The sequence below is a fragment of the Pseudomonas caspiana genome (assembly GCF_040224095.2).
In the GTDB taxonomy this organism is placed as follows: domain Bacteria; phylum Pseudomonadota; class Gammaproteobacteria; order Pseudomonadales; family Pseudomonadaceae; genus Aquipseudomonas; species Aquipseudomonas caspiana.
Genome location: NZ_CP167995.1, coordinates 5,693,303 through 5,748,820, shown reverse-complemented (window position 1 = coordinate 5,748,820; position 55,518 = coordinate 5,693,303). Strand labels below are relative to the sequence as shown.

56 protein-coding genes and 1 tRNA gene (2 of these 57 only partly in view) are annotated in these 55,518 nt (G+C 57.4%); 31 read left to right on the top strand and 26 right to left on the bottom strand.

The window, feature by feature from the left end; genetic code table 11:
* A protein-coding gene (gene fba, locus ABRP31_RS25900; protein ID WP_087265789.1) for a class II fructose-bisphosphate aldolase crosses the window boundary here: on the top strand, positions 1-698 show its 3' portion. It extends 367 nt beyond the left edge of the window; 698 of the gene's 1,065 nt are visible here — the last part of the coding sequence; its start codon lies off the left edge, out of view; it ends in the stop codon at positions 696-698.
* A gap of 148 nt (positions 699-846) precedes the next feature.
* Here fba and ABRP31_RS25895 read toward each other — a convergent pair whose 3' ends face one another.
* The 3 genes from ABRP31_RS25895 to ABRP31_RS25885 all read right to left on the bottom strand — a co-directional run bounded on the left by ABRP31_RS25895 (position 847) and on the right by ABRP31_RS25885 (position 3,370).
* Positions 847-1,326 (bottom strand): thioesterase family protein, encoded by a 480-nt coding sequence (locus ABRP31_RS25895; protein ID WP_349973480.1) that lies wholly within the window; start codon positions 1,324-1,326, stop codon positions 847-849.
* Between the two features lie 76 nt (positions 1,327-1,402).
* Positions 1,403-2,368, bottom strand: a complete 966-nt coding sequence (locus ABRP31_RS25890) for an L-carnitine dehydrogenase (RefSeq protein ID WP_349973482.1) — start codon at positions 2,366-2,368, stop codon at positions 1,403-1,405.
* 114 nt (positions 2,369-2,482) lie between these two features.
* Positions 2,483-3,370: a 3-keto-5-aminohexanoate cleavage protein gene (locus ABRP31_RS25885; RefSeq protein WP_349973484.1), complete on the bottom strand. Its 888-nt coding sequence runs from the start codon at positions 3,368-3,370 to the stop codon at positions 2,483-2,485.
* 254 nt (positions 3,371-3,624) lie between these two features.
* On the opposite strand from ABRP31_RS25885, the gene ABRP31_RS25880 reads away from it, so the two are divergent.
* The gene (locus ABRP31_RS25880; protein ID WP_349973487.1) at positions 3,625-4,560 is read left to right on the top strand and encodes a GlxA family transcriptional regulator; all 936 of its coding nucleotides are present in this window, start codon (positions 3,625-3,627) and stop codon (positions 4,558-4,560) included.
* Between the two features lie 180 nt (positions 4,561-4,740).
* Here ABRP31_RS25880 and ABRP31_RS25875 read toward each other — a convergent pair whose 3' ends face one another.
* The 7 genes from ABRP31_RS25875 to ABRP31_RS25845 all read right to left on the bottom strand — a co-directional run bounded on the left by ABRP31_RS25875 (position 4,741) and on the right by ABRP31_RS25845 (position 10,960).
* Positions 4,741-6,267, bottom strand: a complete 1,527-nt coding sequence (locus tag ABRP31_RS25875) for an amidase family protein (protein ID WP_349973490.1) — start codon at positions 6,265-6,267, stop codon at positions 4,741-4,743.
* 144 nt (positions 6,268-6,411) lie between these two features.
* A complete protein-coding gene (locus ABRP31_RS25870; RefSeq protein WP_087265801.1) occupies positions 6,412-6,894 on the bottom strand; it encodes a hypothetical protein in 483 nt (160 codons plus the stop codon).
* Positions 6,895-6,951: 57 nt separating this feature from the next.
* On the bottom strand, positions 6,952-8,895 hold the full coding sequence (locus ABRP31_RS25865) for a hypothetical protein (RefSeq protein ID WP_349973492.1): 1,944 nt from the start codon (positions 8,893-8,895) through the stop codon (positions 6,952-6,954).
* A gap of 41 nt (positions 8,896-8,936) precedes the next feature.
* Complete coding sequence (locus ABRP31_RS25860; protein ID WP_349973494.1) at positions 8,937-9,647, bottom strand: hypothetical protein; 711 nt, start codon at positions 9,645-9,647, stop codon at positions 8,937-8,939.
* Positions 9,644-10,057: a hypothetical protein gene (locus ABRP31_RS25855; RefSeq protein WP_349973496.1), complete on the bottom strand. Its 414-nt coding sequence runs from the start codon at positions 10,055-10,057 to the stop codon at positions 9,644-9,646. The genes ABRP31_RS25860 and ABRP31_RS25855 overlap by 4 nt, the downstream gene beginning before the upstream one ends.
* Entirely contained in the window at positions 10,041-10,505 is a 465-nt protein-coding gene (locus ABRP31_RS25850) for a type II secretion system protein (RefSeq protein WP_349973499.1), read from the bottom strand. The genes ABRP31_RS25855 and ABRP31_RS25850 overlap by 17 nt, the downstream gene beginning before the upstream one ends.
* Entirely contained in the window at positions 10,502-10,960 is a 459-nt protein-coding gene (locus tag ABRP31_RS25845) for a type IV pilin protein (RefSeq protein WP_087265811.1), read from the bottom strand. Before ABRP31_RS25845 ends, ABRP31_RS25850 begins: the two co-directional genes overlap by 4 nt.
* Before the next feature lie 265 nt (positions 10,961-11,225).
* Between ABRP31_RS25845 and ABRP31_RS25840 the strand changes: the two genes are divergently transcribed.
* Entirely contained in the window at positions 11,226-11,783 is a 558-nt protein-coding gene (locus ABRP31_RS25840; protein ID WP_349973502.1) for a hypothetical protein, read from the top strand.
* Positions 11,784-12,006: 223 nt separating this feature from the next.
* Here ABRP31_RS25840 and ABRP31_RS25835 read toward each other — a convergent pair.
* From ABRP31_RS25835 to ABRP31_RS25815, 5 genes are all read right to left on the bottom strand, one after another.
* Positions 12,007-12,082: transfer RNA gene (locus ABRP31_RS25835), tRNA-Phe, on the bottom strand.
* Positions 12,083-12,183: 101 nt separating this feature from the next.
* Positions 12,184-12,456, bottom strand: a complete 273-nt coding sequence (locus tag ABRP31_RS25830; RefSeq protein WP_027901312.1) for an oxidative damage protection protein — start codon at positions 12,454-12,456, stop codon at positions 12,184-12,186.
* Positions 12,453-13,520, bottom strand: a complete 1,068-nt coding sequence (gene mutY / locus ABRP31_RS25825) for an A/G-specific adenine glycosylase (RefSeq protein WP_087265819.1) — start codon at positions 13,518-13,520, stop codon at positions 12,453-12,455. The genes ABRP31_RS25830 and mutY overlap by 4 nt, the downstream gene beginning before the upstream one ends.
* Positions 13,521-13,662: 142 nt before the next feature.
* Positions 13,663-15,882 (bottom strand): AsmA family protein, encoded by a 2,220-nt coding sequence (locus tag ABRP31_RS25820; protein ID WP_349973504.1) that lies wholly within the window; start codon positions 15,880-15,882, stop codon positions 13,663-13,665.
* Between the two features lie 79 nt (positions 15,883-15,961).
* The gene (locus tag ABRP31_RS25815) at positions 15,962-16,390 is read right to left on the bottom strand and encodes an acetyl-CoA sensor PanZ family protein (protein ID WP_349973507.1); all 429 of its coding nucleotides are present in this window, start codon (positions 16,388-16,390) and stop codon (positions 15,962-15,964) included.
* 256 nt (positions 16,391-16,646) lie between these two features.
* Here ABRP31_RS25815 and ABRP31_RS25810 point away from each other — a divergent pair, with 256 nt between their 5' ends.
* The 7 genes from ABRP31_RS25810 to ABRP31_RS25780 all read left to right on the top strand — a co-directional run bounded on the left by ABRP31_RS25810 (position 16,647) and on the right by ABRP31_RS25780 (position 22,827).
* Positions 16,647-18,308 (top strand): OFA family MFS transporter, encoded by a 1,662-nt coding sequence (locus ABRP31_RS25810; protein WP_087265825.1) that lies wholly within the window; start codon positions 16,647-16,649, stop codon positions 18,306-18,308.
* Positions 18,309-18,588: 280 nt separating this feature from the next.
* Positions 18,589-19,182: an imidazoleglycerol-phosphate dehydratase HisB gene (hisB, locus tag ABRP31_RS25805; RefSeq protein WP_027898918.1), complete on the top strand. Its 594-nt coding sequence runs from the start codon at positions 18,589-18,591 to the stop codon at positions 19,180-19,182.
* Positions 19,182-19,820, top strand: a complete 639-nt coding sequence (gene hisH / locus ABRP31_RS25800; RefSeq protein ID WP_027898919.1) for an imidazole glycerol phosphate synthase subunit HisH — start codon at positions 19,182-19,184, stop codon at positions 19,818-19,820. The genes hisB and hisH overlap by 1 nt, the downstream gene beginning before the upstream one ends.
* A gap of 5 nt (positions 19,821-19,825) precedes the next feature.
* On the top strand, positions 19,826-20,086 hold the full coding sequence (locus ABRP31_RS25795) for a DUF2164 domain-containing protein (protein WP_087265827.1): 261 nt from the start codon (positions 19,826-19,828) through the stop codon (positions 20,084-20,086).
* A 101-nt stretch (positions 20,087-20,187) separates the two neighbouring features.
* The gene (gene hisA / locus ABRP31_RS25790; RefSeq protein WP_349973513.1) at positions 20,188-20,925 is read left to right on the top strand and encodes a 1-(5-phosphoribosyl)-5-[(5-phosphoribosylamino)methylideneamino]imidazole-4-carboxamide isomerase; all 738 of its coding nucleotides are present in this window, start codon (positions 20,188-20,190) and stop codon (positions 20,923-20,925) included.
* A 133-nt stretch (positions 20,926-21,058) separates the two neighbouring features.
* Positions 21,059-21,829, top strand: a complete 771-nt coding sequence (hisF, locus tag ABRP31_RS25785; RefSeq protein WP_087265831.1) for an imidazole glycerol phosphate synthase subunit HisF — start codon at positions 21,059-21,061, stop codon at positions 21,827-21,829.
* Between the two features lie 221 nt (positions 21,830-22,050).
* Positions 22,051-22,827 (top strand): ABC transporter substrate-binding protein, encoded by a 777-nt coding sequence (locus ABRP31_RS25780; RefSeq protein WP_349973516.1) that lies wholly within the window; start codon positions 22,051-22,053, stop codon positions 22,825-22,827.
* A 199-nt stretch (positions 22,828-23,026) separates the two neighbouring features.
* Here the strand turns inward: ABRP31_RS25780 and ABRP31_RS25775 are convergent, their stop codons facing one another.
* The 4 genes from ABRP31_RS25775 to gpmI form a co-directional block, all read right to left on the bottom strand.
* Positions 23,027-23,812 carry a divergent polysaccharide deacetylase family protein gene (locus ABRP31_RS25775; protein WP_349973519.1) on the bottom strand — a complete coding sequence of 262 codons (786 nt, stop codon included), beginning with the start codon at positions 23,810-23,812 and terminating at the stop codon, positions 23,027-23,029.
* A gap of 3 nt (positions 23,813-23,815) precedes the next feature.
* Positions 23,816-25,138, bottom strand: a complete 1,323-nt coding sequence (locus ABRP31_RS25770; protein ID WP_349973522.1) for a S41 family peptidase — start codon at positions 25,136-25,138, stop codon at positions 23,816-23,818.
* A 30-nt stretch (positions 25,139-25,168) separates the two neighbouring features.
* A complete protein-coding gene (locus ABRP31_RS25765; RefSeq protein ID WP_349973525.1) occupies positions 25,169-26,488 on the bottom strand; it encodes a murein hydrolase activator EnvC in 1,320 nt (439 codons plus the stop codon).
* A gap of 143 nt (positions 26,489-26,631) precedes the next feature.
* On the bottom strand, positions 26,632-28,164 hold the full coding sequence (gpmI, locus tag ABRP31_RS25760; RefSeq protein ID WP_349973527.1) for a 2,3-bisphosphoglycerate-independent phosphoglycerate mutase: 1,533 nt from the start codon (positions 28,162-28,164) through the stop codon (positions 26,632-26,634).
* A gap of 206 nt (positions 28,165-28,370) precedes the next feature.
* Between gpmI and ABRP31_RS25755 the strand changes: the two genes are divergently transcribed.
* From ABRP31_RS25755 to secB, 3 genes are read left to right on the top strand one after another with little or no spacing between them, the layout of a single operon-like run.
* The gene (locus tag ABRP31_RS25755) at positions 28,371-28,784 is read left to right on the top strand and encodes a rhodanese-like domain-containing protein (RefSeq protein ID WP_087265841.1); all 414 of its coding nucleotides are present in this window, start codon (positions 28,371-28,373) and stop codon (positions 28,782-28,784) included.
* A 1-nt stretch (position 28,785) separates the two neighbouring features.
* Positions 28,786-29,034: a glutaredoxin 3 gene (gene grxC / locus ABRP31_RS25750; protein ID WP_087265842.1), complete on the top strand. Its 249-nt coding sequence runs from the start codon at positions 28,786-28,788 to the stop codon at positions 29,032-29,034.
* 48 nt (positions 29,035-29,082) lie between these two features.
* Positions 29,083-29,571, top strand: a complete 489-nt coding sequence (secB, locus tag ABRP31_RS25745; RefSeq protein WP_027898930.1) for a protein-export chaperone SecB — start codon at positions 29,083-29,085, stop codon at positions 29,569-29,571.
* Positions 29,572-29,752: 181 nt separating this feature from the next.
* On the opposite strand, the gene trmL is transcribed toward secB, so the two are convergent.
* Entirely contained in the window at positions 29,753-30,208 is a 456-nt protein-coding gene (trmL, locus tag ABRP31_RS25740; protein WP_349973531.1) for a tRNA (uridine(34)/cytosine(34)/5-carboxymethylaminomethyluridine(34)-2'-O)-methyltransferase TrmL, read from the bottom strand.
* On the opposite strand from trmL, the gene ABRP31_RS25735 reads away from it, so the two are divergent.
* The 8 genes from ABRP31_RS25735 to ABRP31_RS25700 all read left to right on the top strand — a co-directional run bounded on the left by ABRP31_RS25735 (position 30,207) and on the right by ABRP31_RS25700 (position 36,887).
* Complete coding sequence (locus ABRP31_RS25735) at positions 30,207-30,647, top strand: hypothetical protein (protein WP_349973533.1); 441 nt, start codon at positions 30,207-30,209, stop codon at positions 30,645-30,647. The two genes, trmL and ABRP31_RS25735, sit on opposite strands and share 2 nt — an antisense overlap.
* A 142-nt stretch (positions 30,648-30,789) precedes the next feature.
* Positions 30,790-30,960, top strand: a complete 171-nt coding sequence (locus tag ABRP31_RS25730) for a hypothetical protein (protein WP_349973535.1) — start codon at positions 30,790-30,792, stop codon at positions 30,958-30,960.
* 577 nt (positions 30,961-31,537) lie between these two features.
* A complete protein-coding gene (locus ABRP31_RS25725; protein WP_349973536.1) occupies positions 31,538-32,887 on the top strand; it encodes an OprD family porin in 1,350 nt (449 codons plus the stop codon).
* A gap of 168 nt (positions 32,888-33,055) precedes the next feature.
* Complete coding sequence (locus tag ABRP31_RS25720; RefSeq protein ID WP_349973539.1) at positions 33,056-33,694, top strand: peroxiredoxin; 639 nt, start codon at positions 33,056-33,058, stop codon at positions 33,692-33,694.
* 336 nt (positions 33,695-34,030) lie between these two features.
* Positions 34,031-34,996, top strand: a complete 966-nt coding sequence (locus ABRP31_RS25715; protein ID WP_349973540.1) for a sulfonate ABC transporter substrate-binding protein — start codon at positions 34,031-34,033, stop codon at positions 34,994-34,996.
* A gap of 27 nt (positions 34,997-35,023) precedes the next feature.
* On the top strand, positions 35,024-35,821 hold the full coding sequence (gene ssuC, locus ABRP31_RS25710; protein ID WP_087265859.1) for an aliphatic sulfonate ABC transporter permease SsuC: 798 nt from the start codon (positions 35,024-35,026) through the stop codon (positions 35,819-35,821).
* Entirely contained in the window at positions 35,818-36,633 is an 816-nt protein-coding gene (gene ssuB, locus ABRP31_RS25705; RefSeq protein WP_349973543.1) for an aliphatic sulfonates ABC transporter ATP-binding protein, read from the top strand. The genes ssuC and ssuB overlap by 4 nt, the downstream gene beginning before the upstream one ends.
* A gap of 38 nt (positions 36,634-36,671) precedes the next feature.
* Positions 36,672-36,887, top strand: a complete 216-nt coding sequence (locus ABRP31_RS25700; protein WP_020291765.1) for a molybdopterin-binding protein — start codon at positions 36,672-36,674, stop codon at positions 36,885-36,887.
* 178 nt (positions 36,888-37,065) lie between these two features.
* On the opposite strand, the gene ABRP31_RS25695 is transcribed toward ABRP31_RS25700, so the two are convergent.
* Complete coding sequence (locus ABRP31_RS25695) at positions 37,066-37,905, bottom strand: alpha/beta hydrolase (RefSeq protein ID WP_349972643.1); 840 nt, start codon at positions 37,903-37,905, stop codon at positions 37,066-37,068.
* Positions 37,906-38,189: 284 nt separating this feature from the next.
* Between ABRP31_RS25695 and ABRP31_RS25690 the strand changes: the two genes are divergently transcribed.
* On the top strand, positions 38,190-39,077 hold the full coding sequence (locus ABRP31_RS25690; RefSeq protein ID WP_349972644.1) for a LysR family transcriptional regulator: 888 nt from the start codon (positions 38,190-38,192) through the stop codon (positions 39,075-39,077).
* Between the two features lie 3 nt (positions 39,078-39,080).
* Here the strand turns inward: ABRP31_RS25690 and ABRP31_RS25685 are convergent, their stop codons facing one another.
* A complete protein-coding gene (locus ABRP31_RS25685) occupies positions 39,081-39,725 on the bottom strand; it encodes a TetR/AcrR family transcriptional regulator (protein WP_349972645.1) in 645 nt (214 codons plus the stop codon).
* 143 nt (positions 39,726-39,868) lie between these two features.
* On the bottom strand, positions 39,869-41,245 hold the full coding sequence (locus ABRP31_RS25680) for a glutamine synthetase family protein (protein WP_087265866.1): 1,377 nt from the start codon (positions 41,243-41,245) through the stop codon (positions 39,869-39,871).
* Positions 41,246-41,523: 278 nt separating this feature from the next.
* Here ABRP31_RS25680 and ABRP31_RS25675 point away from each other — a divergent pair, with 278 nt between their 5' ends.
* From ABRP31_RS25675 to ABRP31_RS25640, 8 genes are all read left to right on the top strand, one after another.
* Complete coding sequence (locus tag ABRP31_RS25675; protein WP_349972693.1) at positions 41,524-42,300, top strand: gamma-glutamyl-gamma-aminobutyrate hydrolase family protein; 777 nt, start codon at positions 41,524-41,526, stop codon at positions 42,298-42,300.
* A 34-nt stretch (positions 42,301-42,334) separates the two neighbouring features.
* Entirely contained in the window at positions 42,335-43,693 is a 1,359-nt protein-coding gene (locus ABRP31_RS25670; RefSeq protein WP_027900697.1) for a glutamine synthetase family protein, read from the top strand.
* A gap of 195 nt (positions 43,694-43,888) precedes the next feature.
* Positions 43,889-45,253 carry an aspartate aminotransferase family protein gene (locus ABRP31_RS25665; RefSeq protein ID WP_349972648.1) on the top strand — a complete coding sequence of 455 codons (1,365 nt, stop codon included), beginning with the start codon at positions 43,889-43,891 and terminating at the stop codon, positions 45,251-45,253.
* A 177-nt stretch (positions 45,254-45,430) separates the two neighbouring features.
* A complete protein-coding gene (locus ABRP31_RS25660; protein ID WP_349972650.1) occupies positions 45,431-46,528 on the top strand; it encodes a polyamine ABC transporter substrate-binding protein in 1,098 nt (365 codons plus the stop codon).
* 233 nt (positions 46,529-46,761) lie between these two features.
* Positions 46,762-47,856 (top strand): polyamine ABC transporter substrate-binding protein, encoded by a 1,095-nt coding sequence (locus tag ABRP31_RS25655; RefSeq protein ID WP_349972651.1) that lies wholly within the window; start codon positions 46,762-46,764, stop codon positions 47,854-47,856.
* A 55-nt stretch (positions 47,857-47,911) separates the two neighbouring features.
* Positions 47,912-49,054 (top strand): polyamine ABC transporter ATP-binding protein, encoded by a 1,143-nt coding sequence (gene potA / locus ABRP31_RS25650; protein WP_087265876.1) that lies wholly within the window; start codon positions 47,912-47,914, stop codon positions 49,052-49,054.
* Positions 49,051-49,971 carry an ABC transporter permease subunit gene (locus ABRP31_RS25645; protein ID WP_349972652.1) on the top strand — a complete coding sequence of 307 codons (921 nt, stop codon included), beginning with the start codon at positions 49,051-49,053 and terminating at the stop codon, positions 49,969-49,971. The genes potA and ABRP31_RS25645 overlap by 4 nt, the downstream gene beginning before the upstream one ends.
* Complete coding sequence (locus tag ABRP31_RS25640) at positions 49,968-50,852, top strand: ABC transporter permease subunit (protein WP_349972653.1); 885 nt, start codon at positions 49,968-49,970, stop codon at positions 50,850-50,852. Before ABRP31_RS25645 ends, ABRP31_RS25640 begins: the two co-directional genes overlap by 4 nt.
* A gap of 115 nt (positions 50,853-50,967) precedes the next feature.
* On the opposite strand, the gene ABRP31_RS25635 is transcribed toward ABRP31_RS25640, so the two are convergent.
* Together ABRP31_RS25635 and ABRP31_RS25630 are read right to left on the bottom strand one after the other, a co-directional pair.
* Positions 50,968-53,355 (bottom strand): penicillin acylase family protein, encoded by a 2,388-nt coding sequence (locus tag ABRP31_RS25635; protein ID WP_349972654.1) that lies wholly within the window; start codon positions 53,353-53,355, stop codon positions 50,968-50,970.
* 191 nt (positions 53,356-53,546) lie between these two features.
* Positions 53,547-54,128 carry a DUF6436 domain-containing protein gene (locus tag ABRP31_RS25630; protein WP_349972656.1) on the bottom strand — a complete coding sequence of 194 codons (582 nt, stop codon included), beginning with the start codon at positions 54,126-54,128 and terminating at the stop codon, positions 53,547-53,549.
* A gap of 91 nt (positions 54,129-54,219) precedes the next feature.
* On the opposite strand from ABRP31_RS25630, the gene ABRP31_RS25625 reads away from it, so the two are divergent.
* Positions 54,220-55,176: an alpha/beta hydrolase gene (locus tag ABRP31_RS25625; RefSeq protein WP_349972658.1), complete on the top strand. Its 957-nt coding sequence runs from the start codon at positions 54,220-54,222 to the stop codon at positions 55,174-55,176.
* Positions 55,177-55,185: 9 nt separating this feature from the next.
* Here the strand turns inward: ABRP31_RS25625 and ABRP31_RS25620 are convergent, their stop codons facing one another.
* On the bottom strand, positions 55,186-55,518 hold the 3' portion of the coding sequence (locus ABRP31_RS25620) for a DUF2059 domain-containing protein (protein ID WP_087265886.1). It continues 426 nt past the right edge of the window; the window shows 333 of its 759 coding nt (coding positions 427-759); its start codon lies beyond the right edge, outside the window; the stop codon is at positions 55,186-55,188.

Here is a 55,518-nt window from a genome sequence, read left to right as displayed (position 1 = left end):
AAGTGACTCGTCGCGTAGTTGCCTTTGCCCACGCCTGTGGCGTTTCGGTTGAGGGTGAGCTGGGTGTTCTGGGCTCGCTGGAAACCGGTATGGCTGGCGAAGAAGATGGCGTTGGCGCTGAAGGCATGCTCGATCACAGCCAGATGCTGACTGATCCGGAAGAAGCCGCTGACTTCGTCAAGAAAACCCAGGTTGACGCACTGGCAATCGCTATCGGCACCAGCCACGGCGCTTACAAGTTCACCAAGCCGCCTACCGGCGACATCCTGGCGATTGATCGCATCAAGGAAATCCACAAGCGCATCCCGAACACTCACCTTGTGATGCACGGCTCGTCTTCGGTCCCGCAAGAGTGGTTGAAAATCATCAACCAGTACGGCGGCGACATCAAGGAAACCTACGGCGTACCGGTTGAAGAGATCGTTGAAGGCATCAAGCACGGCGTACGTAAGGTCAACATCGACACCGACCTGCGTCTGGCGTCCACTGGTGCCATCCGTGAATTCATGGCCAAGAACCCGAGCGAGTTCGACCCTCGTAAGTACCTGGCCAAGACTGTAACGGCAATGCGTGACGTGTGTATCGCTCGTTACGAGGCGTTCGGCACTGCAGGCAATGCGTCGAAGATCAAACCAGTGTCCCTGGACGCGATGTTTGAGCGTTACGCTCGTGGTGAGCTGGATGCCAAGATCAACTGATAACGGTTGATTGAGCATTGAAAAAGCCCGCAGCGATGCGGGCTTTTTTGTGGGTGACTGACAGGTTCGAAGAGGCCTGTGGGGCCAGGGCTTGCTCGCTGGGTTTAAGTGATAAACCGAGCTGTCTTCCACATTTGTTGGTTCAGTATCAGGCTCTTTGCGGCAGCCCGATGATACGCCCAATGTAGTGTGGCGCTGGCAAGTCCTGTTGAGCCTCGACGATTCCTGCCAACTCGTTCAGAACAGCCTCACTGAAAGGCGCCGAGCGCGGACCGGCTGCCAGATCAACATGCAACAGCATCTGCTCGCTCGCCGATAGCGGGTCATCGATGCCCGCTTTGTGCAGGCTGTGATAGAGATGTACCCGTTTTTTGTCGTGACCGATAACCTGTGTCTGGACTTCTACCGCTTCGCCCAGCTTCACTTCGTTCAGATAATTGATGTGACATTCAAGCGTGAACAGCGAGTGACCGCTGGCATCTCGATTGTCGCTGGTGAGACCGATCCGATCCATGATGGCATCGGTGGCGTAGCTGAAGATCAGTAGATAAAACGCATCGCGCAAATGGCCGTTGTAGTCCACCCACTCAGGAAGGACGGGGGTTTGGTAGGTAATCAGTTTTGGCATTCGTTGCCCCGCTTTAAAAAAGCTCGCAAGCGTTTGTGGGAGGTTTGATGTTCAATCACGAGGAGTGCAGCAACACTCAATCGCTAAACGCTATCCCGTGCTTTTCTTTGGTCGCTCGCACAGCCTCCAGTACCGCCAGCAGACAGTCATCGCGATAACGCTCCAGCGCCGCGATGCTGTGGTCCCCGAGCTGATCGCGGGTGCCATCGACTACATCGTCGATCAGCTTTTCGGTCAGTTCCGGTGCGGGCAGGTAAGTCCACGGTAGCTTCAAGGCAGGGCCGAACTGGTTCATGAAGTGACGCATTCCGGCATCGCCTCCAGCCAGCGTGTAGGTCAGGAAGGTGCCCATGAATGACCAGCGCAGCCCGGCACCGAAGCGGATCGCATCGTCGATTTCGCCGGTGGTCGCCACGCCGTCATTGACCAGATGCAACGCCTCGCGCCACAGCGCTTCCAGCAAGCGGTCTGCGATGAATCCGGGGACTTCCTTGCGCACGTGCAAGGGGCGCATGCCCAAAGATTCATAGACGCTGATGGCCGCCTGAATGGCTTCGGGTGCGGTGTACCTGCCGCCGACCACTTCCACTAATGGCAGGAGATACACGGGATTGAACGGATGCCCCACCACGCAGCGTTCAGGATGTGTTGCGCTTTCGTAGAACTCGCTGGGCAGGAGCCCGGAAGTGCTTGAGCCGATCAGCGCATCAGGCTTGGCAGCGGCGCTGATCTTCGCGTGAAGCTCGAGTTTCAGGTCGAGCCGTTCAGGAGCGCTTTCCTGGATGAAGTCGGCATCCCGCACGCACTCTTCGATGGTCGTGACGAAACGCAGACGATCCTGAGCTGCGCCGGGCTTCAGGCCTTGCTGCTCCAGTGCGGGCCACGCATTGGCGACCCGTTTGCGCAACGCGGCCTCGGCACCGGGGGCTGGATCCCAAGCGACAACGTCCAGCCCGTGGGCCAAAGCGCGAGCCACCCAGCCACTGCCGATGACACCGCTGCCCAAGGCAGCGAAAGTTTTGATGTGGGTGATGAAGGTCATGATCAGTCCTGGCATTCGAAAGGAGTTTGTAGGAGTTGCCGGAGGTTGCGGATGGCCGGTTATCGCGGTGACCGTTGCCCGGTCGATCGCAGCCTTCGCAGCGCCTACAGGTGGTTAGCCGCGTTTGGTCAGGCCCATCTTCACGCGGCCTTCCGCCGGGGTTAGCACCCGGGCCCCCAGACGCGTCAGGATTTCACTGGCGCGCTCGACCAATGCCCCATTGCTGGCCAGCACACCGCGATCCAGCCAGATGTTGTCCTCCAGCCCGACCCGCACGTTTCCGCCGAGCAACACGGCTTGCGCCGCCATTGGCATCTGCATGCGGCCAATGCCGAAGCCGGCCCACACCGCATCGGCAGGCAGGTTATCGACCATGGCTTTCATCGTGGTGGTGTCTGCCGGTGCGCCCCAAGGGATACCCAGGCACAGCTGGAACAACGGGTTATCCAGCAAGCCCTCCTTGATCATCTGCTTGGCGAACCACAGATGACCGGTGTCGAAAATTTCCAGTTCGGCTTTCACGCCCAGCTCTTGAATGCGCTTCGCACCTGCCCGGAGTTGCGCCGGTGTCGAGACATAAATCGTGTCGCCATCGCCGAAGTTCAGAGTGCCGCAATCCAGCGTGCAGATTTCCGGCAGTAACTCTTCAACGTGGGCAAGGCGGGTCAGCGGGCCAACCAGATCGGTACTGGGACCGAACTCCATTGGCCGTTCGCCCGCGCCGATCTCAAGATCGCCGCCCATGCCAGCGGTGAGGTTGACGATAATGTCGATGTCCGCCTCACGAATACGCTCCATCACCTCGCGATACAGCGCTACATCACGGCTGAATTTGCCCGTTTGCGGATCCCTTACGTGACAGTGCACGACCGTTGCACCAGCCTTGGCTGCTTCGACGGCCGCGTCGGCGATTTGCTTGGGGGTGATCGGGACCAGATGGCTTTTCCCGGTCGTGTCGCCTGCGCCGGTCAGCGCGCAAGTAATGATGACGTCGTGGTTCATGAGGCGGGGTTCCTTACAGGCTTGGTTCGCTTTTGATAATGCAAAGCTACGCAGCCCAAGCCTTGTGAAAGCGCACAGCGGCGACCGGCACTTGCACGGTAGCGACATGGTCTATTGCTGTGTTTATCTAACGGGCGTATTTCAGAAGTGGCGTGAACCAACGTCTTGTTCAGCAGCGAGTCCTGCTTGCTGTACCGACGGGCCGTCCTGAACACATAGACCCCCTGACAACCACTCTCTACAGAAGCGATGACATGCCCCAGGACTTCTACTTCCTGCTGATGCCCGGTTTTTCGGTGATGGGCTTTGTGTCGGCCGTAGAGCCGTTGCGAGTGGCTAACCGTTTTGGCGGCGAGTTGTATCGCTGGCATGTGATGAGCATTGATGGTGGGGCGGTGATTGGCAGCAATGGCATGTCGGTCAACGCCGATGCCGCGCTGGAGCCGCTGAAGAAGGGCGCAACGCTATGGGTGGTGGCGGGGTTTGAGCCTTTGAGGTTTTGCACGCCGAAACTTGAACACTGGCTGCGACGTCTGGACAACGAGGGCGTGACGCTGGGCGCTATCGACTCCGGCAGTTTTGTGCTGGCTCAGGCGGGGCTGCTGGAAAACCATCGGCTGACCATGCACTGGGAAGCGATCGATGCCTTCAAAGACGCTTGGCCGACCCTGCAAGTGACGCAAGAGCTGTTCGAAATTGATCGGCGTCGCATCACTTCGGCTGGTGGGACTGCGTCCATCGACATGATGCTCGACCTCATCGGTCAGGCCCACGGCCCAGACTTGGCTATCAAGGTTTCCGAGCAGTTTGTGCTGGGCCGCATCCGCCCGCGCAAGGATCACCAGCGCATGCAGATCGCCACGCGCTTCGGCATCAGCAACAAGAAGCTGGTGCAGGTGATTGGCGAAATGGAGCAGCACACAGAGCCGCCTTTAAGCACGCTAGAGCTGGCTGACGGCATTCAGGTAACGCGCCGTCAGCTGGAACGACTGTTCCGCCTGCATCTCAACGATACGCCGAGTAATTTCTACCTTGGTCTGCGCCTGGAGAAAGCGCGGCAGCTGTTACGGCAAAGCGACATGAGCGTGCTGGAAGTGAGTATTGCCTGCGGTTTTGAATCGCCTTCGTATTTCACACGCAGTTATCGGGCGCGATTCAGCCAGTGCCCGCGGGAGGATCGGCGGGGTTAAGAAGCGAGAGGTGGGAGATTCTATGTTGCCCACGTCATCAGGGATGCCTGTGGGAGCAGAGCTTGCTCGCGACAAGAACACTGCGATTTGGAGTCATGCCGCGTTTTTTCTGCACGGGCAAGACTCGCTCCACAGGTGAACGGTTGCCGGCGACCATAGAATCTCCTGCAGGGATGCTTCTCAAACCGACGATACTTCGGTCGTGCTTTCGATTCCGCCATCACTCGAAGGCGGTGCGGTAACGATGGATTTCAGATCAACCTGACTCCCGAGCAGCTTGTCGATATCCGGTCTCGGCCGCTGCAGTTCGGGGTGGTTTACAGACGCCCGCTCGATCTGTTCGCCACACGCCAGCAGGTAAGCATCAGCACGGAACGCTCCCACCACTTGTAGCCCGAACGGCATGCCGTTGTGATCCACGCCACAGGGCAGCGACAGCGCCGGGTTGGTCGCCAGGGTGACGACGTAGGTCAGGGCGAGCCAGCGGTAATAATTCTCCAGCTGTTTGCCGTTGATGCTTTTCAGATAGAGGTCTTGCCATGGGAAGGGCGATACCGGCGTGGTCGGCGACAGGATCAGGTCGTAGTCTTCGAATAGCGCCTGGAAACGGCGATAGATTCGGGTTTGTTCGGTGGCAGCCCAGGCGCAGTCTTCCAGCGTCATGCGCATGCCCATCTCGTAATTGGCGCGCGGATTTTCACCCAGGGAGTCAGGGTCTCGCAGATAGGCATCACGGGTGCCTGCCACAAAGCTCTCTGCGCGTAACACGTCGAAGCAGCGATCCGTTTCGCCCAGCTCCATCTGGACCTCATCACAGCTACGAAACAGCGGGCGAAGGGCGGCAATCTTGCGCCGAAACACCTGCCGAATATCGTCATCCACATCGCAGCAGCCGAAGTCTTCGGTGTAGCCGACTCGCAAGGTGCCAAGGTCTACATCCGGCAGAGCGCGGAACAGGCTGGCATCAACCTCATAGCTCAATGGCTCGCTGACGTGAAACCCGGCGGTGGCCTGCAACTGCAGCAGGGTATCGGCCACGTTACGACCCATGGGGCCGACCACCGAGATGGGTGTCCAGCCCAACAGGCGTCGTTCGCTGGGTACCAGACCGGGAGAAGGGCGCAAGCCAACCACGCCACATTTGGCGGCGGGGATGCGCAGGGAACCACCAGTGTCCGAGCCGCTGCACAGCGGCAGCATGTCGGTGGCCAGCGCCGCTGCCGAGCCACCGGAAGATCCGCCAGCATTCAGCGCCGGGTTGAACGGGTTGCCCGTTGCGCCCCACACATCATTGCGCGTATTGGCACCAGCACCCATTTCCGGAACGTTGGTTTTACCGGTGACAATCGCCCCGGCGGCTCGCAGCCTCGCAACCAGTGTGTTGTCTTTGGCCGGGATGTTATTGCGATAGAGCGGTGAGCCGTAGGTAGTCAGCAAGCCCGCAGTCGCTTCGAGATCCTTGATGCCGATCGGCAAGCCGTGCAGCAAGCCGAGCGGCTGACCCGACAGCACCGCCTGCTCCGCTTCACGAGCCTGTTGCCTTGCCTGATCAAAGCATGTGGCGGTCACCGCATTGACGTAAGGATTGACCTGCTCGATGCGCTGAATGCACGCGTCCATCAATTCCACGGGGGAGATCTGCTTACTGCCAATCAGGCGGCGCAACTCAACTGCGGTTTTTTCCACGAGCTCATCAGGACGGCGCATTCGAGATACCTGGCAACAGTGATTGTTGCCCCGAATCTAGAACAGTCCGAGGCTTGCCACAATTTCAAGTTTTCGAATGATTTATTGCTGTTTTGGCATGGGTGGTTTTTGTTATGCGAGACCGCTCCGGGAGCTCGGCTCGGATCACGAAGCCTTTTGGTCTCGCACCATCAGCAACCGTGAGGCTTCGTTGTAATCAGCCTGGAACGCTGGGCTGCCAATCCATTCGATGGCCGCATCTTCGTCTTCGTCATGGAACATGGCGCGGTAGGTGATCAGCAGGCCCATCATGAAGTCAGTGGCTTGATCTTCATCTTCCTCGGCAATGACCAGCGCGAGAACCGGGTATTGCAGGAACACGGCGCACATTGCCAATTGGCTGATGGACTGCGCTTGCTTCATGGTCTGGAACAGATCGTCGAAGTCGGCAGGGTCAAAGCCGTTCTCCACAATGTCCTTGAAGTCGAACGTGCTCAGATCGAGTTCGACGTCATCAAAAGGCTGGTCAACCAGCGGCGAGGCGAAGATCGGGTGTACGACTTTTTTGCCCGGCTTTTGCGAGCGGTTTTGCTTGGCCTTGGCTTTCGCCCGTTGGGCGCGTTTTTGCTGCTTGTCTGGCGAAGCCACCGATTAGTTTCCTGATCTTGAAGTTGAGGTCTAGAGGCGAGCCTTGGGTCGCTCGCATCACAAATAGCGCGTCCACTTTACTGCGACCGTCGTCCCAGTGGAACCCGTGCAATTGGTGGTGCACGTGGATTGCCCTCCAGAAGGTATCTGGCCTGGCACGTAGGTGTCGGGCAGATTGCTGAGGTCTATAAGCGTTGAGCCGCCCCAGGCATTGGCCGGCGTAGCGCCTTGCGCCGCCGCTGTAACATAGCCGTGCACGGTGCTGCTTCCTTCGGTAAGGAACACATCTCCGGCCACGATGCTTCCATAGACTACGCTTGAGGCGCCCAGCGTGATCGCACCTCCGGAAAACACGCCATTCGTGAAACTGCCATCCAGATAACCAACGTTACCCAAGGCATTGGATATCAGCTTGGCGCCAGCCGTGTCGCAGAAGTTGGTCGGGTACATGCCGGCGAAGTCGTTCGTTGAGTCCTTCAGAAACTTGTTGGTGCAGACGACTTTGTAGCCTGCGTAGTTCAGCGCGTACAGGACGTGGGCACCACTGGTGGCGATATTGCCTGTAGCAACGACAGTGTTGTAGTACTCGCCGTTGCTCATTTGCAGATTGCCCTTGAACCACAGTGCACCGGGTGCCAGGTTCTTGCCTGAAACAGTCCATGTGCCGTTGGCGTAAGTGATACATCCGTTGTAAGTCGACTGACCTTGGCAAAGCGTGCGGGTAGTTGAGTCAGGAGCAGCGGGCGATGTGCAGTTGTTCGAGCTGTCGACGTTCTTGCACAGGAAGTCGTTGTAGCCCCTGCCGTTCTGTTGAGGATAATTGCCCAGGTAATAAATTCCGTTTGTCATCCCGTTGATGTTCTGGACGGTGACCTGTCTTTTTCCGTTCACGTACTCGAATACATAGTTCGAGGCGTCCTTGAAGTCGTAGGCATCAACCTTTGCGGTGTCCTCAAGCTTTGCCGTCAGCGGCGTGAACAACGTCACCGTCACACTGGTTGGAGCGACCACTGCGGTCGTGTTCGGGCATCCGCTGGTGCTCTGGGCTTTGATAGTGCCTTGAGGAAACCAGTACGGGCTGGGGCACGTAACGTTAGCTTTGCTATTGATGCGGTTGATGCTCGGCCAACTGGTAACGGTAACGTCGCCAACCGCATTGGCCTCAGTTATTGTGCCGTTGCTTATCGCGATGGTTTTGCCTGCATTCAGCGTCCCCAGCGTCCCGCCCGTCGAGGTGGTAATTTTGCCCAGTGCGTTTGCGGAACCTACCGAACCGTTGGTAATTGATATATCGCCATTGGTGTAAAGCGTTCCTTGGGTGCCGCCACTGGCTAAAGTGATGTTGCCCAGGGCTGAGCCTTTCTGGGTGCTGGCTGAACCGTTGAGTGTAAGCGTTCCATTGGCGAACAACTCGTCAACCTGAATACCGCCACCGATGACTATATCGCCGCTGGCCTGCAAGTACTGTAAACCTGTCACGGAGCCGCTCAGGTTGGCATCGCCTTTTACCGAAATCTTCGCGTTAGGATTACCCTTGAAGGTGATCGATCCTGTCAGGTTAAGCGGTTTACCTATCTTGATGATGTCGCTCTGTGTAATCACGCCTGCACCTGCAGCCGACGCGAATTTTACGTTGTAGAAAACCTGCAAGGTCGCGGTTGCACCGGCTGCGCCGTTATTGCCTGCTGCCGATGAAATATTGAAGCCGATGAGGCCGGTCGCTTTGACGTAAGGTTCTGAAACGCTAATTGTCAGCCCGTTGATATTGCTCGCCAGGTTACCAGTGAGCGCAACCAAGCGATCTTCACCTTGGGTTTGGCTAGCGATGTCCAGCAAGTAGAGGCGTACCAGCTCAACCCCTTCCCAGGCTTTGGACTCGGCTGGCACCGCCGCGTGGCTGGCCATCTGCTGGTCTTGAGCGCTGCGGATGCCATAAACCATACCCATGGCGGTGACTGTCATCGCCATGCCGGTAAGCAGCATGACGAGCGTCGTCGCCATACCCCGTTGGCATGCTCTGGACTTTAGGCCGGCCTTGGAAATCATGAGGCGCTCGGCTTTTCAAGGTTGGGTAGGCATGTGGTGCTTTTGCTTTTGACGTAAGCGGGTTGAGGCTCGCTGCTGTTGATGTCTATCGTGCTCGTGCTGGCGGTCATCATGACTTGCAGACGGTTGACGGCTGCGTCGGCAGTTTTCCCAAACGGCCAGCAGGGTGCGTAGAGCACCGAGAAAAATGCTGCTGGTTGATTCGTTTCAATCAGCGCAGTGCTGGTCCATGTCGTGGTGCCCCACTGCGATACCAGCGAGCAGTTAGTGCCACCTTGCAGGCGCAGAAGGCTTCCTGTTTCTTTGCCGCTATCTTTCTTCATCAGCAACCCGGAACAGATCGCGCTGCCGGTTGCAGTAGGCTTGTAGGTCCAGACCATCGCATTGCCCGTTGCGGGAGCCGTCGAAGTGGCTGCATTAAACGCACGAGGGGTTCCGGTCAAGATGCCGTTGCTGAGATTTGCATCGTTAAGCAAGATGATCTGAACAGGGTTGGCATCTACCCTAAAGCCCGCATTCAACAGTTCACGTTGTGCTGTCAGTACCGCAGCAGCAATCTGACCGTCCTGTCGGGAGTCCTGAATGGACTGCACAGACACACCAATCAGGTTTTTATACAGCGACAGTAGCGCCAGGATGCTGATCATCGACAGGCTTACGCCTACCAGCAGGCTGACCAGATTGAAGCCGCGTTGTGCTTGTTTCATGTCTCGTCGCCGACACGAATCACGCCACCGAACAACGCGTTGTCGGCCGTTCGCGTCGTCAGCACCACGGTACCCAGGGATGTTCCGCCGGTGATCGTGCGCCCGCCGATGGTCACGGGAGATGCCGCTGTGCAGGCGACATCCAGATTGATGGCATTGGTTTGTGTTGGCAGGGTAATAGTCGCCAGTGAGGCATTGGTGCACAGGGCCTTGCCATTGAGCGCAAGCAAATTGCGCATCTGACTGACGGCGACGTTTTGCAGCTTCATATCCCGCTGAGTGTTGGTCGCTCGAGAGGAGGCGTAGCTGATACCCAGCCCGATGATCGACATCAGAACGATGCCGGTCAGTGATTCCATGAGTATGTCGCCGCGTTCCTTGCGCCCGTTACCGCTAAATGATCGGGACATTGAAGGTGCTCTCGCTGCCTGCTGTTACGTCGATGCTGGACGTGGTGCAGGCATTGCCGCCAAGTACCGGCAAGCCGCGACTATTGAACGCAACACAGGAAACGTCCGCGCCGCTGACCTTGACCCCGACGGAGGCGGGCAGCTGTGCGGTCCAGAGTGGTGTAGCGCTCGATGCGCAATCCACAGTTGTGGCCATCTTGAACAGTTTCAGTGTCTGGCCTGAGCGACATAGCGCCGCGGCCGCCACGTCATCACGGGCACCTTCAGGGTTACGCAGAGCAGTGGCCTTGGCGCGGCTGATGCCTTGTTTCAACACCCCGGCCGCCTCGCGCTGCTTGGCGCTATCGCTCCACGCTTTGGTGAACGGCGCGCCGATAGCCAGCAATATGCCGAAGATGGCGATGGTTATCATGAGTTCGATCAGCGTGAAGCCCTTGGCACGCATCATAGCCAGGCGCCGTTGTATGGGCTGCAACTGGCAACAGCTCGCACATTGTCCTGAGTCAGGGTGATGCTGCAGCCATTGACCTTGCCACTCGTGCCCAAGGCTTCCAGCTTGTAGGTGGAGTTGGTCGACGTCACGATCTTGTAGGTGAACGAATCAGACTGGCTCGGCTGCCAGGACGAAGAAGTGCAGCCTGTGCTGCCAGTACTCGCGACACATTTGGTGTCTGCAGTGGTGCTGGACGTCGTGGTGCCGTAAACCAGTTGGCGCTGAAAACGGTTTTCCATGACCAGGCTCAACGCAGCCAGATCTGCCTGAGCGGATTTGATTTTGCTCTTGGTGACATAGCTGTCGTAAGCGGGGAATGCGATGCCGGCCAGAATGCCAACAATGGCTACGGTGATGAGCAACTCGATCAGGGTAAAACCAGAAAACTTGCTCGCGCCTGAAGCACGCATACGGAGGCCGCCAGAGGAAACTAAAGTATTAATGCGATATTACTATGCCATGCCACTTGCCGTGAACTGGCGTGGATCAAAGGCCGGGCGGATCCGATGACCGGTCGTCGATATTTCATGCACTTCTAGCGAGGCAGGGATGTCGAGCGGTGTGCTTTGCGCACTGCCACTTCACCTTCGACCTCGATAAAGGAAGTATTCGGTAATGCGTTGGGCTACTGTAATTTGCGAAAAAATACACCGACGCACATCTCCAGGGATTGAAATGAAAGCCAAATCGCTTGTGTTGTTTGCCTTTGTCCTGCTCTGCGGCTGCACCACGCCGTTAACCTCTGACATGTCCAGCCCGTCGATTGCCGACACCAAAACGGTGGTGTTCGGCGGCAAGACGTTTGTCCTGAAATTCCAAAAACCGGGCTTGTGGGAGTATTTCCCGGCAGAGGAAAGCATGGATGCCTGGAACGAAATGGTGGACTTTACCGTCGTCCCTCGCGAAATGAACCGCTTCAAACCCCTCGACCTAGCCAAGCGCGCCATCCAGCTTCATCAGCAGGAAAATCCGAACATGCCCGCAGTCCTGCTGACCGACAATAGAACCGGGATCGATTACGCGATGATGTTTTATCCCAATTCTCTGCGTAAAGACGGGCAATTCTCGGAGGTCAGCTATTTCAAGTATTACAAGGATGGCACCACCGACCAGACCATCATCTTCCACTTCGCCAGGAGTATTCCAAAACCGAGCAACCCTTCTGACAGCGCAGCAGAGATGGGCCAGGAGATACCGCCGCTGATGGAAGCATTCCCGCTTTACCGGCCGTGATGCCGGTAGGGGAGGCAGCACGAATGGATTCGAACGCGGTGATTGCCAGCAAAGCGTTTGTAAGTTGCCGTTGTGATGCGAGTGGATTTTTAGAGCGAAGCTGGCCTGCTCGAAACCGGTAGGGCTCTCAGACCGTGGAAGAAAAACGCAGGCATAAAAAACCCCGCACTAGGCGGGTTTCTTTATTTTTCAGGTGATGCTTGCACCACCTGAAATCAATTAGTGGTGCCCAGAGACGGAATCGAACCGCCGACACGGGGATTTTCAATCCCCTGCTCTACCGACTGAGCTATCTGGGCAACGGGGCGCATTAGACGTGTTTTTCAGGGGGTCGTCAAGCATGTTTTTAAAAAAATCTGAATTATTACCGTCGCTTACGACCCGCACTGCTTAAAACGCTTTATTTCTCGGGTGGAACGTAGCCTTCGGCTTGTGCGTATTCCTCGCCTGACAGGAACTTGTCCATCTGGGTCTGGAGGAATTTGCGATCTTCGGCATTCATCATGTTCAGACGCTTTTCGTTGATCAGCAGCGTCTGGTGTTTCTGCCAGTCGGCCCAGGCTTTCTGTGACACGTGGTTGAAGATGTCTTCACCTTTTGCGCCGGGGTAAGGGGCGCGTTCCAGGCCTGGCAATTCTTCTTTGTACTTGCGGCACATTACGGTGCGGGTCATGACGACTCTCCTGCGTTCAATACGTCGGCTGCGCGTTTCAGCAGCTTCTTCACCGGGGCAGCAAGGCCCAGGCGCGGCGGGGTGGCGAGGTTATACCAGAGCCAGTCGGCCTCGGCCACGTGATGAGCTGACTCCTCAACCCGGACCAGCCAAGGTTCAATGCTCAGCTGGAAGTGGCTGAAGGTATGGACCAGCCCCGGCAGTTCCTGATGTTGGCCTAGCTCCAGCGAGTGTTGCACTGCCAGATGCTGAAGATCCTCGAAGTCGTCCAGCTCCGGCAGGCTCCACAATCCGCCCCACAGGCCGCTGGAAGGACGGCGATAAAGCAGAATCGCACCGTCGCGGTTCGCAAGCATTGGCATGAGCGTGCGCTTTTGCGGGACTTCTTTGCGTGGCTTGGGCACCGGGTAGCGTGTCTCCAGGCCCAATAGATGAGCTTCGCAGCCAGACTCCAGCGGGCAAAGCAGGCAACTGGGTTTGCTTCGTGTGCAGAGCGTAGCGCCCAGATCCATCATTGCCTGGGTGTAGTTGTTGACTCTGGCATGTGGCGTAAAGCGCTCTGCGGTGGCCCATAGCTGTTTTGCGACCTTCGGCTCACCCGGATAACCTTCTTGTGCCGTAAAGCGCGCCAGAACGCGTTTTACGTTGCCGTCGAGGATCGGCGCGCGCAGGCCCATGCTCAAACTGGCGATAGCCCCGGCAGTCGAGAGGCCGATGCCGGGCAACAGAATGAGTTTTTCGACATCGCGAGGGAATTCACCGTCGTGATCGGCGACCACGATTTTTGCGGTTTTCTGCAGGTTGCGCGCTCGGGTGTAGTACCCCAGCCCGGTCCATAGATGCAGTACTTCGTCTTCAGGCGCTTCGGCCAATGCCTGAACCGTGGGCAGCGCTTCCATGAAGCGGTCGAAGTAATTCAGTACGGTGCTGACCTGGGTTTGCTGCAGCATGATTTCCGACACCCAGACCCGGTATGGCGTGATGCCTTGCTGCCAGGGCAGGTTATGTCGCCCGTGGCGGTCGTACCAATCAAGCACAGCGCTGGAGAATTGCTCGGGTTGCATTGCTGATCCGGTTTGATGAGTAATCCAGGTCTTCGCCTGTTCAGGGTAGGAGCGCGCTTGCCCGCGATTGCGTCAGGTCAGGCGACAATGTGTCGCCTGACAGGTTGAATCGCGGGCAAGCGCGCTCCTACAGGTGTTGTGTTTAGCGTTTGAAGAGGCCGCGCAGGGCGTCTTTCAATTCAGGGCTGACTTTATCGCCGAGCTTTTCCTCAATCTTCTCGCCGATCTTGTCGCCTGCCATTTTCGCGGCGATCTGGCCGAGGCCTTCCTTGTCGAGACGGCAAGCCTTGGCGCCCAGCTCCAGTGGGCCGCGGCACTGAACAGGCCACTCGATACCGACATAGCGCGGGTTAACCTCGCAGGCCGGGTCGGGCATTTCAGTCTTGTCGCCTTCGATGATGACGCCGACGTGATAATTCATGCCCAGCACCCGCAGGTCCACATCGCCATTGCCGTTGACGGTCAGGCCAGGGATTTGCACTTTGAGGTCGGGGTTGCTAGCCACGCCGTTGCGGAACACTAGATTGCCGTTGAGCTGCCGGAAAGGCGTGTCCTTGCCGCGAGGCTCACCGCTGAGTGTCTTGCGGTTGAGAATCGAGATGCCCTGGCAAAGCTGCTGCTCAAGGTTGGCGTTAACCAGCACACCGTTGGTGAGCATAAAGCTGGCCGTACCGTTCAGGCTGTCGATCAGCGCCTTTTCGCTGTTGCCCTTGCCGGTCAGATTGCTGTTGAGGGTCAGCAAGCCTCTGACGGGCGGGTTTTGATCCTGGCTTTGCAGGAAGCGCTCGACCGGGACCTTGTCGACTCGCGTTTGCAGGTTCAGCAGTGGCACGTCCGGGCGTACATCAAGGTTGCCTTTGACGTCGAAATTGCCGCCGTAGAGATCACCGCGCAGGCTGTCGACTTTGACTACGCCGTCCAGGGCTTGAGTCTTCAGTACGGCGTTCTGTATTTGCAGCTTCTCGACCGTCAATGCGCCGAAGCTGACGTCGGCGTCGACATCAAGTTTACGCATGCGCTCCAGAGGCAGCAGTTTGGCGGTGCTCCAGGCGGCTTTGGTCGGCTGCTCCGGCAGCGGCGTAGTGCCTGCGCCAGCCACGGCGGCGGCTTCGCTGTTCTGCACTTCAGATTTGCGTGCCGCGCTCGCGCCTTTTTTCTCCTCGCTTTCGGCAGGGCGATAGCGATCAGCGTTGAAGGTGTCATTCTTGAGTTGCAGGCGCAGGGCCTGTTTGGCGAAGTCTTCCACGGCGACACGACCAGTGAAGGTGCTGTCGTCGACTTTCAGATTCAATTCTTCAAACGCCACGCTGTTCGGCGTGCCGCTGATGCGGGTGATCATTCCGACCTGGCTCAGGCTACCTTCGGCCATGGCCGGGAGCGAATGGCCAACGCTGTCAAGGAAAGTCCGCAGGTCGAACGGAGCAACGGACAATGCGCCGCTGATTTGCGGGGTTTTGTCCAGGTCGCGGGCGCGGAACTCACCCAAAGCACGTAGCTGGTTTGCAGACAGCTTCATGTTGGTCCATTCAGCGACGTTCGCTGCCAGATCTACCAACAACTGACCTTGTGCGGCGAAGGTCACGGTCTTGCCCTGCAATGGCTCACCCGATGCTTCGCCGGACAAACGCATGTCGCCAAACTGATAACGCTTGAGGGCACGATCCAGGCGCAGTTGCCCCACCAGTTCGGTCTTGGCGCGCATGACGGGCTGGGTGGTGCCGAGGAATGCAGTCAGTTTGATCGGGATGTCGGCGCCTTCATGAACGGCACCGGTGCTGAGCTGGATGCTCTCGGCGGTGAAGGACTGACCTTTGCGCGCATCGACGTAATCCACCCGGGCGTTGTTCACCGTGAGGCTGTCGATATCCAGTTTGATCGGCTGCGACGGCTTGTCCGGTTTCGCTGCCGGAGCCTGTTCGCCATCGGCTGGAGGCGTGGTGGTGGCTACGTCAGGGGTAGCCGGTTTACCGATGTCTTCCCAGTTGCCATGACCGTTTTCATCGCGGCTCAGGCTGAGGTTGAGGCCTTCGACCCGGACATCACTCATCTGTACTTCGCGACGCAGCAGCGGCAGTACGCGAACGGACAGCCCCAGCATCTGCAGATCGGCAAAAGGCTTGGTCGGATTGTTCAGGGTCGCGACGCTGGCTTCGTGCAATTCAAGACCGAGCCAGGGGAACAGGCTCCAGCCGATATCACCGTTGAGGGTCAGTTCAACGTGCGCCTTGTCACGGGCCAGTTGGCGAATCTCGTCTTTATAGTCGTTGGGATCAAACAGATGGGTCAGGGCAAAGCCGAGAGCCACGATGATCAGCAACAGCCCGAGAACAAAAAGTCCCAGGATTTTGCCGAACGCTTTCATGGGCGAGTCCTTGTAGTCGAACGTTCAAAATTTGCCCGCGAGTATAACCTCCTCACGCAGGTGCAGGGTTTTGGATGCCTCAAGCCTCGCCTTGTTCAGCTTTTGCGGCTGCGTTGACCTGCAAAGGCACCTGGAGTTTAGCCGCCAGGGCCTGGACTTCGGGAGGTTCGGCGGTTGCCAGCAAGCGTAGCTCGCAACCTGCCTGACGCGCCGACTTTTGCGCTTGCCGGATCAGTTGTTCGGCCAGGCCCCTGCGGCGCGTGGCTTTGCGAACGCATAAATGAGACAGCTCCCACACCGAGTCATGACGTTGAAGGCGTGCGGCGCCGAGTAATCGGTCATTGAGGTGTGCGACCAGGAGAGTGCCGTCTTCAAGGCAGTTATCGACCAGTTCCAACGCATCGGCGAAAGGTGTGAGCAGCCAGCGAGGGGCGTCGCGATAAATTTTCTGCAAATCGCCCTGAGCCTGGTAGGTAGCCGACTGAAGATATTCAACAACGATAGGCATGGAATGTCCTCTTGCGACGGGTGGCACGGGAGATTGTGCCCTAAAAACAGGAGTCGGACCGATGGCGTCAAAAAAAGTGATGTCAAAACGCCTTTTTTTAATTGACAGATGATAATCTCGCGCCGTTCGCTAATCCGGTGCGTCGATTTGTCACGTAATCGGGAACTCTGCCGATAAAACGGTCGTTGCCTACGTGCACGGAGGCTGTGGGTGGAACGTAGACACCTTGTGAGCTTCTTTTTCTGGGGAAATAACAATGAGTACAAGCACTGCGTTGGGCGGTTCACCCGCACAGCCTGCGTTCTTGTCCAAAGAACGCATCATCGCCAAGCCTGGTTTTAACCGCTGGCTGGTACCACCTGCAGCATTGGCTATCCACCTGTGCATCGGCATGGCGTATGGCTTCTCTGTGTTTTGGCTGCCGTTGTCCAAGGCAGTTGGCATCAAGGCTCCAGTAGCCTGCGCGCCTGACATGAGCTTCTTCGCACAGATCTTCTCGTCTGCCTGCGACTGGCCCATTTCCATGCTGGGTTGGATCTACACCCTGTTCTTCATCTTCCTGGGCTGCTCGGCTGCCATCTGGGGTGGCTGGCTGGAACACGCAGGCCCGCGCAAGGCCGGTGTTGTATCGGCACTGTGCTGGTGTGGCGGTCTGCTGATCTCTGCGTTGGGGATTTATACCCACCAGATATGGCTGATGTGGGTCGGCTCCGGTGTGATCGGCGGTATCGGTCTCGGGCTGGGTTACATCTCGCCGGTTTCGACCCTGATCAAGTGGTTTCCGGACAAGCGCGGTATGGCTACCGGCATGGCGATCATGGGCTTCGGTGGCGGCGCGATGGTGGGTGCTCCACTGGCCGCAGCGCTGATGAACCATTTCGCTTCGCCTGAAGGTGTGGGCGTCTGGCAGAGCTTCGTGGTGATGGCGGTGATTTACTTCATCTTCATGATCGGTGGCGCACTGTCCTACCGCGTTCCGCCAACCGGCTGGAAACCAGAAGGCTGGACCGCTCCGGTCAAGAAAGCCAGCAACGCGATGATCACCAACCGTCACGTGCACGTGAGCGTGGCCTGGAAAACGCCGCAGTTCCGTCTGGTATGGCTGGTGCTGTGCCTTAACGTTTCGGCTGGTATCGGTATTCTTGGCATGGCTTCGCCGCTGCTGCAGGAAGTCTTCGCCGGTAAGCTGCTTGGCCTCGACCTGGCGTTCAACCAGCTTGACGCTGCTCAGTTGGGCCAGATCGCCGCTATCGCTGCGGGCTTCACCGGCCTGTTGAGTCTGTTCAACATCGGTGGCCGCTTCTTCTGGGCTTCGTTTTCGGACTACCTGGGTCGTAAAAACACTTACTTCGTGTTCTTCGCCTTGGGCTTCCTGCTCTACGCGCTGGTGCCAAGCCTGAGCCACATGGGTAGCGTTGCACTGTTCGTAGCCGCGTTCTGCGTAATCCTGTCGATGTACGGCGGTGGTTTTGCAACGGTTCCGGCTTACCTGGCTGACCTGTTCGGTACGCAAATGGTTGGTGCCATCCACGGTCGCTTGCTGACTGCCTGGGCTGCTGCAGGCATCCTCGGTCCGGTTCTGGTCAACTACTTGCGTGAATATCAGCTGAGCCACGGCGTTGCCCGTGCCGACGCTTACGATATGACCTTGTACATCCTGTCCGGTCTGCTGGTGCTGGGCTTCATCTGTAACCTGCTGGTTCGTCCGGTGGCCGACAAGTACTTCATGACTGAGGAAGAGCTGGCCGTCGAGCAATCCTACGGTATGGACAAAGGCGCGGATCACACCACTGTTCTTGAGTGGAAAGCCGATCCGGGCAGCAAGCCACTGGCTATCGCCGCCTGGCTAGCAGTAGGCATCCCGCTGGCGTGGGGCGTCTGGATCACTCTGCAGAAGACTGCGGTGTTGTTCCACTAAGCCGCTGTAGAGGCTAGCAACCCAAGCCTCAAGTTGGAACGCTGTATTGTGGGAGCCGGGCTTGCCCGCGATAAGGCTGGGCGCGATCTAAAGTGAATCGCGTCGACCTCATCGCGAGCAAGCCCGGCTCCCACATTCTCCCGATTTATTCGCACCAAAAAGCAGCATCCGTCCGTAATTCGTCGTCTTCTCGCTTTCCCTTCTTCTGTTTGCTTCATGCCAGCCGGTTCTGGGCCTATAATGCTCGCCTTTTTCGCCCAATGATTTTGCGGAGCTGGTGATGGCCGAACGTAAGGCGTACGTCGAGCGTAATACTCTGGAAACCCAGATCAACGCGTCGATCAACCTGGATGGCACCGGAAAGGCCCGATTCGATATCGGCGTGCCTTTTCTTGAGCACATGCTCGACCAGATCGCCCGTCACGGGCTGATCGATCTGGATATCAACTGCAAAGGCGACCTTGAGATCGACGATCACCATACGGTGGAGGACGTCGGTATCACTCTGGGTCAGGCTTTCAGCAAAGCTATCGGCGACAAGAAAGGCATTCGTCGTTACGGTCACGCCTACGTGCCGCTCGATGAAGCGCTGTCGCGTGTGGTCATCGACTTCTCGGGGCGTCCGGGCCTGCAAATGCATGTGCCGTACACCCGCGCCGTTGTTGGCGGCTTTGACGTTGACCTGTTCCAGGAGTTTTTCCAGGGCTTCGTCAACCACGCCAACGTGACGCTGCACATCGACAACCTGCGTGGCACCAACACTCACCACCAGATCGAAACCGTCTTCAAGGCGTTCGGTCGTGCACTGCGCATGGCGGTTGAGCTGGATGATCGTATGGCCGGGCAAATGCCTTCTACCAAGGGTGTGCTCTGATGCAGACAGTCGCGGTCATCGATTACGGCATGGGCAACCTGCACTCTGTTGCCAAGGCGCTTGAGCACGTTGGCGCTGGCCGCGTGCACATCACCAGCGATGCCAATGTGATTCGTGAAGCCGATCGCGTGGTGTTCCCCGGTGTAGGTGCGATTCGTGACTGCATGGCTGAAATCCGCCGCCTGGGCTTTGATTCGCTGGTGCGTGAAGTCAGTCAGGACCGCCCGTTTCTCGGTATTTGCGTCGGCATGCAGGCGTTACTCGACAGCAGTGAAGAGAATGGCGGCGTTGACTGCATCGGTATGTTCCCCGGCCAGGTGAAGTTCTTCGGCAAGGATCTGCATGAAGATGGCGCGCATTTGAAAGTGCCGCACATGGGCTGGAACGAGGTGGCGCAGGCAGTGGATCACCCGCTGTGGCACAGCATTCCGGACATGGCGCGTTTTTACTTCGTGCACAGCTTCTACATTGATGCGGCCAATCAGCGTCAGGTTGTCGGTCGCGGTCACTACGGTGTCGATTTCGCTGCCGCGCTGGCTGACGGTTCGCGCTTTGCCGTGCAGTTTCACCCGGAGAAGAGCCATACCCATGGCCTGCAATTGCTGCAGAACTTCGCCGCGTGGGACGGTCGCTGGTAGTCGTTATGGCCAAAGGCAAAAACAAGCCGCCGATCCTGACGCTCAGTGCCGAACACGAGCAGCAGGCCATCGACAAGCTCAAGCGATTGTTCTCTCAGCGTTTCGAACTGGACCTTGGGTCGTTCGAGGTCGCTGAGGTGCTTGAGTTTTTTACTAGCGAGATCGCCCCGCATTACTACAATCGAGCGATTTTTGATGTTCAGCAGCACCTCAAAGAGAGGTTCGAGAGCATCGAAAGTGACCTGTGGGCGCTCGAGAAAAATTGAATAGAAGCAGCTTCAACCTGCAAGTGGTCGGGCGCGCAAATTTGCCGTTTGAAGCTTGCGGCTTGTAGCTGCTCTTGAGCTCTTTTGACGAAGGAAAAAGCATGCTGATCATCCCCGCTATCGATCTCAAAGACGGTGCCTGTGTGCGTCTGCGCCAGGGCCGGATGGAAGACTCCACCGTGTTCTCCGATGACCCGGTTGCCATGGCTGCCAAATGGGTCGAGGGCGGTTGCCGTCGTCTGCATCTGGTCGACCTGAACGGCGCGTTCGAAGGTCAGCCGGTCAACGGCGATGTAGTCACTGCCATTGCCAAGCGTTACCCGACTCTGCCGATTCAGATCGGTGGCGGTATTCGCTCGCTGGAGACCATCGAACACTACGTTAAAGCGGGCGTGAGCTACGTGATCATCGGAACCAAGGCCGTCAAAGAGCCTGAATTCGTGGCCGAAGCCTGCCGCGCATTCCCCGGCAAAGTGATTGTCGGCCTGGATGCCAAAGACGGTTTCGTGGCTACCGACGGTTGGGCTGAGGTCAGCACGGTACAAGTGATCGATCTGGCCAGGCGTTTCGAAGCAGATGGCGTCTCGGCCATCGTTTATACCGACATAGCCAAAGACGGCATGATGCAGGGTTGCAACATCCCGTTCACGGCCGCACTGGCCGCGGCGACGCGGATACCGGTCATTGCTTCCGGTGGCATTCACAATCTGGGCGACATTCGCGCATTGCTGGATGCCAAGGCTCCGGGGATCATCGGAGCAATCACCGGCCGGGCGATTTACGAAGGCACGCTGGACGTTGCTGAAGCTCAGGCGCTGTGTGACGGCTACCAGCGCTAGAGATTCCTGTAGGAGCGCGCTTGCCCGCGATAAGGTCGGTACGACCTTCCTACGATGGTGTGATCAATGATTTTACGACTGCTTCGCAGCCGATCGCGGGCAAGCGCGCTCCTACACATTGGAGATTGACTCAATGGCCCTGGCCAAACGCATCATCCCTTGCCTGGACGTCGACAACGGTCGTGTGGTGAAGGGCGTCAAGTTCGAGAACATCCGTGACGCGGGTGATCCGGTTGAAATTGCGCGTCTGTACGATGAGCAGGGCGCTGACGAAATTACCTTTCTGGACATCACCGCCAGCGTCGATGGTCGCGATACCACGTTGCATACCGTCGAGCGCATGGCCAGCCAGGTTTTTATCCCGCTGACTGTGGGCGGTGGCGTGCGTACCGTGCAGGACATCCGCAACCTGCTGAATGCCGGTGCCGACAAGGTGTCGATCAACACTGCTGCGGTGTTCAATCCCGAGTTCGTCGCCGAAGCCGCTCAGCATTTCGGTTCGCAATGCATCGTCGTTGCCATTGATGCCAAGAAAGTTTCGCTGCCTGGCGAAACCCCGCGCTGGGAGATCTTCACCCACGGTGGGCGCAAGCCGACAGGTCTGGACGCTGTGCTTTGGGCCAAGAAGATGGAAGACCTGGGCGCCGGTGAGATCCTGCTGACCAGCATGGATCAGGACGGCATGAAGAACGGGTTCGATCTGGGTGTAACTCGTGCAATCAGTGACGCGCTGGGTATCCCGGTCATTGCCTCGGGCGGTGTCGGCAACCTTCAGCATCTGGCTGATGGTGTTATTGAAGGCCACGCCAGCGCGGTGTTGGCGGCAAGTATTTTCCACTTCGGTGAATACACTGTGCCGGAAGCCAAGGCTTACATGGCCGCGCGCGGGATTGTGGTTCGCTGACGACGGGCTCGCTGTCGCGGCAAGCACCGTATCTGTAGGAGCTCACGAGCACCGCGAGGCAGCGATAGCGTTTTGCCTGACACACCGCCATCGCGGCCTCGCGGTGCTCGTGCGCTCCTACAGGCTCACCGCGATGCGGTATGTGGGCAATGCGCCATGTCTGCTGGACAAGCGCTTTTGAGCGCTGCACTCTGTCTGCCGTCAGCGTAAGGAGAGCGCCAATGTTCAAATCTCGTTTTATTGCCCTTACAGCCTTCAGCGCTTTGCTCGTTAGCGCCACTGAGGCTGCGATGGCCGACGACGCCATTGAGGCACCGGGACGCGACTCCATTGTGCTGATGACCGAAAACCTCCCGCCCTACAACATGGCGGTCGACGGCAAAAATTTCGCTCAGGAAAGCAACATCGAAGGCATCGCCGCTGAAGTGGTGCGTGAGACGTTCAAGCGGGCCGGGATCAGTTACAGCATGACGTTGCGCTTTCCCTGGGAACGGATCTACAAACTGGCCCTGGAAAAGCCCGGTTACGCGGTGTTTTCAACGGCGCGATTGCCCGAGCGGGAAAAGCTTTTCAAGTGGGTTGGGCCGGTGGGGTCCTATGACTGGATCATGCTCGCCCGCGCTGACAGCCCCATCAAGCTGGCCAGTCTGGAGCAGGCCAAGGCCTACCGGATCGGTGCCTATAAAGGTGATGCGATCGGCGAGCGATTGCTGGCCCAGGGGCTGAACCCGATCCTGCTGCTGCGCGATCAGGACAATGCCAAAAAGCTGGTTAACGGGCAGATCGACTTGTGGGCGGCGGGTGATCCGACCGGGCCTTATCTGGCCAGAATAGAGGGCGTGACCGGTCTGAAAACCGTGTTGCGTTTCCATCATGCTGATCTGTACCTGGCCTTGAACAAGGCAACGCCTGATGAGGTGGTGAACAAGTTACAAGCGTCGCTGGATCAGCTACGGGCGGAAGGGTTTGTGGACAAGATCCTGGCGCAGTACCGGTAGCACCGCATTTTTAATGTGGGAACCGCGTGTCCCTGAAACCGCGCTGTCGCGAAGCAAACATTGGGCCTGTAGGAGCGACAGGCGTGGCGCTCCACCTTGCTCGCGATTCGTTTTCCTGGTCGACGAATTTACCGCCTTAACCGACGCTATCGCGAGCAAGCTCACTCCTACAGAGATAGTGCCTGCTTAAGCTCCAGGCTTACCGATAAACCCCGTTCTTGCCGTGCCCGGCCATCGCCTGATTACCCCTGACGCTGATCATCTGACGCAAGTCGATCCACTCAATACCCTGGGCTTTTAGGCGCGGTAGTTCGCGTTCAAGCACGTCGAGGGTTACCGGGTAGGGATGGCCAATCATCACGGCTGAACCCTGTTTGCGGGCCAGTTCAATGGCGATTTTCAATTGCCGGGTAATGGCCTCAGGCGTGCGCTCATCATCGAGAAAAACATCCCGCGACACGCTGGCCAATCCAATCTTTTGCGCCTCGGCTGCCGCAACGGTTTTCGCGCTGGTGCGGCTGTCGACGAAAACCAGATGGCGACGCTGAAGCTCGGCCATCAACCACCCCATGGCAACCGGCTCGGCGGTCATACGGCTGCCCATGTGGTTATTGATGCCAGCAGCGTAGGGGACTTTGAGCAGAGCGGCGTTCAGTCTGCTTTCCAGCTCGGCAAGGGGGAGTTCTGGATGCCAGGCGTACGGGCCGGTCGCCGGATCCATGGGCATGTGCAGAATGACGATCTTGCCAGCACGATGCCCCTGACGGGCGAACTCGGTGGCATGAGGTGTATCCGGCATGATCGCCAGGGTGACCGGGCCGGGGAGGGCAAGCACACGCTGATCCCGGGCCGGATTCTGGCCCAGGTCATCAATGATCAGCGTGAGGAAGGCAGGTTTGTTGGCCTGGGTAGCTGGCGCCGCGTGAGCAACGCCAGTGAGTACGCAAAATGCGGCCAGTACCCAACGAGACAGGAACACGCGCATTGGTTAATTGCCGCGTGTGATACTCAGGCCCTTGAGCAGGCTCAGAGCCTGGCTCAGCTGGAAGTCATCATCCTGCGGACGTGCCTTGGCTGCGCCGCCTTTGACCGTAGGTTTGTCCGCACCGCCGTTGCCATTGCCCAGGTGACCGAGCAGGTCGGCTTCCTTGTACGCTTCACCGTCAGCTTCGTTGGTGACCTTGGCGCGACGCACGACGATATCCGGGTTGATGCCCTGAGCCTGAATGGAACGACCGTTAGGTGTGTAATACAACGCCGTAGTGATCTTCAACGCGCGGTCATTGTTCAGCGGCAACACGGTTTGTACCGAGCCCTTACCGAAGCTGTCGGTGCCCATCAGGATGCCGCGCTTCTGGTCTTGCAAGGCACCAGCGACGATTTCCGAAGCCGAGGCACTGCCGCCGTTGATCAGCACGACCAGAGGTACACCTTCACTGGCATCGGCCGGATCAGCCGAGAACCGCAGTTCAGAGTTGGCAATACGGCCTTTCGTGTAAACGATCAGGCCCTTGGTCAGGAAGTGATCGGCCACTTCAACCGCCGACTGCAGCACGCCGCCAGGGTTGTTACGCAGGTCAAGAATCAACCCGCTCATTTTCTTGCCGTTGTCTTTGCGGAACTTGGCCAGCGCTTTGCCGACCTCATCCCCGGTTTTCACCTGGAACTGGGTGATGCGGATGTAGCCGTAGCCGTTCTCCAGCATCTGCGCCTTGACGCTCTTGACCTGAATGGTCGCACGGGCAAGCGTCACGTCGAACGGGTTAGCGCCATCGCGAACCAGCGTCAGGGTGATCTTCTCGCCGATCTTGCCGCGCATCTTGTCGACCGCTTCCTGCATGGTCTGACCTTGCGTCGGTGCGCCATTGATCTTGACGATCAGGTCGCCGGCCTCGATGCCCGCCTTGGAAGCCGGAGTATCATCGATAGGGGAGACGACTTTCACGAAGCCATCTTCAACGCCGACTTCGATACCCAGCCCGCCGAACTCACCGCTAGTGCTTTCCTGCAGCTCTTGAAAGTCTTCAGGGCCCAGATAAGCCGAGTGCGGGTCGAGGTTGCTGAGCATGCCTTTGATGGCGTTCTCCAGCAGCGTCTTGTCATCCACCGGCTCGACATAAGCGGCCTTGACCCGATCCATGACCTCCGCGAACGTGCGCAGCTCGTCGAGCGGCAGCGGCGCCTTGGCGCTAGCAGCCGCAGGCGGGATTGAGGCTGGCGCGGCTTTGACTTCCGCAGCCTGGGCCAGTGGAGCGCCGATAACGACGGCAATAGCCAGGGCCAGCGAGGTGAGGCGGGACAGATACGGCATGTCTAACGAACTCCTGAAAGTGGAACCGACTTATCCTTGAGTGCGGCACCATTGGGCCGGATCACTAGGGCGACCCTGCTGACGAATAGCGAAATACAACGCCGGTGTGTCCTGTCCACCACTGTTGCCTACAGTGGAGATGGCTTCACCGGCTTTAACAATGTCACCGGCTGCCTTGAGCAATGTCTGGTTGTGGCCGTACAGGCTCAAATAACCATTGCCATGGTCGAGAATGACCAGAAGCCCGGCGCCGCGCAACCAGTCCGCGAATACCACCCGACCGCCGTGCACGGCATGGACCTGGCTACCGGCCGATGCGCTGATCATCACGCCGTCCCAAGTGGAGCGGGCGTCATCACCGCGGGCTTCACCGAAGCGTGCCAGTAATCGACCATCAACCGGCCATGGAAGTTTGCCCTTGGCCGCAGAAAATGCTCCGCCGTATGAAGCGCCAGCGCTGGAAACCATCGCGCCAGGCGCTTTGGCCGGGCGTTTAGGTGCGTCATCACTGTCGGTTCTGCTGCTTTTACTGCTGCTACTGGCTTGCGCCTGAGCTTCGCGCTGGCGTTTTTCTTCAGCCTCACGCTCGGCCAACAACGCCTTCTGCCGTGCTTCTTCAGCCTCTTTGGCCTGGCGCGCCAGCGTTTCCTCGATCGTCTTCAGGACTTTGCCCAGTTCGGCCTGTTCCTGTTGCCGCGCCTGGAGCTTCTGGTCCCGCGACTTGTAGTCCTGATTGAGCTTGGCCAGCGCCGTCTGGCGTTCCTGACGAACTTTGTCGAGTTCTTCGTGCTGGGTTTCCAGCGAGCTTTTCTGCACCAGCAGTTGCGCCTGTTGCAGGTCGATGTCTTTTTCAACGCCCGCGAGCTGGCGCAGTGTTTCATTGAAGGCACGCAACTGGGTCAGGCGCGCCTGGCTCATGTAATCGTAGTAGGTCAGTGTGCGGGCGAATTTTTCCGGATGCTGTTGATTGAGCAGCAGCTTCAAGTATTCCTGCCGACCGCTTTGATACGCAGCCCGGGCCTGAATGGCGATCAGGCGTTGTTGCTCAACGCGTGCGCTCTGGAGTTTGCTTTTTTCCTGGTTGAGCCGATTGAGCTCGGCTTCGGTCTTTTTTAGTTCCTTTTGCAGGACCTCGACCTGCTTTTCCAGCTTACCCATTTCGGTTTCAGTACCGCGCAGGTCCTTCTGGACTCCGGCTTTCTCTTTTTGCAGGTCGCCCAGGGCTTTTTGCAGCTCGGCGACATCCTGACGCGCAGCGTCAATCTGTTTCTGGGTGAGCGCCCGCTGATCGTCGGCAAACGCCGGATTGAGCAGGCAGATCAAAGCAAGGGTGATCAAGGCGCGAAGCATGAGGGTGGGCGATACCGAGGAATTGTGAAAAAAAGTGTCAGGCTTAGTATGCCCGGCACACGCTGCAAAAAAAACGCCTCGCTTGAGGCCAGACAGATAAAAAACCGGCATGTGGCTAAGCGACATGCCGGTGTGTAGCGTTTTTACGCGTCAACGAGGATCGAATGGCCGGTCATTTCTTCCGGTTTTTCCAGCCCCATGAGTTTCAGCATGGTGGGTGCGACATCGGCCAGAACTCCACCCTCACGCACTTTGAGATTGCGTTTGCCTATATAGATGAAAGGCACCGGCTCAGAGGTGTGCGCGGTGTGCGCCTGGCCCGTGTGGTCATCGGTCATTTGCTCGACGTTGCCATGGTCAGCCGTGAGCAGCGCTTCGCCGCCGACTTTTTCCAGTGCATCAGTGATGCGCCCGACGCAGACGTCCAGGCATTCAACGGCCTTGACTGCCGCTTCCATGATGCCGCTGTGGCCGACCATGTCACCGTTGGCATAGTTGACGACAATCACGTCATAACGCTGGTTTTCGATGGCATCGACGATTTTATCGGTGACTTCCGGCGCGCTCATTTCTGGCTGCAGGTCATAAGTCGCGACTTTCGGCGACGGGATCAGAATGCGCTCTTCGCCCGGGAACTCTTCTTCGCGGCCACCCGAGAAGAAGAAGGTCACGTGAGCATATTTTTCGGTTTCAGCGATGCGCAGTTGGGTCTTGCCGTTGGCGGCCAGGTACTCACCCAGCACGTTTTTCAGGCTGCCAGCTGCAAAAGCGGACGGCGCAGGAATGCTCGCTGCGTATTGGGTCAACATCACGTAGTTGACCTTCGGCTGGCGGGCACGCTTGAAGTCCTTGAAATCGTCTTCGACGAATACACGGGTGATTTCCCGGGCGCGGTCGGCGCGGAAGTTCATGAACACCACGGCGTCGCCGTCTTCCACAGTGACCTTGTCACCAATGCTGGTGGCTTTGACGAATTCATCGTTTTCGCCGCGCTCGTAGGCGGCTTCGAGGCCAGCCGCGCTGCTGGCTGCGTTGAATTCCGACACACCATCAACAATCAGGTTGTAGGCCGCAGCGACACGGTCCCAACGGTTGTCGCGGTCCATGGCGAAGTAGCGCCCGATAATGCTGGCAATACGGCCTTTGCCCAGTCGGGCAAACGTGGAGTCCAGCAGTTCAAGGGATGCTTGAGCGCTGCGCGGTGGCGTATCGCGGCCGTCGAGGAATGCATGGAGATAGATTTTTTCGGCGCCACGCTGGGCGGCCAGTTCTGCCATGGCAACCAGATGATCCTGATGGCTGTGAACACCACCGTCCGAAAGCAGGCCGAGAATGTGCACGGCCTTGCCCGCACCAACAGCTTTATCTACTGCGCTACAGATAGTCGGGTTCTTGAAGAACTCGCCATCGCGAATGGCTTTGGTGACTCGAGTGAAGTCCTGATAAACCACGCGTCCGGCGCCCAGGTTCATGTGGCCGACTTCAGAGTTGCCCATCTGACCGTCCGGCAGGCCGACATCCATACCCGAACCCGAGATCAGGCCGTTGGGCATAGACTTGTAAAGGCGGTCCATGACCGGCATTTTGGCTGCCAGAATGGCGTTGCCCTCATGGCTCTCGCTGTGTCCGAAGCCGTCCAGAATGATCAGGACCAAAGGTTTTGGCGTGGTAGTCATAGAACCCACTCGTGGCTAAAAAAGTAAGTTGGAAAACAGACCGGCATTTTAGGGGCTGTTGATCTGCAATTGCGAGCCGCGATACCGGAGTTATCGGTTCGGGCACGATGTCATGCGGGCTTGATCGACCTCATTGTCTGACGGGCTTTGGCCGACCTTGGCTGCTGTGTATACTGGCCGACATTTTAACGCCCTGGAACCTACTGATGCTTCAGCACCTGCTTGCTTTTGCTACCAACCACTATTTGATCACTGGCGCTTTCATCATTTTGCTGGGGATGCTGATCGCCTACGAATTGAGCAAGGGCGGTCGCAGCCTGAGCACAGGTGAGCTGACCGCGCTGGTCAACAAGGATCAGGCCGTGGTCATCGACATCCGTTCCACCAAGGATTACGCCGCTGGCCACATCGTAGGTGCTCTGAACTTCCCGAATGACAAGGTTCTGACCCGCACCAGCGAGCTGGAAAAATACAAGGCCAAGACTCTGATCATCGTAGACGCCATGGGCCAGCAGGCTGGTTCCGTCGCTCGCGAACTGCTCAAGTCGGGCTTTACGGCCGCCAAACTGTCCGGCGGTGTATCCACCTGGCGCGCAGACAACCTGCCTTTGGTGAAGTGATATGGCTGAAGTCATCGTCTATTCCAGCGATTATTGCCCTTACTGCACCCGCGCCAAGCAATTGTTGCAGAACAAGCATGTGTCTTTCGAAGAGATCAGAGTCGATGGCAAGCCGCAAGTTCGCGCCGAAATGGTGAAAAAGTCCGGCCGTACCTCCGTTCCGCAGATATGGATCGGCTCGACTCATGTGGGCGGCTGCGACGATCTTTTCGCTCTTGAGCGCGCCGGCAAGCTTGATGAGCTGCTCTGAGCCAGACTCCAACCCCCTTCCAGAACTTAAACGTTAAAAGGACCCGAGATGACCGATCAACCGACCAACGGCACCGCTACCAACGAAGAAGACGCACCGCAATTCTCGCTGCAGCGCATCTATGTTCGCGACCTGTCGTTCGAAGCGCCAAAAAGCCCTGCGATCTTTCGTCAGGAATGGACCCCGACTGTCAGCCTCGATCTGAACACTCGTCAGAAGCCGCTGGAAGGTGATTTCTACGAAGTGGTTCTGACCTTGTCGGTTACCGTTAACAACGGTGACGAAGTGGCTTTCATCGTTGAAGTCCAGCAAGCCGGTATCTTCCTGATCAAGGGCCTGGATCAAGGTTCGATGAGCCATACGCTGGGTGCTTTCTGCCCGAACATCCTGTTCCCGTATGCTCGCGAAACCATCGACAGCCTGGTAGTCCGTGGTTCGTTCCCGGCGCTGATGTTGTCTCCGGTCAACTTCGACGCCCTGTACGCGCAAGAGCTGCAACGCATGCAGGCTGCTGGCGAGACACCTACTGTTCAGTAAGTGTTATCGCGGCAACAAAAAAGCGCCCTTTGAGGCGCTTTTTTGTGGGTGTTGGGTGATGAGGCTTCTATGGGCCTGGGCGTTGTCTCTGTATCTGTAGGAGCTGCCGAAGGCTGCGATGGCGGTATGTCAGGATAAACGCTTCGCAGCCTTCGGCAGCTCCTACGAAAGCTACGCGTCGTCAGGCAAATCCCAACTGCCGCCAGCCTTCATACACTGCCACAGCAACGGTGTTGGACAGGTTAAGGCTTCGGCAACCCTCGCGCATCGGCAAGCGCAGGCGCTGATCGCCGGGAAGGGCGTCGAGTATGTCAGCAGGCAGGCCGCGACTTTCCGGGCCGAACAGGAAGGCGTCACCCTCCTGGAAACTGGCGTCGTGGAAGGGGCGTGAGCCTTTTGTGGTAAAAGCAAACAGCCGCGGATGACCGATGCTTTCCAGGCAACTGGACAGGTCGGGATGTGTCTGCAGCGTGGCGAACTCGTGATAATCGAGCCCGGCACGGCGCAGGCGCTTGTCATCCAGCTCGAAGCCCAATGGCTCGATCAAATGCAGGGTGCTGCCCGTATTGGCGCACAGCCTGATGACATTGCCGGTATTCGGCGGAATTTCTGGTTGAAAAAGGATGACGTGAAACATGCACGGCTCCGAACTGAAGGACGACGAGCATTCTACCCTCGAAGAGGATCCGCGGCCGAAGCTATGGCCAAAGGTTTTGGGTTCGATGGTGATCGTTGGTATGTCTGTAGGGATGATGATCGGGCGTTTGACTGCGCCTGACCCACTGGAACTTCTACAAATCGAAGAACGGCCTACAGGGATTGCCTTGTGGTTCAACCGTGAGCCAGACGTTGTGCCCGAGCATGAGAACGGGATGTTCGCCATGCGTTTTACGGCTGCAGGTCAGCCATGGAGAGGGCAACTTAAGGTTAACGGGAAGGATGTACGCTGGAAGCTGGAGCGGGACAAGAGGGATTTGCTGCTGACTCTACTGGCGGCCCGCCCACTTCACGGCGACTTGCACAGTGAAGAGCTGGACGGGCGCTGGAGACTGGAGGTCAGTCTCCGAGAGGAATAAAAGAGGGGAATCCCCGGCCTGCCTGTACCAAGGTCCCCAAAACTGGTGATACGTAACCTATTGCAGGCGTCGTGCCAGTTTCTGATATTTCTTCTAACAAAAAGCCCCGTCAGCGATGACGTTCCCGCCAGAGCCCCGTCCCATGGGCTTCCAACGTGTTTCATTCATTTATCAAATTTGTGTTCAGCTCTCATTCAAACTGACGGGCGCGAGTTTTGCTGGACTTGGAAACCGCTTCGTTATGGTGCATTGCCTGCTGCTGGTGCACGTTTTTAATGATTCCCTGATGGGGCACGACGACAACGATTTTTAAGTTTTGTTCGCGGCCTTCCTCGTCAAGCGCTCTCAAAAACCGCTGAAATTGTCCGACAGAAGGTACTGAAACGATCGTTTCAAACTTTTTTCAGGATAAATTTCAGGTGCCTACACCCGAGTGATGACAATTGTAACAATTGCCCCTGTACCCTGTGCGCCTCAATGAATGCGGGGCCTTGAGTGTTTTTTTGGATGTTTCGGGTGGACTGATTCCGATGAGCAGATGGTCTGCTTTTTGCTGTCCGGTGTACCAGTCAGAATGATCTGACGAATGGCAGTGAAATATTATTTAGGAATTAGTGAAACAGCTCGATACACTCAAGGACGGAAGGATCCGACAAGGTGTGTGACATATAACCGACAGGTCTTAAAAGCTTAGTAATAATTCTTTTTGGATTTGTTAAATGTTCACTACCCTGCGACCACCGATTCATCGGTGGGTCATTGGTCTTGAGGCGCTGGTTAACCATTGGCTTCGGTCGGGTTTAGCGCTAACCGTAAATTTTTGGGTCAGAACGCCCGAAGGGCCTCGGCACCAGAAATTATAAAAAATTAAGATTCACGAGGAGCGATTCATGAAGAAGTCCACTCTGGCCCTGGCTGTAGCCTTCGGCGTTATGGCTCAGCAGGCTGGTGCAGCAGGTTTTCTGGAAGACAGCAAAGCGTCGATCAGCTCGCGTACGTTGTATTTCAACAACGATCAGCGTGAAGGTAATGTTGACCGCAACGAAGAAACCGCAACTGGCCTGAAATTCGACTATCTGTCTGGTTTCACTCAAGGCACTGTTGGTTTCGGTCTTGACGTTCAGGCGCTGGTCGGCATTCACCTCGATGGTGGCCGCGGTCACCGCGCAAGTGCGTTGAACGGTGGTGTTACCCCTAGCGACACCGATGGTTCTGCTGTTGATGAGTGGTCTCGCCTGGGCGCTAACGCCAAGGCTCGCTTCTCCAAGACTGAACTGCGTCTCGGCAATGCTTTGGCACCTAACCTGCCAATCCTCGTTTCCAACGACGGTCGTTTGCTGCCAGCTGCATTCCAGGGCGGTATCGTTTCCTCCAAAGAGATCGACAACGTTACTTTGACTGCCGGTCAGTTGACTGAATCGATCGGTCGCGCCTCAAGCAACTGGTCTGAGCTGTCCGTCGCCGGTGGTACCGAGGGTAGCAACCAGTTCCGTTTCGCTGGTGGTGACTGGAAAGTTACTAAAGACCTGACCTTGCAGTACTACTACGCCAATCTGGAAGACTACTACAAGCAGCACTTCCTGGGCTTGGTACACGTATTCCCGATCGCTGAAGACCAATCGTTCAAGACTGACCTGCGCTACTTCAACAGCAGCAAAGACGGTAAGAATGGTGATGCTGGTTACGTCTTCAACAACAACGGCGGCTACGCCAAGAACGCCAACGAAGTTGACAACCAGACCTGGTCCGCCATGTTCACCTACACCTTGGGTGGCAACGCATTCCTGCTCGGCCATCAACAAGTTGGCGATGACGGCGGCATGGTTTTCCTGAACCAGGGTAACGTTCTCAAAGACGGTACTACTTCTAACGAAGGCAACGGCGGTTCTAGCGTCTATCTCTTCACTGACGCCATGATCAGCAACTTCACCCGTGCTGGTACAAATTCTACCTTCGGTCAGTACTCGTATGACTTCGCCCGCGCTGGTATTCCTGGCCTGAAGGCTTCGATCGCTTACATCCACGCAGAAGACATCAAAGGCACAGGGCCAACTCTTGGTCGTGAATTCTCCGAGTGGGAACGTGACGTGCGAGTTGACTACGTGATCCAGAGCGGTCCGTTGAAAGGCTTTGGCACCACTGTTCGTCACGGCTCTTACCGTGGTGATGCAGACCTGGCTGGTTCTACCAACACCGACCAAACTCGTGTGATCTTCAACTACACCTACGCTTTCAAATAAGCCTGGTCAGTTGAAAAAGAACCCCGCCCAGTGCGGGGTTCTTTTTGCCTGAAATTTGATATCTCCAAACGCTATATTCAAAGCGTTATCTATTCTTTTTAATTTCTAGTGAAGGGGCGCAAAGTGGCTTCAATGAATTAGCAAACATCACAACAAGGAGCCACATCCATGAGCTTGCGACTTGGCGATATCGCCCCTGATTTTGAACAGGACTCCAGTGAAGGTCGTATCCGGTTTCACGAATGGCTGGGTAACAGCTGGGGCGTGTTGTTTTCCCACCCCGCTGATTTCACCCCGGTCTGCACCACTGAATTGGGCTTCACCGCCAAGCTCAAGGACGAGTTTGTCAAGCGCGGCGTGAAAGCTATTGCGCTCTCAGTGGACCCGGTCGATTCTCACGTGAAATGGATTGACGATATCAACGAAACCCAGAATACCCGGGTCAACTTTCCGATCCTGGCCGACGCCGACCGCAAAGTGTCCGAGCTATACGACCTGATCCACCCGAACGCCAGTGAAACCCTGACCGTGCGCTCTTTGTTCGTGATCGATCCGAACAAGAAAGTACGTCTGACCATCACCTATCCAGCCAGTACCGGGCGTAACTTCAACGAGATCTTGCGGGTCATCGACTCTTTGCAACTGACCGATAACTACAAAGTCGCAACGCCCGCCAACTGGGTGGACGGTGATGAGGTAGTGATCGTGCCTTCGCTCAAGGATGAAGACGAGATCAAGCAACGCTTTCCTAAAGGCTACAGAGCCGTCAAACCGTACCTGCGTTTGACGCCACAGCCTAATCGCTGAATCACCCTTCCACGACAGATGGGTTTGCTTGGGCCGATTAGTCGGCCCTTTTTTATGCCTGAAGTTCGACGTTCTGTAGGAGCTGCCGAAGGCTGCGATTGCAGTGTTTCAGGAAAAACGCCATCGCAGCCTTCGGCAGCTCCTGCAGATAATTCGACAACTCGTCACATATGCATTTAAAGAATAACCAAATGAAAAAATAAGATTTATAGATATAAAAAATCACTGATATGGTCGCTGCATTCCGATCCGATTGATCGGGTCAATGAACCCCTCACACCTTACTCGTCCGCCAACGGTCCAGCAGGTGCCACTGAATTAGCAAAGGAGCGCGCCATGCGCACAGCTATTTTGCGTCAAGGTTTGGTCGCTCTGTTTGCCGCAGCGATCGCCTTCGGCGCTGTAACCCAGGCCCAGGCCGAAACCCTGCGTATTGGTTATCAGAAATACGGCACGCTGGTGCTGCTCAAAGCCAAAGGCACGCTGGAGAAGCGTCTGGCCGAGCAAGGCGTGCAAGTGCAATGGACCGAGTTCCCCGGTGGCCCGCAGCTGCTTGAAGGTTTGAACGTTGGCTCCATTGATTTTGGTGTGACCGGCGAAACGCCGCCTGTGTTTGCCCAGGCCGCGGGTGCTGATCTGGTCTACGTCGCTTACGAGCCGCCAGCGCCGACCAGTGAAGCGATTCTGGTACCCAAGGATTCGCCCATCACTTCCGTCAAAGAACTCAAAGGCAAGAAAGTCGTCCTCAACAAAGGCTCCAACGTGCATTACCTGTTGGTTAAAGCCCTTGAAGACGCGGGCCTGAAATACACCGATATTCAGACCGTGTTCCTGCCGCCAGCCGATGCCCGCGCCGCATTCGAGCGTGGCAGCGTTGATGCCTGGGTTATCTGGGACCCGTACCAGTCAGCTGCCGAGCAGCAACTGCAAGCGAAAACCCTGCGCGACGGCACCGGGATTGTGGATAACCACCAGTTCTATCTGGCGACCAAGCCCTATGCTCAGAAAAATCCAAAAGTCGTTCAGGCACTGATTGAAGAGGTCCGCGCGGTAGGGGAGTGGTCCAAGAGCCACCCTGAAGAGGTGACTAAACAGGTCGCTCCGTTGCTGGGTCTGCCTGCGGATATCACCCTGACTTCGGTCAAACGCCAAGGCTACGGAGCGCTGTTCCTGACGCCGCAGGTGGTCGCCTCGCAGCAAAAAATCGCTGACACGTTTTATCAGCTCAAGTTGATTCCCAAGCCGCTGAACATCGCGGATGTGGTCTGGACGCCGCCCGCCGCAGTCGCGAAAGCGCCGTAATCAGCCGGACCATGAGGAGACAACTCCATGAGCACTAATGCTTCGCAACGAACAATCCAGCGCCTCGCGCCTTGGGCTCTGCCGATCCTGCTGCTGGCTATCTGGCAGCTATCGGTCAGCGCTGGCTGGCTGTCGACCCGCATTTTGCCGGCGCCGAGCGCAGTGATTGAGGCGGGCGTCAATCTGGTTTCCAGTGGTGAAATCTGGACCCACCTGGCAATCAGCGGCTGGCGTGCAGGCCTCGGTTTCGCCATCGGTGGCGGCATCGGTCTTACACTGGGCTTCATTACCGGCCTGTCGAAATGGGGCGAGCGCCTGCTGGACAGCTCGGTACAGATGATTCGTAACATCCCGCATCTGGCCCTTATTCCGCTGGTGATCCTGTGGTTCGGCATCGACGAAACCGCAAAGATTTTTCTGGTCGCGCTGGGCACCTTGTTCCCGATTTATCTGAATACCTATCACGGCATTCGCAACATTGATCCGGCGCTGGTCGAGATGTCCCGCAGCTATGGTCTGTCCGGCTTCGGTCTATTCCGGCATGTGATTCTGCCGGGGGCGATGCCTTCGATTCTCGTCGGTGTGCGTTTCGCGCTGGGCTTTATGTGGTTAACGCTGATCGTCGCGGAAACGATTTCTGCCAGCTCCGGTATTGGTTACTTGGCAATGAATGCCCGGGAGTTTCTGCAAACCGACGTCGTAGTACTGGCCATCGTGCTGTACGCAATATTGGGCAAGCTGGCCGATCTGGCCGCGCGTGGTCTGGAGCGTGTTTGCCTGCGCTGGCACCCGGCCTATCAAGTGACTAAAGGCGGTGCCGCATGAGCAGCTTGAAACAGCAACAGCCCGCGCACCTGCTGCGTGGTATTCCTCTGGCGGTGCAACAGCTGAAGAAAGCCTTCGGCAGCCGTGAAGTGTTGAAGAACATCGACCTGCACATTCCGGCCGGGCAGTTCGTTGCCGTGGTCGGTCGCAGCGGCTGTGGCAAAAGTACGCTGCTGCGCTTGCTCGCAGGCCTGGACAAGCCTACCGCCGGGCAACTGCTTGCCGGTTCAGGAAAGCTGGCAGATGCCCGCGAAGACACCCGGTTAATGTTCCAGGAAGCACGTCTGCTGCCGTGGAAAAAGATCATCGATAACGTCGGCCTTGGTCTCAGCGGTGACTGGCGCGCAAAAGCGCTGGAAGCTCTGGAGGCGGTCGGCCTGGCCGAACGTGCCGAGGAATGGCCAGCAGCATTATCCGGTGGTCAAAAGCAGCGTGTGGCTTTGGCTCGCGCGTTGATTCACCAGCCACGCCTGCTGTTGCTCGATGAGCCTCTGGGCGCGCTGGATGCCTTGACTCGCATCGAGATGCAGCAACTGATTGAAAACCTCTGGCGCAAACATGGTTTCACCGTGTTGTTGGTGACCCATGACGTCAGCGAGGCGGTTGCCATTGCGGACCGCGTGATTCTTATCGAAGAAGGGCGCATTGGCCTGGACTTGCTGGTTGATCTACCACGGCCACGTGCCCGCGGCTCGCATCGTCTGGCCAATCTGGAAGCGCAAGTGCTCGAACGAGTGCTGTCTCTGCCTGGCTCGCCGCCTGAACCTGATCCCGTTTCACCGCTGCCCACGCAACTGCGTTGGGCCAATTAACCGACCGTTAGTAACCCATCCCACACAGGAAGATCATCATGACTATTAAAGCCATCAACGTTCGTAACCAATTCAAAGGCACCATCAAGGAAATCGTCGAAGGCGACGTGCTGTCGGAAATCGACGTACAGACTGCTTCGGGTATCGTGACTTCGGTGATCACCACTCGCTCGGTAAAAGAGCTGGAGCTGGTGGTTGGCAGTGAAGTGATCGCGTTCGTGAAGTCCACCGAGGTTTCCATCGCCAAGCTGTAACCGATGGGCAAAAAACAACCCCGGACGGTGATGACCCTCCGGGGTTTTTTGCGTTCGGGTCCATGTTGGCTGTAGAAGCGCACGAGCAGCGCGCGAGGCCGCGATGGCAGTTCGTCTGACCCAGCGCCATCGCGGCCTCGCGCTGCTCGTGCGCTCCTACAGGGAGGTCGTGTTTGAATCATTTATGGCTGTGGATAAACGCACTGGCCTTCTCGGCAAACGCCAGTGGCTGATCTTCCATCAGAAAATGACCTGCGTTGTCGATGAGCTGCAATATCGAGCCAGGAATGTCGCCGTGCAAACGATGGGCATAACTTGATGGTTGCCATTCATCTTCAGCGCCCCAGAGGATCTGCACCGGAATATTCAGCTTGGGCAGACATTGCGAGAAGTCTTCGGTATAGCGCGAGTCGTAATGCGCGACCTGATTCTTGTAAAAGCCTTGCTGGCCGATCAGGCCGGTGATCGGCGCCAGGTAAGCTTCAAGCACCTCGCCCTCCATAATGCTTTTGTTGAAAACCGCCATGCGCAATTGCCGGATCATTAATTGCCGATGTTCGTCTGCGTTCATGACCGCGTGTTCGGCGTAATGCGTGCGGATGTGTTGCCAGCTTGCAGAGGGCCACGAGTCATAGCTGACGATATCGGTGATGGTCAGGGACCGGAAACGTCGCGGTGCATCGATCGCCAGCCGTAGCGCGACGCCTCCGCCTATGTCATGGGCAATCATATGCGTCTGCTCTAGCCCCCAGTGGTCCAGCAACTGCTCCAGCAGGATCCGTTGGGCCGCAACCGACGCGTCCTGGTCTTGCGGAAACTCCGATGCGCCGAAACCCAGCAGGTCGAACACATGCACTTTCAGCCCGGCGTCCACCAGCGCGGGTACGACGTTGCGCCAGATGATCGAGTGCGCAGGCGTGCCGTGCAGCAGGACAACCGGCAGCCCTTCGCCGTGACAGCCAGTGGCGATGCGTCGCCCGTCGATGATCACGTGTTGATTGAGCAAGGGATTGTTCATGAGCGTGGTCTCCGAAAACGTTGATGACGTGATGAGCGTATCGAAGGGGTGTTCATGACGCCAATGACAACTTATGCTGCTGAAATTCGATTTTTGTCATGCTTGATATTTTGCACTCGGACCGGGATCAAGCTTCCAATTCACAGTGGTCGCATTCCTCTGTGGGAGCCGGGCTTGCCCGCGATGAGGGCAACCTGATTTCTCTGCCACGCCGCGTCGCCTGCATCGCGAGCAAGCTCTGCTCCCACAAAAGTCCGTCTTCCTCAGGTAGCCACGAAGAGCTCATGAACCAACGCCTACCCATCGACGTCCTCCGGGCGCTGCGCAGTATTGTCGAACTGGGCAGTGTCACCCGCGCGGCTGAAAGCCTGAACCTCACGCAATCAGCGGTCAGCTGGAAGATCAAACGGCTGGAGAAGCAGCTCGGGCGAGATCTGATCCGTCGTGAAGGACAGCGTCTGGTTGCGACCAGCGACGGTGCCGAGCTGCTGATTCATGCCCGGCGCATCCTCAACTCCCACGACGAAGCGCTGGCCTTATTCGCGCCGTCCACCCTTGAGGGCACCGTGAGGTTAGGCGTAACTGAACAGGCGTCCCTCACACAACTCGCGCCGATACTGGCGAAGTTCTCCAGGCAGCACGGCAATGTCGATGTTCGTGTGGTGGTCGAACAGAGTCAGGCGCTGCGCGATTCCTTGGTCAACGGCACGCTTGATCTGGCCCTGCATCAGGACTTTGCTCACGGGGTGAGCGCTGAAGATCATCTGTTGTGGAGCGAACGGCTGAACTGGTGCGGGCCTGCCGGTTGGGAATACAACCCTGATGCTACGGTTGCTCTGGTCACCTACGGGGCGGGATGTTTCTACGGCAATCTGGCACAGGATCGTCTACAAGCGTCGGGTATTCGCTGCAAAGCGGCGGTGCAGTGCCCATCGACTGATGGCGTGCTGTCGGCCATATCGGCGGGCTTGGGTGTCGGGTTGGTGACAGCGAGCAATGTCGACAATCGCGTCGAGATTATTCGTGCCTTTGAACACAGTATGCCGCTGCCGGAAGTCGTTAACGTTTTGCGCTATAGCCAGCGCAAGCACGATCCAGTGCTGCAGGCATTGCAGCAGACGCTCGCTCAGACGCTAACGCGTGTCAGGGAAGAGTTGCCCGTTCCGGCCTGAGGACTACTTCGTCAGAGGCCTCTCTCTTTTCGGCAGATAGGGCGGTAAATACAGCCCCACGTAAGCATCAAATACCCGCATCCCTTCTTCGGCCATGCGCGGAGTGATTTCATCATGCAGCTGCATGGAGCGTGCGTAAACCCGATCGCCCAGTTCCATGGCCAGTGCGAATACGTCTACATCGCTCGGTAATACCGGCAGCGCGAAGTGTCGCTCAAAGACTTCCAGCATCAAGTGCCCCAGCTCGATGTCGTGCTGACGATCTGCCTGGGTAATTTCAGTCAAACCGTGCTGGGCCAAAATCAACTGGCGCGCAGCGGCGTCAGCGTTGTAGATATCCAGCATGCGTTGCTCGACCAGGCGGGACAGATCACGCCAGGTAACGAGCGAGTCGTGTTCGATGGGCGCTTGCAGGCTGGCGCGAAACGTTGCGTGGATGTCGGCGGTGAGTGCTTCGAGCAAGGCGGGGACGCTGGCGAAGAAGTGGTACACGGACGACGGCGGAATTTGCGCGCGTTCAGCCACGCTATAGATCGACAGACTCGCCACGCCCTCAGCAGCCAGCAACTCGCGTGCGGCGTCGAGTATAGAATCGATTCGGGCCTGACTGGCTGCGCGGGGTTTGCGGGGAGTGGCGGGGCGGGTCATGTGGCGTTCTCGTGGGCGGGGCTGCGGGGATTGTAATCCAGAAGCGGTCAGCAGGAGCCTGGTTCTGTGGGAGCGGTGCGTGAAACAAAAAAACGCCGCACAACCTTTCGGCCTGCGGCGTTTTTCATACTTCACACCATTATTTAAACGGTATGCAGGTACCAGTTGTACTCAAGGTCGGAGATGGAGTGTTCGAACTCCTCCAGCTCGCTTTCCTTACAGGCGACGAAGATATCGATGTATTTAGGATCGATGTACTTGGCCATCACTTCGCTGTCGTCCAGCTCGCGCAATGCGTCGCGCAGGTTGTTCGGCAGGCTTTGTTCATTCTGCTCGTACGAGTTGCCCGAAACCGGCGCGCCAGGTTCGATCTTGTTGGTCAGGCCGTGATGCACGCCCGCCAGGACCGAAGCCATCAACAGATAAGGGTTGGCATCGGCCCCCGCAACCCGGTGCTCGATACGCACCGCGTCGGCTGAGCCGGTCGGTACGCGTACGGCTACGGTACGGTTGTCCAGGCCCCAGCTCGGGGAGTTAGGCACATAGAACTGAGCACCAAACCGGCGATACGAATTGACGTTCGGGCAAAGGAACGCCATCTGCGCCGGTAGGGTCTCGAGCACACCGCCGATGGCATGACGTAACGCGGCGTTCTGCTCGGGATCCTCGCTGGTGAAGATATTCTTGCCATCGCGATCCAGGATCGAGATGTGTACATGCAAACCGTTGCCTGCCTGGCCCGGGTAAGGCTTGGCCATGAAGGTGGTGTCCATCTCATGGTCGTAGGCGATGTTCTTGATCAGGCGCTTGAGCAATACCGCGTAGTCACACGCTTTGATCGCGTCGGCGACGTGGTGCAGATTGACTTCAAACTGGGCCGGAGCACTTTCCTTGACAATGGCGTCAGCGGGAATCCCTTGCTCCTTGGCACCTTCCAGAATGTCCTGGAGGCAGTCGACGTATTCGTCGAGGTCGTCGATCAGGTAGACCTGTGTCGAATGCGGGCGTTTGCCGGAAATCGGAGAGCGGGGTGGTTGCGGACGGCCGTTCACGTTCTCTTGGTCGATCAGGTAGAACTCCAGCTCGAAAGCGGCGCAAATCGTCAGGCCCATTTCGTCAAATTTGGTTACAACCTGGCGCAATACTTCGCGTGGGTCAGCGAAAAACGGGTCGCCTTCCAGTTCGTGCATGGTCATCAACAGTTGCGCGGTAGGGCGCTTTTGCCAAGGCTCGTTGCACAGGGTATCGGGGATTGGATAGCAGATTCGGTCAGCATCACCGATGTCCAGACCCAGGCCGGTGCTTTCTACCGTCGAGCCATTGATATCCAGGGCAAATAAAGAGGCAGGCAGGTTGATGCCCTTCTCGTAAACCTTATGGAGGCTGGTGCGTTCAATGCGCTTGCCGCGCACCACACCATTCATATCTGCAATCAGAAGGTCAACGTACAGAACCTCAGGATGTTCCTTAAGGAACGCGTTCGCTTCGTTAAGCTGAACGGCACGCGGGGGTACCGACATGATGCAACACCTTTGTTGTTAAAAATATCAATCATCGAGCTTTACGGGTTTCAGTCAATCCGAAAGCCATGATGAAGTCAATAGAGCCTTCCCTTGCCCTGAAAGGGCGCAAAAAGGCCGTTTTTGCCGCAATTCAGGGCAAGTATTTAACAGCGGAAGGCTACGGATTGCGGGGCTTTCGTGGACCCTGTTCGATTTTTACGAGGCTGTTGTGGAAAAAAACGAACAAGGCTAAGCTCGATTGCAACCCAGACCAGCAACAACAATACGGGGGTCCCATGTCACGCCTGCCCTTGATCGGCGTTACCGCCTGCACCAAGCAGATCGGTCATCATGCTTATCATGTCTCTGGCGACAAATATCTCCGTGCGGTAGCAGTGGCTGCCAAAGGCATGCCGTTGATTCTGCCGTCACTTGGACCCTTGCTTGACCCCGCCGATATTCTTGCAAGTCTCGATGGACTGCTGTTTACCGGTTCGCCTTCCAATGTCGAACCCTACCACTATAGTGGCCCAGCCAGCGCGCCGGGTACTGCTCATGATCCCGAACGCGACCGCACCACCTTACCGCTTATTCGTGCTGCCGTGGCAGCCGGTGTTCCGGTTTTAGGTATTTGCCGCGGTTTTCAGGAGATGAATGTAGCGTTTGGCGGCAGCCTGCATCAGCGCGTCCATGAAACAGAAGGTTTCATGGATCATCGCGAACCGGAGAATGAGCCGGTTGAAGTGCAGTATGCGCCGAGTCATCCGATGCGCGTCCAGCCGGGCGGTGTGTTGGACGGTCTGGGGCTGGCGAGTGAAATTCGTGTTAATTCCATCCACGGGCAAGGTATCGAGCGTCTGGCGCCGGGCCTGCGCGTGGAGGCCGTTGCGCCTGATGGCTTGATCGAAGCCGTCTCGGTGCAGGGCAGTCCGGGCTTCGCGCTTGGGGTGCAATGGCATCCCGAGTGGCAAGTTACTGCAAACCCTGATTACCTAGTCATCTTCCAGGCATTTGGCGATGCCTGCCGTAAACGAGCACTACAACGCGACGCCGATGCGTCAAATAACGCCTGATTCGCGATCAGGACTCTGACCACCTGAGGTATTTATGAGTACCAACCTCGACCAGCTCACCGATTGGTTGAAAGAACACAAGATCACCGAAGTCGAATGCATGATTGCCGACTTGACCGGGATCACTCGCGGCAAGATTTCCCCCACCAACAAATTCATTGCCGAAAAGGGCATGCGCTTGCCGGAGAGCGTATTGCTGCAAACGGTGACCGGTGACTACGTCGAAGACGACATCTATTACGAATTGCTGGACCCGGCAGACATCGACATGTTCTGCCGCCCGGATGCCAATGCGGTTTATGTAGTGCCTTGGGCCATCGAGCCCACCGCGCAGGTCATCCATGACACCTACGACAAGCAGGGCAACCCGATTGAGCTGTCGCCGCGCAATGTCTTGAAGAAAGTCCTCAAGCTCTACGCTGATCAGGGCTGGCAGCCCATTGTCGCGCCGGAGATGGAATTTTACCTGACCAAGCGCAGCGACGACCCCGATTACCCGTTGCAGCCGCCAGTCGGGCGCTCCGGGCGTCCTGAGACGGGGCGTCAGTCTTTCTCCATCGAAGCGGCCAACGAGTTTGATCCGCTGTTCGAAGACGTCTACGACTGGTGCGAACTGCAGAACCTCGACCTCGACACGCTGATCCACGAGGACGGCACGGCGCAGATGGAAATCAACTTCCGTCACGGTGATGCCTTGTCGCTGGCTGACCAGATTCTGGTGTTCAAGCGCACCATGCGTGAAGCTGCGCTCAAGCATGATGTTGCAGCGACTTTCATGGCCAAGCCGATGACGGGCGAGCCAGGCAGCGCCATGCATTTGCACCAGAGCATCATCGACATCAAGACTGGCAAGAACATCTTCTCCAACGAAGACGGGACCATGAGCGAGCTGTTCCTGCAGCATATCGGTGGCCTGCAGAAGTTGATCCCCGAGTTGTTGCCGCTGTTCGCGCCGAACGTCAACTCGTTCCGCCGCTTCCTGCCGGATACCTCGGCACCGGTAAACGTCGAGTGGGGCGAAGAAAACCGTACGGTCGGCCTGCGTGTTCCGGATGCTGGTCCGCAGAATCGCCGTGTGGAGAACCGCTTGCCCGGTGCCGACGCCAACCCTTATCTGGCGATTGCCGCGAGCCTGCTGTGCGGTTTCATTGGCATGGTTGAACACATCAACCCGAGTGCGCCGGTGGTTGGCCGTGGTTACGAGCGACGGAACCTGCGTCTGCCGCTGACCATTGAAGATGCGTTGGAGCGCATGGAAAACAGCAAGACCGTCGAGAAATACCTGGGCGAGAAATTCATCAAGGGCTACGTCGCGGTCAAACGTGCCGAGCATGAAAATTTCAAACGCGTGATCAGTTCGTGGGAGCGTGAGTTTTTGCTGTTTGCTGTTTGACGGTAGGCGCTGTAGTGCTGCTGTGAATGCGGTGCCCCTGTGGGAGCTGAGCTTGCTCGCGATAAGGCTGGACGCGATCCAAAGTGAACCGCGTCCAGCCTTATCGCGGGCAAGCCCAGCTCCCACATAAAAAACCGCATTTCAGCTTGAATGCATTTTTAAGCACCACGAGCTAAAAGCATATGGAGTTGTGTAATGAGTTCCAAGAACCCGCAAACCCGCGAATGGCAGGCCTTGAGCAGTGAGCATCACTTGGCCCCGTTCAGCGATTACAAGCAACTCAAGGAAGTCGGACCACGGATCATCACCCGCTCCAGCGGTGTTTATCTGTGGGACAGCGAGGGCAACAAGATCCTCGATGGCATGTCCGGCCTTTGGTGCGTTGCCATCGGTTATGGCCGTGAAGAACTGGCGGATGCTGCCGCCAAACAAATGCGCGAGTTGCCGTACTACAACCTGTTCTTTATGACCGCCCACCCGCCCGTGCTGGAGCTGGCCAAAGTCATCTCCGAGATCGCCCCTGAAGGCATGAACCACGTGTTCTTCACCGGTTCTGGTTCAGAAGGCAACGACACCATGCTGCGTATGGTTCGTCACTACTGGGCGATCAAGGGCCAGCCGAACAAGAAAACCATCATCAGCCGGGTCAACGGTTATCACGGCTCAACGGTCGCAGGTGCAAGCCTTGGTGGCATGACCTACATGCACGAGCAGGGCGACTTGCCTATTCCGGGCATCGTGCACATCCCACAGCCATACTGGTTCGGCGAAGGCGGCGACATGACGCCGGACGAGTTCGGTGTCTGGGCTGCCGAGCAGTTGGAGAAGAAGATTCTCGAACTGGGCGTGGACAACGTCGGTGCTTTTATTGCCGAGCCGATTCAGGGCGCGGGCGGCGTTATCGTGCCGCCTGAAAGCTACTGGCCGAAGATCAAAGAGATCCTCGACAAGTACGACATTCTTTTCGTAGCGGATGAAGTGATCTGTGGTTTTGGCCGTACGGGTGAGTGGTTTGGTAGCGACTTTTACGGCCTCAAGCCGGACATGATGACCATCGCCAAAGGCCTGACCTCGGGTTACATCCCCATGGGCGGTTTGATTGTGCGTGACGAAGTGGTGGCCGTGCTCAACGAAGGCGGCGACTTCAACCACGGCTTTACCTACTCCGGGCATCCGGTCGCGGCGGCCGTGGCGCTGGAGAACATTCGTATCCTGCGCGAAGAAAAGATCGTCGAACGCGTCAATGCGGAAACGGCACCATACTTGCAAAAGCGTCTGCGTGAACTGAGCGATCATCCGCTGGTGGGCGAAGTCCGCGGTGTCGGCATGCTGGGCGCCATTGAGCTGGTCAAGAACAAGGCAACCCGCGAGCGTTACACCGGCAAAGGGGCGGGCATGATTTGTCGAACCTTCTGCTTCAACAATGGCCTGATTATGCGGGCTGTAGGCGACACCATGATCATCGCGCCACCGTTGGTGATCAGCTTTGCGGAAATTGATGAGCTGGTCGAGAAAGCACGCAAGTGCCTGGATCTGACCTTGGCTGAGTTGCAAGGCTAGACCTGTGGGAGCGGTGCTTGCCCGCGATAAGGGCGATGCGGTCTAAAGTGAACCGAGTGCACCTTATCGCGGGTAAGCACCGCTCCCACAGGGATCATCGTGGACTTGAAACACCGGTCAGGAACTTGCCAGACTAATGGCTAGAAGCCGCCACCTAATAACACTGGAGCTGTACACATGAAGAAATTTGGCAAGACCCTCCTCGCTTTGTCCCTCATGGGTGTCGTGGCCGCCTCTGCGCAGGCCGATGACAAAGTGCTGCACGTGTACAACTGGTCCGATTACATCGCCAAGGACACCATCTCCAAATTCGAAAAAGAGTCGGGCATCAAAGTCGTCTACGACGTGTTCGACAGCAACGAAACCCTCGAAGCCAAACTGCTTGCCGGTAAGTCCGGTTACGACATCGTCGTGCCGTCGAACAACTTTCTGGCTAAACAGATCAAAGCCGGGGTTTACCAGCCACTGGACAAGTCCAAGCTGACTAACTACAAAAACCTGAACACCAATCTGCTCAAAGCCGTGTCGGTCAGCGACCCGGACAACAAGCACGCCTTCCCGTACATGTGGGGCTCGATTGGTATCGGGATCAACCCGGACAAAGTCAAAGCCGCACTGGGGGCCGATGCACCGGTCAATTCCTGGGACCTGCTGTTCAAGCCAGAGAACGCCGCCAAGCTGAAATCCTGTGGCATCAGCTTCCTGGATTCACCAACCGAAATGCTGCCGATTGCCCTGCATTACCTGGGTTATCCAACCGACAGCCAGGACAAGAAGCAACTGGCTGAAGCCGAAGCGCTGTTCCTGAAAATCCGCCCTTCGATTGGCTACTTCCACTCTTCGAAGTACATCTCCGACCTGGCTAACGGCAACATCTGCGTAGCTGTGGGCTATTCGGGTGACATCTATCAGGCCAAGTCCCGTGCCGAAGAAGCCGGTGGCAAGGTGAAGGTCAGCTACAACATTCCGAAAGAAGGTGCTGGCAGCTTCTACGACATGGTGGCAATCCCTAAAGACGCGGAAAACGTCGACGGTGCCTACAAGTTCATGAACTTCCTGATGCAGCCGGAAATCATGGCCGAGATCACCAACGAAGTACGCTTCCCGAACGGTAACTCGGCGGCAACTGCCTTGGTTGATAAAGACATCACCAGCGACCCGGGCGTCTACCCGCCTGCTGAGGTGCTGGCCAAGCTTTACGCAATCGCTGACTTGCCAGCCGCCACGCAGCGGATCATGACCCGCAGCTGGACCAAGATTAAGTCGGGTAAATAATCCCGATTGACGGAAAACCTGTAGGAGCTGCCGAAGGCTGCGATAGCGGTGTGTCAGAGACATCACATCGCAGCCTTCGGCAGCTCCTACAGGTAAATCCTGGGCAATGTCATATAAAGTTTTTTTGCGATACGCGGTCAACAACGGTAAGTTGCGCCCCCGGATTTTTCCGACCTGATCTGCTCAACTTCCCGACACGGGCACCAGACCCCACCTCAAAAAGGATTGTTCACGTGTCTATTTCTTTATTTGCCAAATCCATGCTCGCCGCCGCCACGCTCACTGCTACCGTCGCAGCGCACGCGGCACCCACCGTGCATATTTATAACTGGTCCGATTACATCGGCAAAACCACCCTCGAAGACTTCGAAAAAACCACCGGCATCAAGCCGATGTACGACGTATTCGACTCCAATGAAACCCTGGAAGCCAAGTTGCTGGCGGGCCGTACCGGCTATGACGTCGTGGTGCCGTCCAACCACTTCCTTGGCAAACAGATCAAAGCGGGCGCGTTCCAGAAGCTCGATAAGAGCCAGTTGCCGAACTACAAGAATCTCGACCCGGCGCTGCTCAAGCGTCTGGAGAAAAACGATCCGGGTAACCAGTACGCTGTGCCGTATCTGTGGGGCACCAACGGCATCGGTTACAACGTCGAGAAAGTCAAAGCGGTGTTGGGCGTCGACAAGATTGATTCCTGGTCGGTGCTGTTCGAACCTGAAAACATCAAAAAGCTGCAGAGCTGTGGCGTAGCCATGCTCGACTCTGCCGATGAAATGCTCCCGGCAATGCTCAATTACCTGGGCCTGAATCCCAACAGCACGAACGAGGCCGACTACAAAAAGGCCGAAGCCAAGCTTATGGAGATTCGTCCTTACGTGACCTATTTCCACTCCTCGAAATACATCACCGATCTGGCCAACGGCGACATCTGCGTGGCGGCGGGCTTCTCGGGTGACGTGTTCCAGGCCAAGGCCCGGGCAGAGGAAGCAGGCAAAGGCGTGAACATCGCCTACAGCATCCCGAAAGAGGGCGGCAACCTGTGGTTCGACATGCTGGCAATACCGGCAGACTCGAAAAACACCAAGCAGGCTCACGCGTTCATCAACTACATGCTTGAGCCTAAAGTTATTGCGCAAGTCAGTGACGAAGTGGGTTACGCCAATCCGAACCCGGCGTCCGACGAGTTCATGGACAAAGAGATTCGCGCGGACGAGGCGGTTTACCCATCCAAGGAAGTGCAGGAACGCCTGTACGTCAACTCCGAGCTGCCGCCGAAGATTCAGCGCGTGATGACGCGCAGCTGGACTCGAATCAAGTCCGGTAAATAAAGACCTCGCGCCCGGTCATGCAGGCCGGGCTGCAAACCAGTTGGGAGTTTCACCCATGGCAGTTGCCTCCGGCGCCTACAAGAAATCACTCGAAGGCGATCAGCAACCCAAGCAGGTGCTGGTCAAGATCGATCGGGTCACGAAGAAATTCGATGAGACGATTGCCGTGGACGACGTGTCCCTGCAAATCAACAAGGGCGAGATCTTCGCGTTGCTGGGCGGCTCCGGCTCCGGCAAGTCAACGTTGCTACGCATGCTGGCCGGTTTCGAACGGCCGACAGAAGGGCGGATCTTCCTCGATGGCGTCGATATTACTGACATGCCGCCGTACGAACGTCCGATCAACATGATGTTCCAGTCCTACGCGCTGTTCCCGCACATGACCGTGGAACAGAACATTGCCTTCGGTCTGCAGCAGGACAAGCTACCCAAGGCGGAAATTGCCGAACGTGTGGCGGAAATGCTCAAGCTGGTACAGATGACCCAGTACGCGCGTCGCAAGCCTCATCAGCTGTCTGGCGGCCAACGTCAGCGGGTCGCGCTGGCTCGTTCGCTGGCGAAGAAGCCCAAGTTGCTGTTGCTCGACGAACCCATGGGCGCGCTGGACAAGAAACTGCGTTCGCAGATGCAACTGGAACTGGTGGAAATCATCGAGCGGGTCGGCGTGACCTGCGTGATGGTGACCCACGACCAGGAAGAAGCCATGACCATGGCTGAACGCATCGCGATCATGCACCTGGGCTGGATCGCTCAGATTGGCAGCCCGATCGACATCTACGAAACCCCGACCAGCCGTCTGGTCTGCGAATTCATCGGTAACGTCAACCTGTTCGAAGGCGAAGTGATTGAGGACATGGAAGGCCATGCCCTGATTCGAAGTCCCGAGCTGGAACGCAATATCTATGTCGGTCACGGCGTGACGACATCGGTGGAAGACAAGCACATCACTTATGCGCTGCGTCCGGAGAAGCTGCTGGTTACCACCGAACAGCCGACCTTCGAATACAACTGGTCGCGGGGCAAAGTCCACGACATCGCGTACCTGGGCGGCCATTCGGTGTTCTACGTGCAACTGCCATGCGGCAAGCTGGTGCAGTCGTTCGTTGCCAACGCCGAGCGTCAAGGCACCCGGCCGACCTGGGGCGATGAAGTGTTTGTCTGGTGGGAAGACGACAGCGGCGTGGTGTTGCGCTCATGAAGATACGCAAAATCAAGCGTGCACTGGGGCGGATAACGCCTAACGGGCGGCAGCTCGTCATTGGAGCGCCGTTCCTCTGGCTGTTCCTGTTCTTTGCCTTGCCGTTTCTGATCGTCATCAAGATCAGTTTCGCCGAGGCCGACGTCGCGATTCCGCCTTACACGGAAATCTTCAGCTACGCCGAGCAGAAGTTCGAGGTCATCCTCAACTTCGCTAACTACGCGTTGCTGACAGGCGATGACCTGTACATTTCGGCGTATCTGGGCTCGCTGAAAATGGCGTTCTTCAGCACGTTGCTGTGCCTGCTGATCGGCTTCCCGATGGCCTACGCCATTGCGACCGCACGCAAGGAACTGCAAACCGTATTGCTGCTGTTGATCATGATGCCGACCTGGACCGCGATTCTGATCCGGGTCTATGCGTGGATGGGCATTCTCAGCAATAACGGGCTGCTCAATGCGTTCCTGATGTGGCTGGGTCTCATCGACGAGCCGCTGCAGATCCTCAATACCAACCTGGCCGTCTATATCGGCGTGGTGTATTCGTACCTGCCGTTCATGATCCTGCCGCTGTACGCCAACCTGGTCAAACATGACCCGAGCCTGCTTGAGGCGGCTTCTGATCTGGGCTCGACTAACTTCAACAGCTTCTGGAAAATCACCGTGCCGCTGTCCAAGAACGGCGTGATTGCGGGCTGCATGCTGGTGTTCATTCCGGTGGTCGGCGAGTTCGTCATTCCTGAACTCCTGGGCGGTCCGGAAACCCTGATGATTGGCCGCGTGTTGTGGCAAGAGTTCTTCAACAACCGTGACTGGCCGGTGGCTTCGGCGTTGGCGGTGATCATGCTGTTGATCCTGATCGTGCCGATCATTCTGTTCAACCGCAGTCAGGCCAAAGAGCTGGAGGGCAGGGCATGAGAGGCTTTCGATTCTCGAACATGATGCTGGTCCTTGGCCTGCTGTTCATCTATGCGCCGATGGTGATTCTGGTCATCTACTCGTTCAACGCCTCCAAACTGGTAACGGTCTGGGGCGGCTGGTCGTTGCACTGGTATGTCGGGCTGCTGGACAACTCGCAACTGATGGGCTCGGTGATGCGCTCTCTGGAAATCGCCACCTACACGGCGATTGCAGCGGTAGCGCTGGGCACCATGGCGGCGTTCGTGTTGACCCGCATCACGCGCTTCAAAGGCCGCACATTTTTCGGTGGGCTGGTAACAGCGCCGCTGGTGATGCCTGAAGTGATTACCGGTCTGTCGCTGTTGCTGCTGTTCGTGGCCATGGCGCAGTTGATCGGCTGGCCGCAGGAGCGCGGAATCGTCACCATCTGGATCGCCCACACCACGTTCTGCGCCGCCTATGTGGCGGTCGTGGTTTCGGCGCGCTTGCGTGAACTGGACCTGTCCATCGAAGAGGCCGCCATGGACCTCGGTGCGCGGCCATGGAAGGTGTTCTTCCTGATCACCATCCCGATGATCGCGCCATCGCTGGCAGCGGGGGGCATGATGTCCTTCGCGCTGTCGCTGGACGACCTGGTACTGGCGAGCTTCGTTTCTGGTCCGGGCTCAACGACCTTGCCGATGGAAGTCTTCTCCGCCGTGCGTCTGGGCGTGAAACCGGAAATCAACGCTGTCGCGAGTTTGATTCTGCTGGCCGTTTCGTGCGCGACCTTCCTGGTCTGGTTCTTCACCCGCCGTGCCGAGCAACAGCGCAAGAAAGCCATCCAGCAAGCCATCGAAGAAAGCGCGGCAGACAGCTACAAGCAACCCGACCCACGCCGCGCAGCTGCGCCGGTGTGATGATCTTCAGTATGTAGGTGACCTTGTGGGAGCAGAGCTTGCTCGCGATGAGGCTGGACGCGATCTAACGTGAACCGCACTCATCCTTATCGCGAGCGAGCTCGGCTCCCACAGATCAGTTCCTTGGCACCAACCTCAAGGTGCCTTGGGCATTCTTCGCTACATCCTCTTCACTCAAATGCTGCGGCACATACTCGCCGTTGATGTAGGTCTGCGCCTGATCCGAATAGTGTTTGTCGAACAGCACGCCGCTTTGCCCAACCGGGTTGATGCCCAGTGCATGGGCCGGGTCCGCGAAGTCGATCAGGCGGCGGGTTGAGGGGCCGTAGCTGACGGGCCATGGCGCGGGGCCGATGCGTGAAGAAAGATTGTTGGGTACTTCATGGGTGCCAGGGGCTGCGAACGGTCCGACGTTCAACAGCGTATCCAGCGGCTTCTGCAAACCCAATGGATGTGCGTGAGTCAAGGTGTGTGCTTTGCCCCAGCGCCATTCATCGGCGTTGAGTCCATAAGTGGATTTCAGATGCGACACCGTGGCGTGCCACGCGACTTTGATGGTATCGGCGCGGTTTTCTTCGAACGGCGAATTACGATTGTTCCACCAGGGCGAGCTGGCGTCGGCAGCCACACGAGGCAGGGCGGCATCAATCACCCTTGTCGACAGCAATGTCTCGAACAGGCCGTCGCCCAGCTCATCGTGAAAGACCTCTTCGCTCAGGTCGAAGAGGAACTGGTTGAACAACGTCGCGCCCACTGAATCAACCGCGTAGTCGCCTTTCCAGTTAGCCAGACGCTCTAGCAGCGCTTTCTCTTCCGGATCACTGATGACCTCACGGAGGACGGGAAGAAGAGGCTGTAATACCCGCTTCGCATACTCGGTTTGTGTACCCAGTTGCAGGGCCTTGCTACTGTCCAGATCCCATTTCACCGAGGTATCGCTCAACTGCCGATTCAACTGCTGACCACGGTCTGCAAGGTTGTAGTAACCGGGGATCTGCATGCCGGTAGGCGAGAGGGGCTGGAAGTTGGCCGAGACGATGTAGCCGCGCGCGGGGTTTTCTTCCTGCGGGTTGGCGCTGAAGGGGTAAAAGCCGAGTTTGTCGGCTTGCCCGGTGCTGCCGTCGAGAATGTAATTCGGATTGACTCCTTCCGGGCGGATGGGCAATTGCGCCGCAGCCCACCAGCCGATATCGCCTTTGGCATTGGCCCAGACAATGTTCAGCCCCGGTGCCTGGATTTTCTCGGCAGCGGCGCGCATTTTTTCCAGAGTGTCGGCGCGATTGGCTTCGTAGAAACCCTCCAGAATCGGATTCTCCGACTCCAGGAATGACCACCACATGGCAACCGGCGTGGCACTTGCGGTGACGCCCATTACGTCGTTGACGATGGGGCCGTGAGGCGACCTGCGCAGCGTCAGTGTGACCGGCGCTTCGCCTTTGACTGCAATCTGTTGTTCAGAGGTGGTCATGTCGACCCACTGGCCGTGGTACCAGACCTGATTCGGGTTTTCCGGGTTGGTCTTTTCGGCAATCAGATCCAGGTCATCGTTCTGGAACATGGTCAGGCTCCAGCCGAAGTCCATGTTATTGCCCAGCGACGCGAAAGGATTTAGCGCCTGATGATGACCGTACAACTCAAAGCCCGGCGCGGACAGATGCGCTTCGTACCACACCGCTGGCACCGAGAAACGGATGTGTGGATCGCCCGCCAGTAACGGCTTGCCACTCTTGGTCCGGCTGCCGGAAACGGCCCACGCGTTGCTGCCTTCAAACTGTGGCAGCCCCGCTTGTTCAAGCGCCCGATTGCTCAGGTAACCGAGCTGGTCGAGGCTTTTCCAGTCGGCTGTTGAGAGTTTGGCAGGCTGATCGAGAACGCCTTGGGGCTGCCAGTCCAGGTCAAAGACTTTCAGATAATCCGCGCCAAGCTCGTCACGCACATAGGTCAGCAAAGGCTCGGTACGAAAGGCAGCGGCGAAGCTGTAGGCCATGTAGCCGCCGACGCTCAGGGTATCCTCGGCGGTGAATGGCCGTTTAGGGATGCCCAGCAGATCGAACTCCAGCGGTCTGGCGTGGCTGTCCTGATATTGATTGATGCCATCGAGGTAGGCTTGCAGTGCTTTCCAGGTCGGTGTGTCCTTGTCGTGACGGGCGACATAGTCGTCGGCGTGTTCACGAATACGCAGGCTGCGGAACAGCTTGTCCGTCGCGACCAGTTTGGGGCCCAGTACTTCAGCCAGTTCACCTCGGGCCAGACGACGGACCATTTCCATCTGGAACAGTCGGTCCTGAGCCTGAACATAACCCAGTGCGCGATACAGATCGGCTTCGTTCTCGGCGCGAATATGCGGCACGCCTCGCTCGTCGTAACGCACGCTGACCGGTGCCTGAAGGTGAGCGAGGGGCAGCTCGCCGTCACGCTGTGGCTGCTTGCTGTGCAAATACCAGGCACCGGCGCCGATGACGAGGGCGATGATGAATACAAGGATAGACAGGCTGCGTTTCATCCGGCTTCTCGGTCGGCGGGCAAAGAGAGCAGGCTACAGATTTGGGTGGGGGTTGAGTAGATGGGATTGGCGTATGTGGCATTGCCATGAACAGGAAACGGGTGACCTGTAGGAGTGAGCTTGCTCGCGATAACGATAGACCTGTTGAAAAATTACCGTATGGCCTGACGCTATCGCGAGCAAGCTCACTCCTACAGGGGGGTTGGGCTCCACCCGCAATAACATCCCACCGCCATGGTGTGTGTCGCATCCACCGCCCGGCCTTCAGTCAGCGCTTGCAGGATCGGCTCGATAAAGCTGTTGCTTGAATTACACGTCAGCCCTTCGCTGTAAGGCCCGAAGTACGCCAGCTTGCCGTCTCGATCCCAGATGGCCACGGCGGGGCTTGCACTGACGCGTTCTGCGCCCGGCAAGTAAGCGATGGGTTTGATTGCGCTCAGCGTGGAGGGCAACCGGCCGTGGCTGCCGGGCTTTTGCACCGCGTAGAAATCCACGCCACCTTGCGCAGCAAAATGCTCGATCAGCTCCGCAAGGTGTTGCTGGTTTCCAACGTTGCAGGGGCACGCCGGATCCCAGAAATGTACCAATCGAACACGGCCCGTTCCGGCCAGTTCATCCGGCAGGCGAAGCGAATCGCCCGCGAAAAACGCCACCTGGTCGCTGAATGGCCGCAAGTAGCGGCCTTGAAACCAGTCGTAACCGACCCACAAAAGCCCCGCGCAGAGAATCGCGATCAGACCTGCGACGAGCGTGTTGCGGCGTGAGGATTTCATTTCAGGCGCATCTGTTTGAGGGGGCCGGGTTGCCATGTTCAGGGATACAGCTGAATATCTCAGCACAGCCTATCGTCCCGCCGGAAACCTCATGTCTGCCACGTTCGACCCCGAAGCACTGCGCAACAGCCTGCAACCGCTGAGCGCTGCCCAGCCGCTGTCTGCCGAGGGATTGGCTTACCAGCGTTTTTACGTGCTGGACAGGTTGGGGCTGGAGCGGCCATTGCGCACTTGGCTGGGGAGGATGGATGCGGGGGGCTATGACATTGTCGGGCAGGTCTGGATTCCGGATCAGCCAGTGGCCACGTTGTTTTTGATACATGGATTTTATGACCACATGGGTCTGTTCCGGCATTTGATCGAATGGGCGCTGAGCATGAACTTTGCGGTCATTTCCTGCGATTTGCCCGGACACGGCTTGTCCAGTGGTCCGCGGGCCAGCATCAACGATTTTGCCGAGTATCAAGTGGTGCTGCAGCGCCTGTTCGAGGAAGCGAGCGCGCTGCAACTGCCTGCACCTTGGCACCTTTGTGGGCAAAGCACTGGTGGCGCAATTCTGATCGACCATCTGCTCAATCATGGTATTGAAAGCCCCGCTCAAGGTCAGGTAATCCTGCTGGCGCCGTTGGTCAGGCCTCGTGCCTGGGGTTGGTCCAGGCTCAGCTATTACCTGCTCAATCCCTTCGTTACAGGTATCGCCCGGCGTTTCAGCGAGAACAGTAATGCGCCGGCGTTTTTGCCGTTCCTGCTCGCTGACCCACTACAGCCGCAGCGTCTGCCTACTGCCTGGGTCGGGGCGCTGGCGCGTTGGATCAAGCGTGTCGAAGCAGCGCCCGTCAGTCTGCGCAGTCCGATCATTATCCAGGGCGAAGCCGATATGACCGTTGACTGGAGTCATAACCTGGGGGTGCTCAGCGAGAAATTCAGTCAACCCCGGATACTCATGCTCAGCGACGCGCGGCACCATCTGGCTAATGAAATACCGGAGTTCAGGGCGCAGTACCTGGCCTTTATAGAACAGAAAATACGTTTGGCGCAGGCGAGCTAAATAGCCGGGTTACTGCGCAGGGGCGAGGCTTGAAGAACTTTGCCCAACCGCTAGCCCCGCACGAATCGCGGCCAGTGCGGCTTGATAGTAGGCCTTGCCTTCGGCAGATTCGGCGAATGTCGAGAACTCTTCCAGTTCCGGATCGGAAAGGTCGCGATAGACATAAAGCAGAGTGTTGTTCATGTCGGCAGCGATTTGCGCCATCAGGCGTTCACGTTGCCCGTCGAGCATACCTTGAGCCTGACCGCCGCCCAGTAATCCTGGAATCATCTGACTCAAACTGTCGGCGGCAACACCGGCAATCGCCAGGCTGACTTCAGCACCGGCCTCTTTGGCAGGCAG

Coding starts and splice junctions, on each gene's coding strand:
- ABRP31_RS25725 (WP_349973536.1), top strand. CDS start 31,538: ATGAAGAAGTCCACTCTGGCCCTGGCTGTAGCCTTCGGCGTTATGGCT.
- ABRP31_RS25880 (WP_349973487.1), top strand. CDS start 3,625: ATGCCCCAGGACTTCTACTTCCTGCTGATGCCCGGTTTTTCGGTGATG.
- hisB (WP_027898918.1), top strand. CDS start 18,589: ATGGCCGAACGTAAGGCGTACGTCGAGCGTAATACTCTGGAAACCCAG.
- ABRP31_RS25715 (WP_349973540.1), top strand. CDS start 34,031: ATGCGCACAGCTATTTTGCGTCAAGGTTTGGTCGCTCTGTTTGCCGCA.
- ABRP31_RS25780 (WP_349973516.1), top strand. CDS start 22,051: ATGTTCAAATCTCGTTTTATTGCCCTTACAGCCTTCAGCGCTTTGCTC.
- ABRP31_RS25730 (WP_349973535.1), top strand. CDS start 30,790: ATGGGCTTCCAACGTGTTTCATTCATTTATCAAATTTGTGTTCAGCTC.
- hisA (WP_349973513.1), top strand. CDS start 20,188: ATGCTGATCATCCCCGCTATCGATCTCAAAGACGGTGCCTGTGTGCGT.
- ABRP31_RS25855 (WP_349973496.1), bottom strand. CDS start 10,057: ATGTCCCGATCATTTAGCGGTAACGGGCGCAAGGAACGCGGCGACATA.
- ABRP31_RS25660 (WP_349972650.1), top strand. CDS start 45,431: ATGAAGAAATTTGGCAAGACCCTCCTCGCTTTGTCCCTCATGGGTGTC.
- ABRP31_RS25885 (WP_349973484.1), bottom strand. CDS start 3,370: ATGAACCACGACGTCATCATTACTTGCGCGCTGACCGGCGCAGGCGAC.
- gpmI (WP_349973527.1), bottom strand. CDS start 28,164: ATGACTACCACGCCAAAACCTTTGGTCCTGATCATTCTGGACGGCTTC.
- mutY (WP_087265819.1), bottom strand. CDS start 13,520: ATGCAACCCGAGCAATTCTCCAGCGCTGTGCTTGATTGGTACGACCGC.
- trmL (WP_349973531.1), bottom strand. CDS start 30,208: ATGTTTCACGTCATCCTTTTTCAACCAGAAATTCCGCCGAATACCGGC.
- hisH (WP_027898919.1), top strand. CDS start 19,182: ATGCAGACAGTCGCGGTCATCGATTACGGCATGGGCAACCTGCACTCT.
- ABRP31_RS25675 (WP_349972693.1), top strand. CDS start 41,524: ATGTCACGCCTGCCCTTGATCGGCGTTACCGCCTGCACCAAGCAGATC.
- ssuB (WP_349973543.1), top strand. CDS start 35,818: ATGAGCAGCTTGAAACAGCAACAGCCCGCGCACCTGCTGCGTGGTATT.
- ABRP31_RS25720 (WP_349973539.1), top strand. CDS start 33,056: ATGAGCTTGCGACTTGGCGATATCGCCCCTGATTTTGAACAGGACTCC.
- ABRP31_RS25735 (WP_349973533.1), top strand. CDS start 30,207: ATGCACGGCTCCGAACTGAAGGACGACGAGCATTCTACCCTCGAAGAG.
- ABRP31_RS25625 (WP_349972658.1), top strand. CDS start 54,220: ATGTCTGCCACGTTCGACCCCGAAGCACTGCGCAACAGCCTGCAACCG.
- ABRP31_RS25840 (WP_349973502.1), top strand. CDS start 11,226: ATGAAAGCCAAATCGCTTGTGTTGTTTGCCTTTGTCCTGCTCTGCGGC.
- ABRP31_RS25850 (WP_349973499.1), bottom strand. CDS start 10,505: ATGATGCGTGCCAAGGGCTTCACGCTGATCGAACTCATGATAACCATC.
- ABRP31_RS25640 (WP_349972653.1), top strand. CDS start 49,968: ATGAGAGGCTTTCGATTCTCGAACATGATGCTGGTCCTTGGCCTGCTG.
- secB (WP_027898930.1), top strand. CDS start 29,083: ATGACCGATCAACCGACCAACGGCACCGCTACCAACGAAGAAGACGCA.
- ABRP31_RS25770 (WP_349973522.1), bottom strand. CDS start 25,138: ATGCCGTATCTGTCCCGCCTCACCTCGCTGGCCCTGGCTATTGCCGTC.
- potA (WP_087265876.1), top strand. CDS start 47,912: ATGGCAGTTGCCTCCGGCGCCTACAAGAAATCACTCGAAGGCGATCAG.
- ABRP31_RS25635 (WP_349972654.1), bottom strand. CDS start 53,355: ATGAAACGCAGCCTGTCTATCCTTGTATTCATCATCGCCCTCGTCATC.
- ABRP31_RS25865 (WP_349973492.1), bottom strand. CDS start 8,895: ATGGCGACGACGCTCGTCATGCTGCTTACCGGCATGGCGATGACAGTC.
- ABRP31_RS25860 (WP_349973494.1), bottom strand. CDS start 9,647: ATGAAACAAGCACAACGCGGCTTCAATCTGGTCAGCCTGCTGGTAGGC.
- ABRP31_RS25810 (WP_087265825.1), top strand. CDS start 16,647: ATGAGTACAAGCACTGCGTTGGGCGGTTCACCCGCACAGCCTGCGTTC.
- ABRP31_RS25795 (WP_087265827.1), top strand. CDS start 19,826: ATGGCCAAAGGCAAAAACAAGCCGCCGATCCTGACGCTCAGTGCCGAA.
- ABRP31_RS25820 (WP_349973504.1), bottom strand. CDS start 15,882: ATGAAAGCGTTCGGCAAAATCCTGGGACTTTTTGTTCTCGGGCTGTTG.
- ABRP31_RS25775 (WP_349973519.1), bottom strand. CDS start 23,812: ATGCGCGTGTTCCTGTCTCGTTGGGTACTGGCCGCATTTTGCGTACTC.
- ABRP31_RS25895 (WP_349973480.1), bottom strand. CDS start 1,326: ATGCCAAAACTGATTACCTACCAAACCCCCGTCCTTCCTGAGTGGGTG.
- ABRP31_RS25630 (WP_349972656.1), bottom strand. CDS start 54,128: ATGAAATCCTCACGCCGCAACACGCTCGTCGCAGGTCTGATCGCGATT.
- ssuC (WP_087265859.1), top strand. CDS start 35,024: ATGAGCACTAATGCTTCGCAACGAACAATCCAGCGCCTCGCGCCTTGG.
- ABRP31_RS25700 (WP_020291765.1), top strand. CDS start 36,672: ATGACTATTAAAGCCATCAACGTTCGTAACCAATTCAAAGGCACCATC.
- ABRP31_RS25830 (WP_027901312.1), bottom strand. CDS start 12,456: ATGACCCGCACCGTAATGTGCCGCAAGTACAAAGAAGAATTGCCAGGC.
- ABRP31_RS25645 (WP_349972652.1), top strand. CDS start 49,051: ATGAAGATACGCAAAATCAAGCGTGCACTGGGGCGGATAACGCCTAAC.
- ABRP31_RS25890 (WP_349973482.1), bottom strand. CDS start 2,368: ATGACCTTCATCACCCACATCAAAACTTTCGCTGCCTTGGGCAGCGGT.
- ABRP31_RS25685 (WP_349972645.1), bottom strand. CDS start 39,725: ATGACCCGCCCCGCCACTCCCCGCAAACCCCGCGCAGCCAGTCAGGCC.
- ABRP31_RS25665 (WP_349972648.1), top strand. CDS start 43,889: ATGAGTTCCAAGAACCCGCAAACCCGCGAATGGCAGGCCTTGAGCAGT.
- ABRP31_RS25690 (WP_349972644.1), top strand. CDS start 38,190: ATGAACCAACGCCTACCCATCGACGTCCTCCGGGCGCTGCGCAGTATT.
- ABRP31_RS25765 (WP_349973525.1), bottom strand. CDS start 26,488: ATGCTTCGCGCCTTGATCACCCTTGCTTTGATCTGCCTGCTCAATCCG.
- ABRP31_RS25695 (WP_349972643.1), bottom strand. CDS start 37,905: ATGAACAATCCCTTGCTCAATCAACACGTGATCATCGACGGGCGACGC.
- ABRP31_RS25815 (WP_349973507.1), bottom strand. CDS start 16,390: ATGCCTATCGTTGTTGAATATCTTCAGTCGGCTACCTACCAGGCTCAG.
- ABRP31_RS25875 (WP_349973490.1), bottom strand. CDS start 6,267: ATGCGCCGTCCTGATGAGCTCGTGGAAAAAACCGCAGTTGAGTTGCGC.
- hisF (WP_087265831.1), top strand. CDS start 21,059: ATGGCCCTGGCCAAACGCATCATCCCTTGCCTGGACGTCGACAACGGT.
- ABRP31_RS25755 (WP_087265841.1), top strand. CDS start 28,371: ATGCTTCAGCACCTGCTTGCTTTTGCTACCAACCACTATTTGATCACT.
- ABRP31_RS25680 (WP_087265866.1), bottom strand. CDS start 41,245: ATGTCGGTACCCCCGCGTGCCGTTCAGCTTAACGAAGCGAACGCGTTC.
- grxC (WP_087265842.1), top strand. CDS start 28,786: ATGGCTGAAGTCATCGTCTATTCCAGCGATTATTGCCCTTACTGCACC.
- ABRP31_RS25670 (WP_027900697.1), top strand. CDS start 42,335: ATGAGTACCAACCTCGACCAGCTCACCGATTGGTTGAAAGAACACAAG.
- ABRP31_RS25845 (WP_087265811.1), bottom strand. CDS start 10,960: ATGCGTGCTTCAGGCGCGAGCAAGTTTTCTGGTTTTACCCTGATCGAG.